This is a genomic window from Bradyrhizobium sp. UFLA05-153 (assembly GCF_054185185.1).
The window spans coordinates 1-54,142 of sequence record NZ_JBBIAM010000058.1; the positions used below are offsets into that span (position 1 = coordinate 1).

The 54,142-nt window shown below is 63.5% G+C and carries 63 protein-coding genes; 28 read left to right on the forward strand and 35 right to left on the reverse strand.

The genetic code is table 11. The features are described from left to right. Positions 1-170 precede the first annotated feature (170 nt). Positions 171-593 carry a hypothetical protein gene (locus Q2941_RS28920; protein WP_027555008.1) on the forward strand — a complete coding sequence of 141 codons (423 nt, stop codon included), beginning with the start codon at positions 171-173 and terminating at the stop codon, positions 591-593. Between the two features lie 337 nt (positions 594-930). Beyond that, positions 931-1,329, forward strand: a complete 399-nt coding sequence (locus Q2941_RS28925) for an SPW repeat protein (protein WP_254112511.1) — start codon at positions 931-933, stop codon at positions 1,327-1,329. 48 nt (positions 1,330-1,377) lie between these two features. On the opposite strand, the gene Q2941_RS28930 is transcribed toward Q2941_RS28925, so the two are convergent. From Q2941_RS28930 to Q2941_RS28940, 3 genes are all read right to left on the reverse strand, one after another. After that, complete coding sequence (locus Q2941_RS28930; protein ID WP_458194500.1) at positions 1,378-1,653, reverse strand: GNAT family N-acetyltransferase; 276 nt, start codon at positions 1,651-1,653, stop codon at positions 1,378-1,380. Positions 1,654-1,664: 11 nt separating this feature from the next. Beyond that, on the reverse strand, positions 1,665-2,180 hold the full coding sequence (locus Q2941_RS28935) for a DUF3828 domain-containing protein (protein ID WP_254112509.1): 516 nt from the start codon (positions 2,178-2,180) through the stop codon (positions 1,665-1,667). A gap of 92 nt (positions 2,181-2,272) precedes the next feature. Continuing rightward, on the reverse strand, positions 2,273-2,626 hold the full coding sequence (locus Q2941_RS28940) for a hypothetical protein (protein ID WP_458194501.1): 354 nt from the start codon (positions 2,624-2,626) through the stop codon (positions 2,273-2,275). Positions 2,627-2,720: 94 nt separating this feature from the next. On the opposite strand from Q2941_RS28940, the gene Q2941_RS28945 reads away from it, so the two are divergent. The 6 genes from Q2941_RS28945 (at position 2,721) to Q2941_RS28970 (ending at position 8,354) form a co-directional block, all read left to right on the forward strand. Beyond that, on the forward strand, positions 2,721-3,221 hold the full coding sequence (locus Q2941_RS28945) for a hypothetical protein (protein ID WP_458194502.1): 501 nt from the start codon (positions 2,721-2,723) through the stop codon (positions 3,219-3,221). A gap of 105 nt (positions 3,222-3,326) precedes the next feature. After that, complete coding sequence (locus Q2941_RS28950) at positions 3,327-4,931, forward strand: acyl-CoA synthetase (RefSeq protein ID WP_458194503.1); 1,605 nt, start codon at positions 3,327-3,329, stop codon at positions 4,929-4,931. Between the two features lie 9 nt (positions 4,932-4,940). After that, positions 4,941-5,801 carry a PCC domain-containing protein gene (locus tag Q2941_RS28955; RefSeq protein WP_458194504.1) on the forward strand — a complete coding sequence of 287 codons (861 nt, stop codon included), beginning with the start codon at positions 4,941-4,943 and terminating at the stop codon, positions 5,799-5,801. 113 nt (positions 5,802-5,914) lie between these two features. Then, positions 5,915-6,703, forward strand: coding sequence for an AAA family ATPase (locus Q2941_RS28960; protein WP_458194505.1), 789 nt, complete (start codon positions 5,915-5,917; stop codon positions 6,701-6,703). A gap of 143 nt (positions 6,704-6,846) precedes the next feature. Continuing rightward, positions 6,847-7,398: an SRPBCC family protein gene (locus tag Q2941_RS28965; protein ID WP_254112504.1), complete on the forward strand. Its 552-nt coding sequence runs from the start codon at positions 6,847-6,849 to the stop codon at positions 7,396-7,398. Between the two features lie 2 nt (positions 7,399-7,400). Next, positions 7,401-8,354: a YVTN family beta-propeller repeat protein gene (locus tag Q2941_RS28970; RefSeq protein ID WP_458194506.1), complete on the forward strand. Its 954-nt coding sequence runs from the start codon at positions 7,401-7,403 to the stop codon at positions 8,352-8,354. A gap of 132 nt (positions 8,355-8,486) precedes the next feature. Here Q2941_RS28970 and Q2941_RS28975 read toward each other — a convergent pair whose 3' ends face one another. From Q2941_RS28975 to Q2941_RS29000, 6 genes are all read right to left on the reverse strand, one after another. Then, positions 8,487-9,413, reverse strand: a complete 927-nt coding sequence (locus Q2941_RS28975; protein ID WP_027526908.1) for a nucleoside hydrolase — start codon at positions 9,411-9,413, stop codon at positions 8,487-8,489. 9 nt (positions 9,414-9,422) lie between these two features. Continuing rightward, positions 9,423-10,079, reverse strand: coding sequence for an HAD-IA family hydrolase (locus Q2941_RS28980; protein WP_458194507.1), 657 nt, complete (start codon positions 10,077-10,079; stop codon positions 9,423-9,425). A 75-nt stretch (positions 10,080-10,154) separates the two neighbouring features. Continuing rightward, the gene (locus Q2941_RS28985) at positions 10,155-10,586 is read right to left on the reverse strand and encodes a hypothetical protein (RefSeq protein WP_035664444.1); all 432 of its coding nucleotides are present in this window, start codon (positions 10,584-10,586) and stop codon (positions 10,155-10,157) included. Positions 10,587-10,595: 9 nt separating this feature from the next. Further along, positions 10,596-13,574 (reverse strand): excinuclease ABC subunit UvrA, encoded by a 2,979-nt coding sequence (gene uvrA, locus Q2941_RS28990; RefSeq protein WP_458194508.1) that lies wholly within the window; start codon positions 13,572-13,574, stop codon positions 10,596-10,598. Positions 13,575-13,837: 263 nt separating this feature from the next. Continuing rightward, complete coding sequence (locus Q2941_RS28995) at positions 13,838-14,509, reverse strand: outer membrane protein (RefSeq protein WP_458194509.1); 672 nt, start codon at positions 14,507-14,509, stop codon at positions 13,838-13,840. Between the two features lie 239 nt (positions 14,510-14,748). After that, entirely contained in the window at positions 14,749-15,519 is a 771-nt protein-coding gene (locus Q2941_RS29000) for an outer membrane protein (protein ID WP_458194510.1), read from the reverse strand. A 447-nt stretch (positions 15,520-15,966) separates the two neighbouring features. Between Q2941_RS29000 and Q2941_RS29005 the strand changes: the two genes are divergently transcribed. The 4 genes from Q2941_RS29005 to Q2941_RS29020 all read left to right on the forward strand — a co-directional run bounded on the left by Q2941_RS29005 (position 15,967) and on the right by Q2941_RS29020 (position 20,892). Further along, positions 15,967-16,458, forward strand: coding sequence for a single-stranded DNA-binding protein (locus Q2941_RS29005; protein ID WP_027526913.1), 492 nt, complete (start codon positions 15,967-15,969; stop codon positions 16,456-16,458). A 218-nt stretch (positions 16,459-16,676) separates the two neighbouring features. Beyond that, on the forward strand, positions 16,677-17,075 hold the full coding sequence (locus Q2941_RS29010) for a DUF2306 domain-containing protein (RefSeq protein WP_458194511.1): 399 nt from the start codon (positions 16,677-16,679) through the stop codon (positions 17,073-17,075). 168 nt (positions 17,076-17,243) lie between these two features. Then, entirely contained in the window at positions 17,244-19,982 is a 2,739-nt protein-coding gene (gene gyrA / locus Q2941_RS29015; RefSeq protein WP_027526915.1) for a DNA gyrase subunit A, read from the forward strand. Positions 19,983-20,109: 127 nt separating this feature from the next. After that, positions 20,110-20,892 carry a hypothetical protein gene (locus Q2941_RS29020; protein WP_254112497.1) on the forward strand — a complete coding sequence of 261 codons (783 nt, stop codon included), beginning with the start codon at positions 20,110-20,112 and terminating at the stop codon, positions 20,890-20,892. Between the two features lie 18 nt (positions 20,893-20,910). Here the strand turns inward: Q2941_RS29020 and Q2941_RS29025 are convergent, their stop codons facing one another. After that, positions 20,911-22,764: a potassium transporter Kup gene (locus tag Q2941_RS29025; RefSeq protein ID WP_027526917.1), complete on the reverse strand. Its 1,854-nt coding sequence runs from the start codon at positions 22,762-22,764 to the stop codon at positions 20,911-20,913. Between the two features lie 192 nt (positions 22,765-22,956). Further along, positions 22,957-23,214, reverse strand: coding sequence for a hypothetical protein (locus tag Q2941_RS29030; protein WP_027526918.1), 258 nt, complete (start codon positions 23,212-23,214; stop codon positions 22,957-22,959). A gap of 249 nt (positions 23,215-23,463) precedes the next feature. Here Q2941_RS29030 and coaD point away from each other — a divergent pair, with 249 nt between their 5' ends. The 5 genes from coaD to queA all read left to right on the forward strand — a co-directional run bounded on the left by coaD (position 23,464) and on the right by queA (position 26,646). After that, on the forward strand, positions 23,464-23,961 hold the full coding sequence (gene coaD / locus Q2941_RS29035; RefSeq protein WP_458194512.1) for a pantetheine-phosphate adenylyltransferase: 498 nt from the start codon (positions 23,464-23,466) through the stop codon (positions 23,959-23,961). A 36-nt stretch (positions 23,962-23,997) separates the two neighbouring features. Further along, positions 23,998-24,573, forward strand: a complete 576-nt coding sequence (locus Q2941_RS29040; protein ID WP_458194513.1) for a peptidylprolyl isomerase — start codon at positions 23,998-24,000, stop codon at positions 24,571-24,573. Positions 24,574-24,581: 8 nt separating this feature from the next. After that, positions 24,582-24,989, forward strand: coding sequence for a hypothetical protein (locus tag Q2941_RS29045; RefSeq protein ID WP_458194514.1), 408 nt, complete (start codon positions 24,582-24,584; stop codon positions 24,987-24,989). Continuing rightward, entirely contained in the window at positions 24,986-25,450 is a 465-nt protein-coding gene (locus tag Q2941_RS29050) for a peptidylprolyl isomerase (protein ID WP_449382537.1), read from the forward strand. The genes Q2941_RS29045 and Q2941_RS29050 overlap by 4 nt, the downstream gene beginning before the upstream one ends. Positions 25,451-25,572: 122 nt before the next feature. After that, a complete protein-coding gene (gene queA / locus Q2941_RS29055) occupies positions 25,573-26,646 on the forward strand; it encodes a tRNA preQ1(34) S-adenosylmethionine ribosyltransferase-isomerase QueA (protein WP_458194515.1) in 1,074 nt (357 codons plus the stop codon). 130 nt (positions 26,647-26,776) lie between these two features. Here the strand turns inward: queA and Q2941_RS29060 are convergent, their stop codons facing one another. The 4 genes from Q2941_RS29060 to Q2941_RS29075 form a co-directional block, all read right to left on the reverse strand. Further along, entirely contained in the window at positions 26,777-27,814 is a 1,038-nt protein-coding gene (locus tag Q2941_RS29060; RefSeq protein WP_458194516.1) for an aspartate-semialdehyde dehydrogenase, read from the reverse strand. A gap of 280 nt (positions 27,815-28,094) precedes the next feature. Further along, positions 28,095-28,712, reverse strand: a complete 618-nt coding sequence (locus tag Q2941_RS29065; protein ID WP_254112494.1) for a PepSY domain-containing protein — start codon at positions 28,710-28,712, stop codon at positions 28,095-28,097. Between the two features lie 241 nt (positions 28,713-28,953). Beyond that, a complete protein-coding gene (locus Q2941_RS29070; protein ID WP_027526926.1) occupies positions 28,954-29,694 on the reverse strand; it encodes a TetR/AcrR family transcriptional regulator in 741 nt (246 codons plus the stop codon). 141 nt (positions 29,695-29,835) lie between these two features. Then, positions 29,836-30,951 (reverse strand): patatin-like phospholipase family protein, encoded by a 1,116-nt coding sequence (locus Q2941_RS29075; RefSeq protein ID WP_254112493.1) that lies wholly within the window; start codon positions 30,949-30,951, stop codon positions 29,836-29,838. Positions 30,952-31,223: 272 nt separating this feature from the next. Between Q2941_RS29075 and tgt the strand changes: the two genes are divergently transcribed. Next, positions 31,224-32,357, forward strand: coding sequence for a tRNA guanosine(34) transglycosylase Tgt (gene tgt / locus Q2941_RS29080; RefSeq protein ID WP_458194517.1), 1,134 nt, complete (start codon positions 31,224-31,226; stop codon positions 32,355-32,357). 105 nt (positions 32,358-32,462) lie between these two features. Here the strand turns inward: tgt and Q2941_RS29085 are convergent, their stop codons facing one another. Continuing rightward, on the reverse strand, positions 32,463-32,678 hold the full coding sequence (locus tag Q2941_RS29085) for a hypothetical protein (RefSeq protein ID WP_027526929.1): 216 nt from the start codon (positions 32,676-32,678) through the stop codon (positions 32,463-32,465). A 220-nt stretch (positions 32,679-32,898) separates the two neighbouring features. On the opposite strand from Q2941_RS29085, the gene cysK reads away from it, so the two are divergent. Further along, entirely contained in the window at positions 32,899-33,876 is a 978-nt protein-coding gene (gene cysK / locus Q2941_RS29090; protein WP_458194518.1) for a cysteine synthase A, read from the forward strand. A gap of 3 nt (positions 33,877-33,879) precedes the next feature. Continuing rightward, complete coding sequence (locus Q2941_RS29095) at positions 33,880-34,119, forward strand: BrnA antitoxin family protein (RefSeq protein WP_027526931.1); 240 nt, start codon at positions 33,880-33,882, stop codon at positions 34,117-34,119. Positions 34,120-34,166: 47 nt separating this feature from the next. Here the strand turns inward: Q2941_RS29095 and Q2941_RS29100 are convergent, their stop codons facing one another. The 5 genes from Q2941_RS29100 to solA all read right to left on the reverse strand — a co-directional run bounded on the left by Q2941_RS29100 (position 34,167) and on the right by solA (position 38,664). Continuing rightward, entirely contained in the window at positions 34,167-34,919 is a 753-nt protein-coding gene (locus Q2941_RS29100; protein WP_027526932.1) for an amino acid ABC transporter ATP-binding protein, read from the reverse strand. Between the two features lie 11 nt (positions 34,920-34,930). Continuing rightward, positions 34,931-35,707, reverse strand: a complete 777-nt coding sequence (locus Q2941_RS29105) for an amino acid ABC transporter permease (protein WP_371933147.1) — start codon at positions 35,705-35,707, stop codon at positions 34,931-34,933. Between the two features lie 62 nt (positions 35,708-35,769). After that, the gene (locus Q2941_RS29110) at positions 35,770-36,513 is read right to left on the reverse strand and encodes an amino acid ABC transporter permease (RefSeq protein WP_027526934.1); all 744 of its coding nucleotides are present in this window, start codon (positions 36,511-36,513) and stop codon (positions 35,770-35,772) included. Positions 36,514-36,611: 98 nt separating this feature from the next. Further along, a complete protein-coding gene (locus tag Q2941_RS29115; RefSeq protein ID WP_458194519.1) occupies positions 36,612-37,424 on the reverse strand; it encodes a transporter substrate-binding domain-containing protein in 813 nt (270 codons plus the stop codon). A gap of 70 nt (positions 37,425-37,494) precedes the next feature. After that, positions 37,495-38,664: an N-methyl-L-tryptophan oxidase gene (gene solA, locus Q2941_RS29120; RefSeq protein ID WP_254112485.1), complete on the reverse strand. Its 1,170-nt coding sequence runs from the start codon at positions 38,662-38,664 to the stop codon at positions 37,495-37,497. A gap of 125 nt (positions 38,665-38,789) precedes the next feature. Here solA and Q2941_RS29125 point away from each other — a divergent pair, with 125 nt between their 5' ends. Further along, entirely contained in the window at positions 38,790-39,749 is a 960-nt protein-coding gene (locus tag Q2941_RS29125; RefSeq protein WP_458194520.1) for a LysR family transcriptional regulator, read from the forward strand. A gap of 57 nt (positions 39,750-39,806) precedes the next feature. On the opposite strand, the gene Q2941_RS29130 is transcribed toward Q2941_RS29125, so the two are convergent. The 5 genes from Q2941_RS29130 to Q2941_RS29150 all read right to left on the reverse strand — a co-directional run bounded on the left by Q2941_RS29130 (position 39,807) and on the right by Q2941_RS29150 (position 44,141). Continuing rightward, the gene (locus Q2941_RS29130) at positions 39,807-41,237 is read right to left on the reverse strand and encodes a caspase family protein (protein ID WP_027526938.1); all 1,431 of its coding nucleotides are present in this window, start codon (positions 41,235-41,237) and stop codon (positions 39,807-39,809) included. A 155-nt stretch (positions 41,238-41,392) separates the two neighbouring features. Then, the gene (locus tag Q2941_RS29135; RefSeq protein WP_458194521.1) at positions 41,393-42,304 is read right to left on the reverse strand and encodes a DMT family transporter; all 912 of its coding nucleotides are present in this window, start codon (positions 42,302-42,304) and stop codon (positions 41,393-41,395) included. A gap of 220 nt (positions 42,305-42,524) precedes the next feature. Beyond that, on the reverse strand, positions 42,525-43,070 hold the full coding sequence (locus Q2941_RS29140) for a hypothetical protein (RefSeq protein ID WP_027526939.1): 546 nt from the start codon (positions 43,068-43,070) through the stop codon (positions 42,525-42,527). Continuing rightward, entirely contained in the window at positions 43,015-43,365 is a 351-nt protein-coding gene (locus Q2941_RS29145) for a hypothetical protein (RefSeq protein ID WP_027526940.1), read from the reverse strand. The genes Q2941_RS29140 and Q2941_RS29145 overlap by 56 nt, the downstream gene beginning before the upstream one ends. 188 nt (positions 43,366-43,553) lie before the next feature. Then, positions 43,554-44,141 carry a formyltransferase family protein gene (locus Q2941_RS29150; protein ID WP_027526941.1) on the reverse strand — a complete coding sequence of 196 codons (588 nt, stop codon included), beginning with the start codon at positions 44,139-44,141 and terminating at the stop codon, positions 43,554-43,556. Between the two features lie 194 nt (positions 44,142-44,335). Here Q2941_RS29150 and Q2941_RS29155 point away from each other — a divergent pair, with 194 nt between their 5' ends. Both Q2941_RS29155 and Q2941_RS29160 read left to right on the forward strand, forming a co-directional pair. After that, positions 44,336-44,497, forward strand: a complete 162-nt coding sequence (locus tag Q2941_RS29155; protein ID WP_156944730.1) for a hypothetical protein — start codon at positions 44,336-44,338, stop codon at positions 44,495-44,497. A gap of 507 nt (positions 44,498-45,004) precedes the next feature. Continuing rightward, complete coding sequence (locus tag Q2941_RS29160) at positions 45,005-45,253, forward strand: hypothetical protein (protein ID WP_027526943.1); 249 nt, start codon at positions 45,005-45,007, stop codon at positions 45,251-45,253. Here Q2941_RS29160 and Q2941_RS29165 read toward each other — a convergent pair. The 5 genes from Q2941_RS29165 to Q2941_RS29185 all read right to left on the reverse strand — a co-directional run bounded on the left by Q2941_RS29165 (position 45,250) and on the right by Q2941_RS29185 (position 47,403). Then, on the reverse strand, positions 45,250-45,552 hold the full coding sequence (locus Q2941_RS29165; RefSeq protein WP_027526944.1) for a hypothetical protein: 303 nt from the start codon (positions 45,550-45,552) through the stop codon (positions 45,250-45,252). The two genes, Q2941_RS29160 and Q2941_RS29165, sit on opposite strands and share 4 nt — an antisense overlap. Before the next feature lie 91 nt (positions 45,553-45,643). Next, a complete protein-coding gene (locus tag Q2941_RS29170) occupies positions 45,644-45,793 on the reverse strand; it encodes a hypothetical protein (protein ID WP_458194522.1) in 150 nt (49 codons plus the stop codon). 96 nt (positions 45,794-45,889) lie between these two features. After that, positions 45,890-46,063: a hypothetical protein gene (locus Q2941_RS29175; protein ID WP_371260550.1), complete on the reverse strand. Its 174-nt coding sequence runs from the start codon at positions 46,061-46,063 to the stop codon at positions 45,890-45,892. A gap of 97 nt (positions 46,064-46,160) precedes the next feature. Further along, positions 46,161-46,919, reverse strand: a complete 759-nt coding sequence (locus Q2941_RS29180; RefSeq protein WP_458194523.1) for an outer membrane protein — start codon at positions 46,917-46,919, stop codon at positions 46,161-46,163. Between the two features lie 259 nt (positions 46,920-47,178). Further along, positions 47,179-47,403: a hypothetical protein gene (locus tag Q2941_RS29185; RefSeq protein ID WP_027526946.1), complete on the reverse strand. Its 225-nt coding sequence runs from the start codon at positions 47,401-47,403 to the stop codon at positions 47,179-47,181. A 178-nt stretch (positions 47,404-47,581) separates the two neighbouring features. Here Q2941_RS29185 and Q2941_RS29190 point away from each other — a divergent pair, with 178 nt between their 5' ends. Further along, complete coding sequence (locus Q2941_RS29190) at positions 47,582-47,965, forward strand: hypothetical protein (protein ID WP_027526947.1); 384 nt, start codon at positions 47,582-47,584, stop codon at positions 47,963-47,965. A 165-nt stretch (positions 47,966-48,130) separates the two neighbouring features. Beyond that, complete coding sequence (locus Q2941_RS29195) at positions 48,131-49,219, forward strand: AI-2E family transporter (protein WP_035664441.1); 1,089 nt, start codon at positions 48,131-48,133, stop codon at positions 49,217-49,219. Positions 49,220-49,750: 531 nt separating this feature from the next. Here the strand turns inward: Q2941_RS29195 and Q2941_RS29200 are convergent. From Q2941_RS29200 to Q2941_RS29210, 3 genes are all read right to left on the reverse strand, one after another. Beyond that, positions 49,751-50,179 (reverse strand): GFA family protein, encoded by a 429-nt coding sequence (locus tag Q2941_RS29200; RefSeq protein ID WP_027526949.1) that lies wholly within the window; start codon positions 50,177-50,179, stop codon positions 49,751-49,753. A 207-nt stretch (positions 50,180-50,386) separates the two neighbouring features. Beyond that, complete coding sequence (locus Q2941_RS29205; RefSeq protein ID WP_371260551.1) at positions 50,387-50,671, reverse strand: DUF3551 domain-containing protein; 285 nt, start codon at positions 50,669-50,671, stop codon at positions 50,387-50,389. A 472-nt stretch (positions 50,672-51,143) separates the two neighbouring features. Next, complete coding sequence (locus Q2941_RS29210; RefSeq protein WP_027526950.1) at positions 51,144-51,389, reverse strand: hypothetical protein; 246 nt, start codon at positions 51,387-51,389, stop codon at positions 51,144-51,146. A 643-nt stretch (positions 51,390-52,032) separates the two neighbouring features. Here Q2941_RS29210 and Q2941_RS29215 point away from each other — a divergent pair. The 3 genes from Q2941_RS29215 (at position 52,033) to Q2941_RS29225 (ending at position 53,606) form a co-directional block, all read left to right on the forward strand. Next, positions 52,033-52,254: a hypothetical protein gene (locus tag Q2941_RS29215; RefSeq protein WP_027526951.1), complete on the forward strand. Its 222-nt coding sequence runs from the start codon at positions 52,033-52,035 to the stop codon at positions 52,252-52,254. A 19-nt stretch (positions 52,255-52,273) separates the two neighbouring features. Further along, the gene (locus tag Q2941_RS29220; protein WP_027526952.1) at positions 52,274-52,669 is read left to right on the forward strand and encodes a hypothetical protein; all 396 of its coding nucleotides are present in this window, start codon (positions 52,274-52,276) and stop codon (positions 52,667-52,669) included. A gap of 712 nt (positions 52,670-53,381) precedes the next feature. After that, complete coding sequence (locus Q2941_RS29225) at positions 53,382-53,606, forward strand: hypothetical protein (protein ID WP_458194524.1); 225 nt, start codon at positions 53,382-53,384, stop codon at positions 53,604-53,606. 117 nt (positions 53,607-53,723) lie between these two features. On the opposite strand, the gene Q2941_RS29230 is transcribed toward Q2941_RS29225, so the two are convergent. Further along, the gene (locus Q2941_RS29230; protein ID WP_458194525.1) at positions 53,724-53,849 is read right to left on the reverse strand and encodes a hypothetical protein; all 126 of its coding nucleotides are present in this window, start codon (positions 53,847-53,849) and stop codon (positions 53,724-53,726) included. Positions 53,850-54,142: the final 293 nt, after the last annotated feature.

Consider the following 54,142-nt stretch of genomic DNA (forward strand, 5'->3'; position numbering starts at 1 on the left):
GAACAGGATTATTCCGGTCGACCTAGTATTGTTTGGGCTCACTAGAACTTCAACGTCCAATCAAGAACTCTTAGCCCCTCTGATCGTGCAGCGCTATACATGGGAGCTAGTCTCATATTGGCTTTGCAGGGCCGCCGCCCTAGAATTGCCGCGATCGCAGGACGGGCGAAATGCAGTATGTTTGCGACGCGCCGAAGGGCAAGACCTGGTTCCGTATCGAGACGGAAGGTGAAGCGATGCATGAGTCGCGCCTGATGGGCCACACAGTTGAGAAATATTTCCGCCGCGAGCGGGAGAAGGCAGTCCAGTCCTGGCGTCCCGAGCGGCCCAACGCGATCGAGCGCGACATCGGCCTCGAGGCCCATGTACAGCGAGAGATGCCGCTTTTCCTCACGCTGCGCGACAGGGAGGGCAATGCACTAACTACAGCGATGCTGCCACCGGGTGGCAAGGATCGCGGCGGGTTCCGGATCATCATCGTTGCCGCATCCAATGCCGATCCTTATCCTCAGCAGGACGCGGCCATCGCTGCACTGGGAGCGCATTTCGGTCTCACACTCGATCGCAACCGCTGCTTCCCCTACGGCCGCTAAGGAGCCTGACAAGTATCGCCGCTTGATTGGAGCGATGTCGGCTCCTGGGCCCAACTCGGACCACTAGTGAGGTCCGCTCTTGCGCCGCTATCAGGGGCACAGCGGACCTTGTGCGCGCCCTGATGAGCACGCGCCTTGGTTGGATCAACCCCGCAGGTCGTCGTTTGCGTCGCACCGCTTCGCTGGCAAAAAACCACGGTGTCGCCCTTGCAACCGCGCAGCCGGTTCCCACGTGTTCTCCAGGACATACGCCCGAATGCGGCCGGCAGGGTCGCTAAACATTCGGAGTGTCGTGATCGCCAGCCGCCGACGTATGCCTCTTGTGTAGGAGGTTACGATGTCGGACTTTGGTTTTCTGAATACTCATCGAACATGGGAAGACTGGTGCGGGATGGTGCTCGGCGCGCTGATCGTTGCGTCGCCGTGGTTTCCCGTCCAGGATCATGAAACGATCGTCGGACACCAGGCGGTGATCCTGAACACGGTCGCAGTTGGCCTGGTCGTGTTTGGCCTCAGCCAGCTCGAATATGTTGCGTTGCAGCGCTGGCAGGAGGTGGCGACGATCCTGGTCGGGCTTTGGCTGATCGTCTCGCCCTATGTCCTCGGCTATTCCGGCGAAGGCTTTCTGCGCGTCTACCACACCAGCCTCGGCGCGGTGGTGGTGCTGCTCGGCGCGCTTCAGCTATGGCAGGACTGGGACCAGAGTGACCAGGACATGCTGAGGCATGGGCAATAGGTCATAGAGATGCGCAGGCCCGTCACGCAATCGACGGGCCTGCGCTCCTCATCTCGCTACCAGATCCGCGTAGTCTGGATGCTTGTCGATCCAGGCCTTCACGAACGGACATTGCGGGAGCAGGCTCAATCCTGCGGCGCGGACCTGGTCGAGCGCGCCTTGCACCAGCTTTGAGCCGACGCCCTTGCCGCCGAGCTCTTTCGGCACCTCCGTATGCTCGAAAGTGATGACGTTGCCGTCGAGCCGGTAGTGCTCGGTGGCGAGATGGCCATCCACTTCGAGCTCGAAGCGGTGATGGGCCTTGTTGTCGATGACGGCGCTCATGTCTCCTCCCGTCAGCTCTTCAGCGAGTCCGTCAGCATCTTGCGGATCGACCAGGGTTGCCCGTCGGATGAGCCCGTGATGTCGTCGATCTTCCAGCTGTTGGCCTCGCGCACGAACTCATAACGCACGACCTGGTCGGCGGGTTTGCGGTCGTTGCGGTGACCGGCGATGGTCACCGCGATCGTGGCCTTGTCGGACTCGAGCTTTTCGGTATCGAGCTTGAAGGATTTGACGTCCGGTTCCTGCGAGTTGGTTACGGGATCGAAATCGACCGGTCCGACGTCGCCCTTCGGCGTGTGCGCATCGGCCCTGGCCCACAGCGCGACCAGCGATTTCGAGAGATATTTCGCCTTGGCCGCCTTGGTCTCGATGATGAAGGCGCCGCCGCCATCGCCTTTGCCCTTGGCGGCGCGGGTGTAGATCGCGGTCAGGATCGCGACGGGATCGCTGGCTGGCGGGGCGTGCGCGGCGGCCGCGTTGACGGTGGCGAGAAGAGAGGCTGCGACGAAGGTGCGGCGCGTGAGCATGGGATGTCCTGAGATCGGTTCTACCCGCGCTTATAGACCGGAATGTCCGGCCGGCGGTGTATCTCAGTAGAGTTTTGTGGCGGCGGATTGGTTCAATCGGCGGCCTTGGCCAGACGCGAATCCTCCGCGGGCTGCGGCCGCAGGCAGCCCTTGCAGATGACGAGCGATCGCTTGACCTGTGACTCCTGTTCGGCCTCGATACCGTCCTGGGCCTGCCACCACTCCTTCGAGTAAGGCTGGAGTGCCGTGACCGACTTGTCCTGGCCAGTTCGGGTGGCACTCCGCGATGTGTGCGCTGGCTTGGGCTGATTGGGATTCTCACCAGCACCGTCCCAGGCATAGCGCTGCGGGGCGAAGGCGGGATCGGAGGCGAGCCGCGCTTGCGGGGCCGCGGCACATCCGGCGAGCGTCAGCGACAACAGGAGAAAGGCGGGCGCTTTGGACATGGTGCGGAACTCTGTACGCGGAGACAGGTCAAGGATGCGCCGATCATATTTAAGAATCCCTGAACGATCGAAGCGATGGCGACGACCAAGACGAATGAGACTCTTGATCCTGATCTGCGTTCTCTTCGCCGGCGGCCTCGTCCGCGCCGAGGACGCGAAACCGTTTAATCCGGCCGATTATCCCAGCGAAGTGCAGAAGGCGCTGCGCTACGCTCATGAGGAATGCGCGAGCCAGGGCGGCGGCGCGGTCAGCTTTGCACCAGATACGGTGCGCAAGGTCGATCTCACCGGCGATGGCCGCGACGACTACGTCGTCGATTTCCGCGACACCAAATGCGATGGCAGCGAGGCCGCCTATTGCGGCAGCGGCGGCTGCGTCATGAACGTTCTGGTGACGCTGCCAAACGGTAATTTGCGCCGCGTATTCGACGGCTATGTCCGGAACTACGAGATCGAGCCGAGGCCGATGAAGCGGGGCGCGGCGCGCACCATGCGCTTCGAGTTGCATGGCGGCTATTGCGGCGGGCACGGCTCGCCATCCTGCTTCAAGGAGAAGGCGATCTCCACGACGCCTTTCGCGTTCAAGATGCCGTAATGGGGCTCTGCAGCGAGCGGCCTTGCGGCGCTGCTGATGATGGCGATAAATGGGCCGCCAAGAGCGGTCCGGCTGCGCGCCGTCCACCAGCGAAGAGGAAGCCCCATGCAACCATTGCGGATGTCGCGCCGCGTCATGAACCTCGCTTACATGCTGACCCAGAATGCGCGGCGGCACGGGTCGCGGCCGGGTTTCGTGTGGGGCGACAGATCCTGGACCTGGCGCGAGATCGACGCGCAGGTGTCCGCGCTCGCTGCCGCGCTTGCCGCGCGCGGCATCAACAAGGGCGACCGCATCCTCGTCCATTCCAAGAACGGCGACGAGATGTTCTTCTCGATGTTCGCCGCGTTTCGGCTCGGCGCGATCTGGGTGCCGACAAATTTCCGCCTGATGCCGGACGAGGTCGCCTATCTCGCGCAGGCCTCCGGTGTGAGAGGGTTCTTGTGCCACGGCGATTTTCCCGAGCATGCCGCAGCCGTTGGTGGTAGCGCATTGGAGTTCACCTGGCGCATTGGTGACGGCGCGTTTGGTGAGACCACCGTTGCGGAGGCGATCAACAAGTATGCGGGCACTAGGATCGAGAACGTCGCCGTCGAGCATGACGATCCCTGCTGGTTCTTCTTCACCTCCGGCACCACCGGCCGTTCCAAGGCGGCCGTGCTCACGCATGGACAGATGGGCTTTGTGGTTACTAATCACCTTGCCGATCTGACGCCGGGCACCACCGAGGCGGATGCATCGCTCGTGGTCGCGCCGCTGTCGCATGGCGCCGGCGTGCATCAGCTGATGCAGACTGCGCGCGGCGCGCGTACCGTGCTGCTGCCGACGGAGAAGTTCGACATCGGCGAGGCGTTCCGTCTGATCGAGACGCATCGTGTCAGCAATCTCTTCACCGTGCCGACGATCCTGAAGATGATGGTCGAGCATCCCGCGGTCGACAAGTTCGACCATTCCTCGTTGCGCCAGGTGATCTATGCAGGCGCGCCGATGTATCGCGAGGATCAGAAGACCGCGCTGAACAAGCTCGGCAAGGTCATCGTGCAGTATTTTGGCCTCGGCGAGGTCACCGGCAACATCACCGTGCTGCCGGCGGCGCTGCACGATGTCGAGGACGGTCCGCATGCCAAGATCGGCACTTGCGGTTTCGAGCGCACGGGCATGCAGGTCTCGATCCAGGACGACGAGGGCCGCGAGCTGAAGCCGAACCAGAGCGGGGAGATCTGCGTCATCGGGCCTGCGGTGTTCGCCGGCTACTACGATAACCCCGAGGCCAACGCGAAGGCGTTTCGCAACGGCTGGTTCCGGACCGGCGATCTCGGCCACATGGACGAGGAGGGGTTCGTCTACATCACGGGACGGGCCTCCGACATGTACATCTCTGGCGGCTCCAACATCTATCCGCGCGAGATCGAGGAGAAGATCTTGACGCATCCTGCGGTCGGCGAGGTCGCCGTCCTCGGCGTGCCCGATCCGACCTGGGGCGAGGTCGGCGTTGCCGTCTGCGTTGCGCGTGAAGGTGCAAAGCCCGTGAGCGAGGCGGAGATGGTCGCGTTCCTTGGCCCCAAGGTGCCGCGCTACAAGATGCCGAAGCGCTTCTTCTTCTGGGAGGCGCTGCCGAAGTCGGGCTATGGCAAGATCCCCAAGCGGATGGTGCGCGACGAGCTCGAGGCGCGCGGCCTGCTCGATCTCGACAACAAGCAGGCGGGCTGAGCGCTGATCATGCGGAGCATCAAGCAGCCGGGCGCACCGGTCGCCGAGCGTATCCAATGGGTGGAGGCGAGGGGACAGGCCTTCGCGTTCAGGCTCGAGGCCGGCATGCCGTTGCTTGAAGCCGCACGCCGCGGCTTCGCGGCGGAGGGCTTTGCCGGCGGCGTGCTCAACTTCGGTCCCGGCGCGCTCGGCCCGTTCGCTTACGTGATGCCGGCGCTGTCGAAGACGGGCGAGAACGCCGCGTTCTACAGTGACACCTTTCGACCCCAGGGCGTGACGCGGGTGAAGCTGGGCAGCCTGACGCTCGGCAGGCGCGACGGTGCGCCGTTCTTTCATTGCCACGGGCTTTGGACCGAGGCGGACGGTCGCGCCAGCGGCGGCCACATGCTTCCCGAGGAGACTGTCGTCGCGGAGCCGTTCGAGGTTGCGGCGTTCGGCATCGACGGAGCGATGTTCACGGCGGAGCCTGACGGCGAAACCAACTTCAAGCTGTTCGGACCGGTGGCCGCTGAGCCTAGCGGCGCACAGGCCACAAGCCGCGCCTTCGCGCTGCGGCTGCGGCCGAACCAGGACTTTGCGGGGGCGCTCGAAGGCTTTTGCCGCGAGCACGGCATCGCGCGTGCGAGGATCCACGGCGGCGTCGGCTCGACCATAGGCGCGCGCTTCACCCATGGCGGCGTGACCGAGCCCTTTGCCACCGAACTGGCGATAACGGCCGGCACGATCGCCCCCGGCGGCTCCGGCGCACTGCAGGCCGCGCTCGACGTCGCCCTCGTCGACTACGCCGGCGGCCTCGCCGAGGGCCGGCTGATCCGCGGCGACAATCCCGTGCTGATGACGATGGAGCTGGTGCTGGAGGTGCTGAATTAGGGAGCAATCGGAGTTTGTAGCTGGCCACAGATACCACTTCCATGCGGCGATTGTTCTTGTTATGTTCCTAGCGATGGCCGATTTGGCAGCAACAACTGGCTGGGGACCGGAATATGGGCAGGAGAGGCAATCGCACGATCAATTTGCCCGCGCCGTATTTGAAACGAGTCTGGCTTGAGCCGTCGAAGATATCCAATCGGGAAACCTATCCGTTTTGCCTTCCCATCTTCGCCGACGACTTCGAGCTTAGTTTTAAAGCCCCGATTACCATCATCGCCGGCGAGAACGGCACCGGGAAGTCCACCATCCTCGAGGGGATCGCGACCCTTGCTGGCTTCGACGATGCCGGCGGTGGCAAAGGCTACAGGCCTGTCGACCATTCCGACGCGCTGGAGAAGATGGGCGGCCAACTGTCGAAGGCGCTGCGCGCGAGCTGGCTGCCCAAGATCACTAATGGCTGGTTCTTCCGTGCCGAGAGCTTTTTTTCGTTGGCGAGGTGGCTCGATAAGCTGGCGCTCGAAGACATGAAAATGGGACTGCCGGGTGGTCCGCCACCTGATTTCCTGTCCCATTCGCACGGTGAAGGCTTCCTGCGCTTCTTCGAGGAGCGCTGTCAGCGCCAGGGTATCTTCATCTTCGACGAGCCGGAATCCGCGCTCTCGCCGGCACGGCAGATCGAATTTTTGAAGCTGCTGCGGCGCATGGAGGACTCCCGCATCTGCCAGGTCATCATGGCCACGCACGCGCCGATGTTGATGGCTTATCCCAATGCGGCGCTGTTGCGGCTGACCAAAGGTGGACTGGAGCCGGCGACCTTGTGGGAGACCGAACATTTCAAGGTGCTGCGCGAGTTTTGCGACGATCCGGCCGGATTCGTCGACGCGGCACTCCAGGACGAGTAGCGGGCACGGGGCATGGGGAGAACGCGACGCCGTTAGACCATCGAAATCGCCACGAAGGGCCTCGATCCCGTCCAAAACTACGTTACCATGTCCGCAGCGCGCGGCAGTCGTGCAGAGACCAACAACACATTTGAGGATACGACATGAGGGTGACGAAGAGGACGGCGCTGGCCGTGTTTGCGGCGCTGGCGGTGGGGACGACGGCCTTGACGGCCGCCTGGGCGCACGGGCCGACCCGGCAGAAGGTGCGGGAATCCATCGAGATCAACGCGCCGCAGGCCAAGGTCTGGGCGGTGATCGGCAATTTCCAGGACATGAGCTGGCTCGCGGGCGTCAGCAAGACCGAGGGCGAGAAGGGCAACGAGATCGGCGCCACGCGGCGACTGACGCTTGGGACCGGCGCCACCATCGACGAGGAGCTCTACAAATACGAGCCCGACATGATGAGCTATTCGTACCGGATCACGACCGTCGACGTGAAGGTGCTGCCGGTCACCAACTATTCCTCGACGTTGTCGGTGTCGCCGGCTCCGGAAGGCAAGACGAAGCTGGAATGGGCCGGCGCATTCTATCGCGGCTTTCCCAACAATGACCCGCCACCGGAGCTCAGCGACGAGGCGGCGGTGAAGGCGGTGAGCGGGCTCTACAAGGGCGGCCTCGAGGCACTGAAGAAGAAGATCGAGAGCGGAAGCTGAGCGTGCGCGTGATGGTCCTGGCGGCGCTGGCCGCCAGCATCGGCCTGGTCCCGGTCGAGGAAGCCTCTGCCGAGGAGGCGTTCGTCACCAACCAGCTCAGCGACAATCTGACGGTCGTGGATCTCGCAAAGCTGCGGCCGGTCGCAACGATTGCGATCGGCGGCAAGCCGGCGGGCGTTGCCGTCACGGCGGATGGGCGCTTTGCCTATGTGACGAGTCCCGACGCCAAGGCGCTCACGGTGGTCGACGCTGCTGCCCGGAAGGTCGTCGGCCGGATTGACGTCGGCGGCGGTCCGCTCGGCGTCGCCGTGGCGCCGGATGGGGGGACCGTCTATGTCGCCGACTGGTACGCGGCGGCTGTGCGGGTGATCGATCCGCGGACACAAAGCGTGGTCGCAAGCATTGTGGTCGGTGCCTCGCCCTCCGGGCTGGCAATGACACCTGACGGTCGACTGTTGCTCTCGGCCGATCGCGATGCCGACAGCGTCTCGGTCGTGGACACCGCGACACGCGAGCGGCGGGCCACCATCAAGGTCGGCACGCGCCCGTTCGGCATCACCATCGATGCAGAGGGCAGGCGCGCCTTCACCGCCAATGTCGGATCGAACGATGTCTCCGTGATCGATATTGCAGAGGCGCGCGAGATCGGCCGCGTGCCGGTGGGCATGCGGCCGTACGCGGTGGCCCTGGCGCAGGGCCGCGGTTTTGCTACCGACCAATATGGCGGCACCGTCAGCGTGTTCGACCTTGCGACGCTGAAGCCGGTCAAGCGCATCACCGTTGGCGACTATCCGGAGGGGATCGCGGCCACGGCGGATGGGCGGCGCATCATCGTGGCGAATTGGGAAAGCAACTCGGTGAGCGTCATCGATGCGATCGAGCTGAAAGTGACTGATGAGGTCAAGGTTGGCGATGGCCCGCGCGCGTTCGGGGCGTTTCTCAGGCGGACGGAGTAAGGGGCAGTGCGTGGCGGTGCGTAGGGTGGGTTAGCGAAGCGTAACCCCACCTCTTTACTCACCGCGCGTCGAGAGAAGTGGTGGGTTACGCCTGGCGGACTGCGCTTCGCGCAGCCGCAGGGCTAACCCACCCTACGAAGTCTTCGCTTCGGCGAACGCCTTCAACTTCAAAAAGAAGTCCCGCAGAATCGGATTTCGGTCCACGAAGGTCACATACCTGATAGCATGTCGCCTGCGATCGATGCTCCAGGTCATCTGCTCCGTCACGACAGGCGCCGGGATGATCACGCTCGGCGCCCAATCCGGGTTCAGGAGCCAGCCGACCGGCGCCATGTCCCAGATCTCTTTCGACCAGCCGAGATGATCGGACGAATACTCCTTGAACCGCATCGCCAGGAACGCGCCGATGCTGCCGTGAGGTTCGACATGGCGCTCGATCTCCGGCACGGTCGAGTGAAGATGCGAGGTCACCCCCTTGCACGGCACGAGCACCAGGGGCACGCCGCTGTCGAACAGCACCTGGGCGCCACCGACATCCTGCTTGAGATTGAACTCGATCGTGTGCGGCCATTCCAGCGCATGGCCGCCAAGCCACACCACCACGACGCGATCCCTGATATCGGGCGCCTTGAGAAGCGCTGAGGCAACGTTGCTGATGGCGCTGATGGCAACGATGTAGAGCGGCTTGTCAGGCGATCCGGCCCGCGCTCGCGCGATCATGTCGTCGACAGCGGGCGCTTCGCGGGCTTGCTTCTGGGCGCCGACATAGTCGGTGACGCCGCGATGAACCAGACCGTCAGGCGAAACGTTCAGACGCTCCAGCAGGCGCAGGATTTCCTGATAGCTCAGCTCCATGCCGTGGCTAGGGCTGTCTGCGCGCTTGTTGAAGAACGGGGCGGCGTAGATCGCCTCCACGTCGAAGCGCTCCTTCGAGAGCAGCATCTGGACGAGCGCGAACTGATCGTCGATCTCGTTGTAGGTATCGGTGTCGAGCACGACGCGCACCCTGCCGACGGGCGGCGCCAAAAGCATTAAGCGGGCAGCTTCCGTGATTGCCATCAGCGCCTCCTAAGTTGCGTTGGCGGGATCAGGAGAGCGAGCCCGGCACAACGCATCCGCTATTTCGTCCATCTGTTCGAACGTGTGATCGGGCGCCAGCGCTCGCAACGCCGCCGGCGCGGCGTAGCCCCAGCAGACGGCGCCGCACGCAATGCCAACGCTACGGGCCGCCTCGATGTCACGCACCTCATCGCCGATGGCAATGACCTGTGCCGGCTCGACGTCGGCGCGGCGGATGACCCGGCGGAATTTCGCGGGCTTGCCGAACACCGAAGCGGCGCAGTCGAAATGCGCGAACAGGTTAGCTGCCGCACCTAACTTCTCGCGCGCATTGGCTTCGCTGTCCGAGGTCACCAGCGCGAGCTGCACGCCTCTTGCGGCCAGCGTCTGCAGCATGGCCTCGACGCCGGCGAACAGGGAAATCTCCGCCGCAGCCTCCGCCTTCAACCGCCGCGCATGCCGAGCGATCGCGGGCAGTTTCCACAGCGGCACGTCGAGACGGTTGAGAATCTCGCGCGTCGAGGCGTGCCGCAGCCCCTCGACATCCTCATCGGCCACGCGGCGAAAGCCGAAGCGATCGGCGACGTCGTTGATGGTGCGCAGAAACCACGGAAAGCTGTCGGCCAGTGTGCCGTCGAGATCGAAGATGGCGAGGGAATAGGGCATGTCTGGTAGAGCGGTCAGTCGGCTAGCCCTGTCAACTTCGCCCTACGTTTTGCGACCCGGTGCCTCAATCTTTTATCATCCAAGTAGTTCGGCAATACGGTCGTCTTGCGCAAGTACTGCATCGGCGATGCTGAATATCTGTTGGGCAAAGGGGGTACCTACCACTTCGTCGCGCGCGAACACCTTGCCGATGAGAGGGCTGCGGGAGAAGGATCGTGGTCCAGCATCGATGACCATCATAGCTGGACCAGTATCCAATAGGCGATAGGCCAGAGCGACCGCACAACGGTCCGCTGCGGTGGTGCCTTTTCCCCAATTCCCAACGATGAGATCGATGTTGGCGCCTTGATCTGAAATGTGACCAAGCGTCCAGTGCACGTAGTACGCGGCTAGGCCTTGCGTTTCGTTGGACGCGAGTCCCCAAACGGTGCGACTGGTACGACCACAGCAATCACAGATGCCGGTATCCTTCGAGCCCGTACGTTCGATGCTGATGCCAGCCAACATGGCTCAAGCCTACTCCGCCGCCTCGCTCGTGCTCCGTCGCTTCGGCTTGCTGGCCTTCTTCAGCACCGGCTCCAGAAATTTGCCCGTATAGCTGCGCGGCGCCTTGACGATGTCTTCCGGCGGGCCCCAGGCGACGATTTCGCCGCCGCCGTCGCCGCCTTCAGGGCCGAGGTCGATGACCCAGTCTGCGGTCTTGATGACCTCGAGATTGTGCTCGATGACCACGACCGTGTTGCCTTGCGCGACCAGCTCGTGCAGCACCTCCAGCAGCTTCTTGACGTCATGGAAGTGCAGACCCGTCGTGGGCTCGTCCAGGATGTAGAGCGTGCGCCCGGTCGCGCGCTTGGACAGCTCTTTTGCCAGCTTGACGCGCTGGGCTTCGCCGCCGGAGAGCGTGGTGGCCTGCTGGCCGACATGGATGTAATCGAGGCCGACGCGGTGCAGCGTGTTGAAGGTTTCGCGGACGCGTGGCACCGCCTTGAAGAACTCGGCGGCTTCCTCGACGGTCATGTCGAGCACGTCGGCGATGCTCTTGCCCTTGAACAGGACCTCCAGCGTCTCGCGGTTGTAGCGCTTGCCCTTGCAGACGTCGCAGGTGACGTAGACGTCGGGCAGGAAGTGCATCTCGATCTTGATGACGCCGTCGCCCTGGCAGGCCTCGCAGCGGCCGCCCTTGACGTTGAAGGAGAAGCGGCCGGGCTCGTAGCCGCGCGCCTTGGCTTCGGGGAGGCCCGCAAACCATTCGCGGATCGGCGTGAAGGCGCCGGTATAGGTCGCAGGATTCGAGCGCGGGGTGCGGCCGATCGGCGACTGGTCGATGTCGATGATCTTGTCGATGTGCTCGAGACCCTCGATGCGGTCGTGCGGGGCTGCGCCTTCGCTGGCATTGTTCAGCTTGCGGGCGATGGCGCGATAGAGCGTGTCGATCAGCAGCGTCGACTTGCCGCCGCCGGAGACGCCGGTGACGCAGGTGAACAGGCCGAGCGGAATCTCCGCCGTGACGTTCTTGAGATTATTGCCCCGCGCGTTGACCACCTTGATGGTGCGGCGATGGTTCGGTGGGCGTCGCTCCGGCACCTCGACCTCGAGCTCGCCGGTGAGGTACTTGCCGGTCAGCGATTTCGGGTTGCGCATGATCTCGGCGGGCGTGCCTTCGGCGACGATGTGGCCGCCATGCATGCCGGCGCCGGGGCCGATGTCGAGGACGTAGTCGGCGAGGCGAATGGCGTCCTCGTCATGCTCGACCACGACCACGGTATTGCCGAGATCGCGCAGGCGCTTGAGCGTATCGAGCAGGCGCGCATTGTCGCGCTGGTGCAGGCCGATCGAGGGCTCGTCCAGCACGTAGAGCACGCCGGTCAGTCCCGAGCCGATCTGCGAGGCGAGGCGGATGCGCTGGCTCTCGCCGCCGGACAGCGTGCCTGAGGAGCGGGAGAGCGTGAGATAGTTGAGGCCGACGTCGAGCAGGAAGGTGAGGCGCTCGCGGATCTCCTTCAGGATGCGTCCCGCGATTTCGTTCTGCTGCTTGTTCAGCGCGTCGGGCACGCCCTCGAACCATTCGCCGGCGCGCTTGACCGACAGTTCCGAGATCTCTCCGATGTGCTTGCCGCCAACCTTGACGCAGAGCGCCTCAGGCTTCAGCCGAAAGCCCTTGCAGGCCTCGCAGGGGACGTCGTGGAAGTACTTCGCCAGCTCTTCGCGCGCCCACTCGCTCTCGGTCTCGCGATAGCGGCGATTGATGTTGGTGATGACGCCCTCGAACGGCTTCTTGGTGTCGTAGGAGCGAACGCCGTCCTCATAGGAGAACTTGATCTCGTCCTCGCCGGAGCCGTAGAGGATCGCGTCTTTCGTCTTCTTTGCGAGATCCTTCCACTTTGTGTCGAGCGTGAATTTGTAGTGCTTGCCGAGCGCGGTCAGCGTCTGTACGTAATAGGGCGATGACGATTTGGCCCAGGGCGCGATCGCGCCCTTGCGCAGGGTCATCTCCTTGTCGGGGATGACGAGGTCCTCGTCGACATGCTGCTCGACGCCGAGGCCGCCGCAGGCCGGGCAGGCGCCATAGGGATTGTTGAAGGAGAACAGCCGCGGCTCGATCTCGGGGATGGTGAAGCCGGACACCGGGCAGGCGAACTTTTCCGAGAACAGGATGCGCTCTGGCCCGCTCTTGTCGTGGATCTTGGCGGTCTTCTTTTTCTCTTCGGCCGGAGCGGCGGCCGCTGGCGCATCGGCGAACTCGACGACGGCAAGGCCCTCGGCGAGCTTCAGCGCAGTCTCGAAGCTTTCGGCAAGGCGCTGGCCGATATCGGCGCGCACCACGATGCGGTCGACCACGACGTCGATGTCGTGCGGGAATTTCTTGTCGAGGCTCGGCGCCTCCGCGAGCTCATAGAAAGTGCCGTCGATCTTGACGCGCTGAAAGCCCTTCTTGAGCCACTCGGCGAGCTCTTTCCTGTACTCGCCCTTGCGGCCGCGCACGACCGGGGCGAGCAGATAAAGGCGGGTGCCTTCGGCCAGCGCCAGCACGCGGTCGACCATCTGCGAGACGGTCTGGCTCTCGATCGGCAAGCCGGTCGCGGGCGAATAGGGCACGCCGACGCGCGCCCAGAGCAAGCGCATGTAGTCGTAGATCTCGGTGACGGTGCCGACGGTCGAGCGCGGGTTTTTCGAGGTCGTCTTCTGCTCGATGGAGATCGCGGGCGACAGGCCGTCGATCTGGTCGACGTCCGGCTTCTGCATCATCTCAAGGAACTGGCGGGCATAGGCCGACAGCGACTCGACATAGCGCCGCTGGCCTTCGGCATAGATGGTGTCGAAGGCGAGCGAGGATTTTCCGGAGCCGGAGAGGCCGGTGAACACCACGAGCTTGTCGCGCGGAATCTCGACGTCGATGTTCTTGAGGTTGTGCTCGCGCGCGCCACGGATCGTAATTGCGCGCAGGCTTGAGCCCGCGTTCTGTTGTTGGCGCTTCGCCTTGATCACTTCGTCCATCCCAGTGGTCCCCAAGGAGATTCCCACGCCGCGCGGCCGCGCCGGCGTTCAGGCGCGCCTCGCCCGGAACCGGGGATGGACGCCTTGTGGGTAAGTCGCGAACGTAGGAAGAACGACGGCGGATTTCCAGTGCGAGTTGCGAATCGTCAACGGATTGTTGGCGTGCTGGCAGGACATGGCAGTAGCTCGCAGAGCTGCCGCCTCTGGCCCAAGCAAAAAGGCCGGCGCAAGCCGGCCTTTCCGTCGAGAATCAATCTCGAAGATCAGTACTTCGCGACGACCGGGCCGCCGAAGTGATAGTTCACGCCGACCTGCACGGTGTGGAGGTTCAGCGTGCCGGACGAGACGGTGCCGGCGAAGTAGTTCTCGCTGCCGAGGCTACGATAGAGGTACTCGCCCTTCACCGACCACTGCGGAGCAAAGAAAGCTTCGACACCCGCGCCGAGCGTCCAGCCCGTGTGGAACTGGCTGTCCGAGGCGAGCACGCCAAGCACGTCCGCGGTCAGCTTGTTGTTGATCCAGGCGAAGCCGCCGGTGCCGTAGAGCAGGACCTGGTCGATCGCCACGCCGACGCGACCGCGCACAGTTCCCAACGAATTGATCCGGCTCGTCACGGCGAGCACGCCCGGGGTGCCGGCTGTCGCGCTCACGTCAGCCCAGCCGCCGTCGGCCTCGAGACCGAACACGATGTTGCTGGCCTGCCAGTTGTAGCCGACCGTACCACCTGCGAAGCCGCCCTTCATCTTCGGGTCAGTGGAGGTGTTTTCCCAAGCGTAGCCACCGAAGCCACCGAGGTAGAAGCCGGTCCAGTTATAGACCGCGGCGGGGGCCACTGGAGCCTTGGTGTAGGGGCGGGCCGCCAGATCGGCAGCCATGACCGGAGCGAACGCGCTGAGTGCAAACAAACTGGCCGAAGCCAACAAAACCTTCTTCATTTTCAACTTAATCCCAGTCCCAGTTTCTGTTTTTGCCTTCCGTGCGCGGAAGGACATCGGACGTTCTGGTCCAACTGATGTCGTGCTTACACCAGTAAAGCCGCAAGTTGTGTGCCCGAGATGCCACACCACGCGGAAAACGTGTAAGGATGACTGACCTGTTCATACCGGCTGTACCCGGACAGCAAAAAGGCCGGCGCGAGGCCGGCCTTTTCGACAGGAAGAGGTTTGGCGAAGGATCAGTACTTCGCGATCATCGGCCCGCCCCAGCGATAGTTCAGGCGGACGAGGCCCATATCGACGTTCTGGCTGATCCGGTCGCTCCCGGCCGCGATGCCCGCAGGCGTCGTGAAGCCGAGGGTGCGATTGCCGAGGAAGATGTGGTCGTACTCGACGCCCACCGACCAGTTCGGCGCAAAGCCGACTTCCAGGCCGGCGCCAACCGTGCCGCCCCAGCGGGTTTCGCGAGCCGAAGCCACCAGCACGCCGGTCGGTATGTCGAAGATGTCATACTTGTCGCCGACAACCGCACCGCCGCCCTTCACGTAGAACAGCACGTTGTTCCAGGCATAGCCGATCTGGCCGGTGATCAGGCCGAAGGAGTCGATTCGCGAACGGTTGCGGTCGGCCAGGAAGACGGAGCTGGTGTTATCGCCGTTGAAGTTGGCCCAGTTGCCCTGGCCTTCGAAGCCGAACACCCACTGGCCAGTCTGCCAGCGATACCCGATCTGACCACCAACCGTGCCGCCGGTCGCATTGTGGCACCCTTCACCCACGAGACTGCCGGGAACACCGGTCACAAGGCCGGTGCTGTCCACGAAGTCCCAGCATTTGTGGGCCGAGCCGCCGCCGCCGTTGATGCCGATGTAGAAGCCGCTCCAGTCGTAGACCGCGGCGATTGCCGGGGGCGGAGCCTTTACGTACGGACGCGCAGCGAGATCCGCCGCGCTCGCCGGAGCCGACAGGCTCAACGCAACTGCACCAATGGCCCCAACCAAAATCTTCTTCATTTCTGTCCCTCCGGCTGTGCCGCTTCTCTGGTCCCCGAAGCGGTCAATCAAGGCGCGACGCCCAATGAATCGATGTCGCGTCAAACCTAGCCTGATCCACCGGTAGAGTCCGTCTCCCAAAAGCAACAGTCGCGAGCGAACTGAGCGGTTCCTAACTTAATGAATGTTAAGCGGTATTTCCGTCCGCGGGAACCCGAAAAAGTTCCATGCGGTTCCATTAACTTGTTAGATATGCAATCTTAACTTGCTGGTTTATACCGCCACTGCTTGCGCAAGAACAAAGCTGGAACGTTGCTGGCCCGGGTGCTATATGTGGGGATAACCTGCGGGACCGCGGGCTCGGCGACGTCCGCCAGCGTATAGGGTCGCACAGCAGGCGGCAGCGAGCGGTTTTGGCACGGCTCCGGCTTTTTCGAACAATTTCGCAGTTTGGAGTGGAGAGCGGCGATGGCGGGAAGCATCAACAAGGTCATTCTGGTCGGCAACCTCGGCAAGGATCCTGAAATCCGCCGTACCCAGGACGGGCGGCCGATCGCCAATCTGAGCGTCGCAACGTCGGAGACCTGGCGGGACAAGGCGACCGGCGAGCGCAAGGAAAAGACCGAGTGGCATCGCGTCGTGATCTTCAACGAGGGACTCGCAAAGGTCGCCGAGCAGTACCTGAAGAAGGGCGCGAAGGTTTACGTCGAAGGCGCACTGCAGACCCGCAAGTGGACCGACCAGAGCGGCGCCGAGAAATACTCGACCGAAGTCGTGTTGCAGGGCTTCAACTCCAACCTCACGATGCTCGACGGCCGTGGTGGCGGGGGGGGCGGCAGCTTCGGCGAGGAGCCGGGCGGCGATTTCGGCTCCAGCAGCCCGGTGAGCAGCGCACCGCGCCGCGCAGTCGCCGCGGGCGGCGGCCGCAACAGCGACATGGACGACGACATACCGTTCTAAGTGGACACCCCCTTCTAACGGAATGGTTCGCCGCCTTCGTGAGAAGGGTGAGCATTTCTTACCAATTTGCTGATCGGGCTTGTTTTTGCAGGCCTGCCTAATGTTGCGCATTAAGGATTTCCCCGCCCAGCGATGTGAATGGCATTCACTTCATGTTAATGCTATTTACATCGTTCCGCGCCGGCTTCTCGAGGCGCCATCACCGGGATGCCTCAGCCATGATGCTCGCGCCGCTGCTTGACGCCGCTCCAGCCATTCCGCTCCACGCCTTTGCAGCGATGACTGCCTTCGTGCTCGGCGTCGTCCAGTTCGCGGCTCCCAAGGGCACCCTGCCGCACCGGACCGTTGGCTGGATCTGGGTGGCACTCATGGCCATCGTGGCCGCGTCATCGTTCTGGATCCACCAGATCCGGCTGGTCGGGCCGTTCAGCCCGATTCATCTGCTCTCGATCTTCACGCTCGTGATGCTGCCGCTCGCGGTGTGGCGGGCGCATACCCATCGCGTCGCCGATCACCGGCGGATCATGATCTTCATGTTCATCGGCGCGCTGGTGGTCGCAGGGTTGTTCACGCTGCTGCCGGGACGCATCATGCATCACGTGATTTTCGGCTCATAAGGCAGGGTTCCATTCGGCCTGCTCCGTCGCTCCAAAGGAGGCTTCGCGGGAGCCGTAAGTCGTTGGAAAAATAAGCGGAAAAAGCGCTTCCCGGGAGCCTTGCCAGGGTGGTTATCAGACCCTCGATGCGCTATATGATTCCCGGACAAGAACTCACCGGATTCCCCCTTGGCTGACGACGACAACGACAAGCCCGGCGACAAGCCGGAGCATCCTTCGGATATTCGCCCGATCTCGATCCTCGACGAGATGAAGAAGTCCTACCTCGATTACGCCATGAGCGTGATCGTGGCGCGCGCGCTGCCCGATGCGCGCGATGGCTTGAAGCCGGTGCACCGGCGCATCCTCTTCTCGATGAACGAGGAGGGCTATACCCCCGACAAGAAGCACAAGAAGTCCGCCGGCATCGTCGGCGACGTCATGGGCCAATACCACCCGCATGGCGACCAGGCGATCTATGACGCGCTGGTGCGTATGGCGCAGCCCTTCTCGATGCGCGAACTGCTCGTGGACGGGCAGGGCAATTTCGGTTCGGTCGACGGCGATCCGCCGGCGGCGATGCGCTACACCGAGTCGCGCCTGACCAAGATCGCGCTCAAACTGCTCGAGGACATCGAGAGCGAGACGGTCGACTTTCAGGACAATTATGACGGCTCGACCAAGGAGCCGGTGGTCCTGCCGGCGCGGTTCCCGAACCTGCTGGTCAACGGCGCCGGCGGCATCGCCGTCGGCATGGCCACCAACATCCCGCCGCACAATCTGGGCGAGGTGATCGACGCTTGCCTGGCGTTGATCGACAATCCTTCGCTCACCATCGACGAACTGAACCACATTATCCCAGGTCCGGATTTCCCGACCGGCGGCATCATCCTGGGGCGCCAGGGCATCCGCAGCGCCTACCATCTCGGACGCGGCTCGATCGTGATGCGCGGCAAGGTCGAGTTCGAGACGATCCGGAAAGAACGTGAGGCGATCGTCATCACCGAGATTCCGTATCAGGTGAACAAGGCGACGATGGTCGAGCGCATCGCCGAGCTCTACAAAGAGAAGAAGATCGAGGGCATCTCCGATCTGCGCGACGAGTCCGACCGCGACGGCTACCGCGTCGTCGTCGAGCTCAAGCGCGACGCCGTGCCCGACGTGGTGCTGAACCAGCTCTACAAGTTCACGCCGTTGCAGACGAGCTTCGGCGTCAACGCCGTCGCGCTCGACTCCGGCCGTCCGCAGACGATGAACCTGAAGGATATGCTGACGATCTTCGTCGGCTTCCGCGAGCAGGTCGTCACCCGCCGCACCAAGTACAAGCTGCGCAAGGCGCGCGAGCGCGCCCATGAGCAGGTCGGTCTTGCGATTGCGGTCGCCAATATCGACGAGATCATTCGCGTGATCCGGACTTCGCCGACGCCGGCCGCTGCGCGCGAGACCCTGATGACGCGCGACTGGCCGGCGCGTGACGTCGAGGACATCATCACGCTGATCGATGATCCCCGCCACCGCATCAATGCGGACGGCACCGTCCGTCTGTCGCTGGAGCAGGCCAGGGCCATCCTGGAATTGCGCCTCGCGCGCCTCACGGCGCTCGGCCGCGATGAGATCGGCGACGAGCTGTCCAAGCTCGCCGGCGAGATCGGCGACTACCTCGACATCCTGCGTTCGCGCGCGCGTATCCTCGACATCGTCAAGACCGAGCTCGCCGAGGTGAAGGCGGAGTTCGCCACCCCGCGCCGGACCGTGATCATGGAGCAGGAAGGCGAGGTCGAGGACGAGGACCTGATCCAGCGCGAGGACATGGTCGTCACGGTTTCCCATGCCGGTTACGTCAAGCGCGTGCCGCTGTCGGCCTATCGGGCCCAGCGCCGCGGCGGCAAGGGACGCGCCGGGATGCAGACCCGCGACGAGGATTTTGTCTCGCGCCTGTTCGTGGCCTCCACGCACACGCCGGTGCTGTTCTTCTCGTCGCGCGGCCAGGTCTACAAGGAGAAGGTCTGGCGTCTGCCGATGGCGGCGCCGAACGCGCGCGGCAAGGCGCTGATCAACATCCTGCCGCTCGAGCAGGGCGAGCGCATCACCACGATCATGCCGCTGCCCGAGGATGAATCCACCTGGGGCCAGCTAGATGTGATGTTCGCCACCACCGGCGGCAATGTCCGGCGCAACAAGCTGTCCGACTTCGTCGACGTCCGCCGCTCCGGCATCATTGCGATGAAGCTCGACGACAATGAATCAATCGTCGACGTGCAGATCTGCACCGAGCGCGACGACGTGCTGCTGACCGCCGCCGGCGGCCAGTGCATCCGCTTTCCCGTCACCGACGTGCGCGTGTTCACCGGGCGCACCTCGATGGGCGTCCGCGGCATTGCGCTGGCGGGGGCCGACAAGGTGATCTCGCTGGCGATCCTGCGCCACGTCGAGACGACCTCGGACGAACGCTCGGCGTACTTGAAGATGCGCCGCGCGGTCGCGGGCGAAGGTGCGACGGATGAGGTCGCAGAGGCCGAAACCGAGGAGACGTCAGGCGCGAGCGAGCTCTCGCAGGATCGCTATGTCGAGATGTCGGCGGCCGAGCAGGTGGTGCTGACCGTCTCCGTCAACGGCTATGGCAAGCGGACCTCGTCCTACGAGTACCGCACCACGGGCCGCGGCGGCAAAGGCATCGTCGCCATGAGCGTCAACAACCGCAACGGCAATCTGGTGGCGTCCTTCCCGGTCGAGGAGGCCGACCAGATCATGCTTGTGACCGACAAGGGCCAGCTGATCCGCTGCCCGGTCGAAGGCATCCGCATCGCCGGCCGCTCCACGCAGGGCGTGATCGTGTTCGACACCGCCGAGGACGAGCACGTCGTCTCGGTCGAGCACATCACGGAAGAGGCGGAGAACGGCAATGGCGAGAACGGGAACGGACACTAGTTACGGTGCGTAGGAGCGTAGCCCGGATGGAGCGAAGCGAAATCCGGGACAGCACCTGACATCACGAAGAACCCGGATTGCGCTTCGCTCCATCCGGGCTACGAACTCAGCGCAGAAGGCGGCAGAGTTGCCGCCGCTCGTCACTTTGAGTAGTGTCCGGGGATCGATCCGTCATCCGCTAGCAACTTACGGACTCGCCGGGAACGTGCGCGTCATCTGCATTCTTTTTGTCGTTGGTTTGCTTGGCGCCGCATTGGCCGGGCAGGCGGCTGCGCAGCCGGCTGCCAACGCCGTCGCCGACACGTGCCGCGCCGACATCGACGATCAGAAGCTTGACGCCCGGGAGCCCGTCTGCCTGCGCGAGTACGGAAAGCGCGCGAGCCGGAAGGGCGATTTGCTGACGCTGCAGCTCGAGAACGGCACGTCAAAAATCTATCGGACCGATACAAAGGCCTGTGAGACCGACGACGTGCAGCATTGCGTTCAGTACTGGTTTGCCGGCTACCATCCGGTAGCCCACGTCTATTCCATCGCGGCTAAGTATTACGAGGGTAGCGGCGTCGAGCTCGTCAGCGCACGCACGGGGGCCAAGCTGCTTCTCCCTGGCGTGCCATTCCTTTCGGATGACGGCACGAATTTTCTCGTTATCGACAACGATTATGCGCACGGCGGCGAGTATGACCTCGCCGTCGGCTCGACTGCAGGCGACGCGCCTGCGCTGCAATGGAAGCACGCGCAGGACGCGCTGTTCGAATGGCGCCATCAGCGCTGGATCGACGAGGATCACGTCGCGCTGCGCGTATTTCCAGCCGACACCGAGCAGAAATGTCCGGACGATAAGTGCGACGCAGTCTTGGTGCGTTTCAACGACGGCTGGACGGTCCGGCGGGTGCCGGCAACGCAGAGGTAGTTGCGCCGGTCCGGCTCGCTAGATCTCCAGCTCCGTGCCGAACTCCACCACCTGTCCAGTCGGCACGCCGAAGAATGCCGCGGAACGTTCGGCGTTGCGTTGCAGGAAGGCGAACAGCGACTCCCGCCAGACCCACATGCCCGGGACGTCCTCGCGCGGGATGATGGTCTCGCGGCCGACATAGTAGGTGATGTCGGAGAGGTCGATGCCCGGCAATTTGCCCTGCCGGCAGGCGAGCTTCAGCCCCTCATAGATGGTCGGGTTCTGCATGAAGCCGTAATGCAGGACCACGCGGGTGATCGCCGGGATGATCTCGATCACCTCGGTGCGCTCCTCGTCGGGCACGTGGGGGATTTCCTCGATCAGGACGGTCACGAGCAGCACGCGTTCGTGCAGGACGCGATTGTGCTTGACGAATTGCGTCAGCGCGAGCGGCACGCCTCTCGGCGCCGAAGCGAGATAGACGGCGGTGCCGGGCAGGCGGGCGCGGCACTTGTTGACCGCGGTCTCGATCAGATCCTCCTCGGGCTGGCGTAGCCGCGCGCGGGCGTGCTCGACGAGTTTTACGCCGCTGCGCCAGGTTAGCATCAGGAAGGCGACGAGGCCGGCGAGCAGCAGCGGAAACCATCCGCCCTCGAACAGCTTGATCGAATTGGCTGCGAAGAAGATCACATCGATCGCGAAGAAGAAGCCGTTGACCGCGACCACGAGCCAGGGCGAATAGCCCCACTGGATTGCGACCAGCGCGGCGAGCAGCGTGGTGATCGCCATCAGGAGCGACACCGCGATGCCATAGGCTCCGGCGAGCGCATCCGAGGTGCCGAAGGAGAGCACCGCGCCGAGCGTTGCGGCGGCGAGCAGCCAGTTCACCAGCGGCACGTAGATCTGGCCAATCGCATGGCTCGTGGTATGGCGGATCTGCATCCGCGGCAGGAAGCCGAGCTGGATCGATTGCTGGGTCAGCGAGAACACGCCCGAGATGATCGCCTGCGAGGCGATCACGGTCGCAACCGCCGAGAAGGCGACCAGCGGGTAATGCAGCGCATCCGGGCAGAGCTGGAAGAACGGATTCTCGATCATCGTGGGGTCGGTGATCAGGAGCGCGGCCTGGCCGAAATAGTTGAGCACCAGGGCCGGCAGGCAGATGGCGAACCAGGCGAGCCGGATCGGCAAGCGCCCGAAATGCCCCATGTCGGCATACATCGCCTCGCCGCCGGTCACCGCCAGGAAGGCCGCGCCGAGGATCGCGAAGGAAACGTGGAAATCCTGGTGGATCAGGAATTCGAAGGCATAGAGCGGGCTCAGCGCAGCCAGCACCGCTGGCGCCTTGACGATGCCGTGGATGCCGAGCGCGGCGAGCACGCCGAACCAGGCCAGCATGACGGGGCCAAAGATCCGGCCGATGAAGCCGGTGCCCTGCTTCTGCATCATGAAGAGACCGATCAGGATGACGATGGTGATGGGCACCACGACCGGCGCGAGCGAGGGCGCATCCACTTTCAGGCCTTCGATGGCGCTCAGGACCGAGATCGCCGGCGTGATCGCGCCATCGCCATAGAGCAGGGCGGCGCCGACGAGGCCGACCACCAGGAGATGCGCGCGCCAGGTGCCTGGTTGCGCCTGACGAGCATGCAGCAGTGCCAGCAGGGCCACGATGCCGCCTTCGCCGCGGTTGTCGGCGCGCAGGATCAGCAGCGCGTATTTCAGCGAGATGATCAGGAGCAGCGCCCACAGGATGAGGGACGCAACGCCGAGCACGGCGTCCTGTGTCACCGTCCCACCATGGGCGGCCGCCTTGGCGGCTTCCTTCAGGGCATAAAGGGGGCTGGTCCCGATATCACCATAGACGACCCCGAGGGCACCCATGGTCATGGCAAGCGGCAGCGGATCGGGATGGTGGCCGGTAGCAACAGCAGGCGTACTGGACAATGGCAACCCCCTCATGGCGACGCGCCCGCCGGGCTATCCGGGGGGCGCGATCGTCAGCTCAGTCTGCGACGAGACGTCGCAAATTTCCATGGGGTTTGTGTGACGCCGGATGACGCCGGATTAGGCAGCGTTGGCCTACGGCGTCCGGTCGGCGGTCACAAGGCGCACCTCTCGGACGTTGGCCTTGGTGTCGGCGCGGCGCAGGCAGGAGGCTTCGAAGTTCGGCCAGGCTTGCTGCGAGCAATCCTTGCCAACGACGCGGATGTCCAGCCGGTCACCCTTGGCGAGAGGCTGCGGCACGCTGGCTTCGACGGTCGGAGCGAAACCGGGCAGCACGGTAAGAGCCGCGGCAACGCACGCAGCAACAGCGATCGCTGAAAGAGCCTTGATCATCGACGGTCCCCTGTGATGCGGCCGCTGCGCCTGTTTGCGGCCCGTCATTTCGTTGGGCGGATTAGTAACCATGGCCAGTTTCCGGACGTCTTCGCGGATGGCGAAAATGGTTTCGTTCGCCATCCGTTTTGTTTCGTCGCTGCCCCCAGGACGAAACAGTTCAGGGGATTCCGACAGGCTTTCGCAGGAAAAGCGGGCAGGGAACCTGGCCGGCTTGCCGGGCAGGGCGTGGCGCGGTAGGAGGAGGCCATGCCGCGTATCGCCTTTTATCCGGGTTCCTTCGACCCCATCACCAACGGCCATCTGGACGTGGTCCGGCATGCCGTTACCCTGTGCGACCGGCTGGTCATGGCGCTCGGCGTGCACCCCGGCAAGAAGCCGCTGTTCTCGACCGAGGAGCGGCTTCAGATGCTGCACGATGTCTGCGGGCCGATCGCCGCCCAGGCCGGCTGCGCCTTCGAAGCCACGACCTTCGACGACCTGACCGTGACCGCGGCGCGCAAGCACGGTGCGACCATCATGATCAGGGGTCTTCGCGATAGCACCGACCTCGACTACGAGATGCAGCTCGCCGGCATGAACGAGGCCATGGCGCCGGAGGTGCACACCGTCTTCCTGCCGGCCTCACCCATGGTCCGCCCGATCACCGCCACACTGGTGCGCCAGATCGCCGGCATGGGCGGGGATGTCTCGGCATTCGTACCGCCGCTCGTCGCAAGCCTGCTCAAGGCAAAATTCGCCAGCTAACGGCGCGCGTTTCATCTCATCTGATCCGGAGTTTTCATGATCCGTCGTCTCGCAATCCTTGCCACGATCTTTGCCGCGTTGATCGGCATTGCCCCTGCGGTCGCCCAGACCCTGCCGGCGGGCCTCGACAAGGCCAACGCGCTCGTCATCGACACCACCAAAGGCCGCGTCGTCATCAAGCTGCGCACAGATCTTGCGCCCCAGCATGCCGAGCGGCTGAAGCAGCTCGCGCGCGAGGGCTTTTACAACAACGTGCCGTTTCATCGCGTGATGGACGGCTTCATGGCGCAGACTGGCGACGGCCAGAACGGCAACGGCACCGGCGGCTCGAAATATCCGAACCTGAAGCAGGAATTCTCCAAGGTGCATTTCGCCCGCGGCATCGTCGGCATGGCCCGCCGCGGCGATAGCGTCGACAGCGCCAATTCGCAGTTCTTCATCATGTTCGCGGACGGCGGCAGCCTCGACAGCCAGTACACCGTGATCGGCGAGGTCGTGCAGGGCATGGACGTCGTCGACAAGCTGAAGAAGGCCCCGCCTGGCTCCGGAAGCGGCACCGTCACCGATCCCGACAAGATGGTGAAGGTGCAGGTCGCCGCCGACATCAAATAGGAGAGACGATGGCGCGCCGCGGCGAAAAGCTCCTTGTAGCTGCCGCGGTGCTCCTGCTTGGCACGAGCGCGTCTGCGCAGGACGACAAGGTCAATACCATCCGCGATGTCATTGTGCGGTTGGGCCGCTGCTGGAAACCGCCGCCGCCGGCAAAGGCTCGCCCCATCGACATTACCGTCGTCGTGAGCTTTAACCGCGCCGGAGACATTTTGGGCCATCCGCGGATTACCTACGAGTCCGCCGAGGCCTCCGACGATGACCGGTTGCAGTACCGGATCGCGGTGATGGAGGCATTGCAACGCTGCACGCCGATGCCATTTACCGAAACGATGGCCGGCGCCGCTGCGGGGCGTCCATTCGCGGTCCAGTTCCACGGCCGGAAGACTTCACCCCCAACCCAAGAGAGAAGAACATGAGCGTCACCGAAAACACCCTGATCCTCGAAACCACGCAGGGCCCCGTCACCATCGAGATGCGGCCCGACCTCGCGCCCGGCCACGTCGCGCGCATCAAGGAGCTGGTGCGCGAAGGCTTCTACGACGGCATCGTGTTCCATCGCGTGATCGACGGCTTCATGGCGCAGACCGGCTGCCCGCACGGCACCGGCACCGGCGGCTCCGGCAAGAAGCTGAAGGCCGAGTTCAACAAGGAGCCGCATGTGCGCGGCACCGCCTCGATGGCCCGTGCCGCCAACCCCGATTCCGGCGACAGCCAGTTCTTCATCTGCTTCGACGATGCCCGCTTCCTCGACAACCAGTACACCGTGTGGGGCAAGGTCACCGCGGGCATGGAGAACGTCGACAAGATCAAGCGCGGCGAGCCCGTGATGAATCCCGACAAGATCGTCAAGGCACGCATGGCGGCGGACAAGGAGTAGCCAGAAATCGTCATTCCGGGGCGCGCGCTAACGCGAACCCGGAATGTCGCGCCACAATATCGAGATTCCGGATCGCCGCGCTTGTGGCGCGGCGTCCGGAATGACGATGGTGGCTCAAGATTATGCGCACCGATCTCTTTGATTTCGATCTGCCCGCCGAGCGCATCGCGCTGCGCCCGGCGCATCCGCGCGACTCCGCGAAGATGCTGGTCGTGGAGCGCGGCGCGCTGCGCGATCAGCTCATCTCCGACCTGCCGCAATGGCTGAAGCCGGGCGACCAGCTCGTCGTCAACGACACCAAGGTGATCGCGGCGCAGCTCAGGGGACGCCGCATCGGCCGCGAGACCGAGCCGAAGATCGAGGCGACCTTGATCAAGCGGCTCGACGGTTCGCGTTGGCAGGCGCTGGTAAAGCCGGCCAAGAAGCTCGTCGCTGGTGACCGCATCCGCTTCGGCAACGAAGGCAAGGTCTGCCTGCTTGGCCATCTCGATGCCGAGGTCGAAGCCAAGGGCACCGAGGGCGAGGTGACGCTGTCGTTCTCGTTCCACGGGCCGACGCTGGATCAGGCGATATCAGATCTCGGCAGCCCGCCGCTGCCGCCCTACATCGCCTCGAAGCGCACGCCGGACGAGCAGGACCTGGCCGATTATCAGACCATGTTCGCTGCGCATGAAGGCGCGGTCGCGGCGCCCACCGCCGGCCTGCATTTCACGCCCGTGCTGGAGCAGGCGTTGCGCACGCGCGGCGTCGGCCTCAACCGTGTCACGCTGCATGTCGGGGCTGGGACGTTCCTGCCGGTGAAGGTCGACGACACCGAAGGCCACAAGATGCACGCGGAATGGGGGACGATCTCTCCCGAGACGGCGGATGCGCTGAACACGGCGCGGAAGAACGGCGGCCGCATCGTCGCGGTCGGCACGACGTCGCTGCGGTTACTGGAGAGCGCAGCCGATGAGGATGGCACGATCCAGGCCTTCGCGGCCGACACGGCGATCTTCATCACCCCCGGCTATCGCTTCCGCGCGGTCGATATCTTGCTGACCAATTTCCATCTGCCGCGCTCGACTCTGTTCATGCTGGTGTCGGCATTCTCGGGGCTCGAGACGATGAGGCAGGCCTATGCGCATGCGATCACGGAGGGGTATCGGTTCTATTCGTATGGCGATGCGTGCCTGTTGTTTCGGGCAGACCAGTAAGGTTCTCGTGTCCCGGACGCGGTGCAGCGCGCGAGCGATGCACCGCTGAGCCGGGACCCAGCTAGGCCCCGGCTCAGCAGCGCATCACTTTGTGCTGCGCTGCGTCCGGGGCACGAGAGTAATCGACAAGCTACGCCATCACGCGCTGCGGCAGCAGCTCGGCGATCTGCACGGCGTTGAGCGCCGCGCCCTTTAGCAACTGATCCGCCGCCACGAACATCGAGATCGAATGCCCCGAGGGATCGCTGAGGTCCTTGCGGATGCGGCCGACGAGGACGTCGTCCTGGCCCGAGGCGTCGATCGGCATCGGGAAGTAGTTCTTGGCGCGGTCGTCCACGACCTTTACGCCGGGCGCCTGGGCCATGATCGCGCGGACCTGGTCCTCGGTGATCGGCTTCTCGCATTCGAAGGTGATGGCCTCGCAATGGGCGCGCAGCACCGGCACGCGGACGCAGGTGACGCCGATGGCGATCTTCTCGTCTTCGAAGATCTTGCGCGTCTCCTTGATGACCTTGGTCTCCTCGTCGTTGTAGCCGGTCTCTGGATCAACGGCGGTGTTGTGGTTGAAGAGATTGAAGGCGTAGGGGTGCGGCATCACCCTGGGCGTATAGACCTGCCCGTTGAGATTGGCGCGGGTGGATTCGACGAGCTCCTCCATCGCAGCAGCACCGGCGCCGCTGGCGGCCTGATAGGTCGAAATGATCAGCCGCTTGATACGGTTCTTCTGGTGGATCGGCCACAGCGGCACGAGTGCGGTGATCGCGGCGCAGTTCGGGTTGGCGATGATGCCCTTGTGGTCGCGGATGCGGCTCGCGTTGATCTCGGGGATCACCAGCGGCACGTTCGGATCCATGCGGAAGGCGGAGGAGTTGTCGACCACGACGGCGCCGGCCTTCACCGCGATCGGCGCGTACTTCTTCGAGATGCTGCCGCCGGCGGAGAACAGCGCGATGTCGACGCCGTCGAAGGAGCGCTCGCCCAGCTCCTCGATCACGACCGGCTGGCCGCGGAACGACACCGTCTTGCCGGCGGAGCGGGCGCTGGCCAGCGCCTTCAGCTTGCCGACGCGGAAACCACGCTTGTCCATGGTGGCGATGAATTCGGCGCCCACCGCACCGGTGACGCCGACAATCGCGACGACGGGATCGTTACTCACATTCTCCTCCATTTCAGTTGAGCATGATCTTGTCGGAAAACCGGAGTCCACTTTTCCGGATCGTGCTTTGCAGGCATAAAAAAAGCCCCGGACCACGAGGGCGGGGCTTCGGTTGAGCTGATGCGTAAAGTCGACGACTACGCGCGCACGCCTCCCCGGGCCCCGAAGGCCGTGGTGGTTTTCGTCGTGCGTTTCGTCGCGGTCATCATGGCGGCGACTTATGCGGGAGAGTTTTGCCGCCGTCAACGGCTTTTCAGGCAGATCCGGGCTGTAACTGAACGGGCACCTGGTATTACCGCCGGCTCGCGGCGCCGGGCGGCTCGAGGATGACCTCCTTGAGGTCGTTGCCGCTCATGACGACGATCGCAAAATTCAGCCGGCCGCCCTCGCGGACCATGCCGCCGCTGATCGCCTTGCCCGAGGCCGCGTGCTCGGCCACGCGCACGGCGTCGGCCAGCCGGTGCTGGATGGTCTTGAGGGTGGCGAGGTTGCTGCGGTCATCGGCGTCGAACTCGTCGAGCGGTGAGGCGGCGGCGCCGCCGACGATCTTGCCGGTTGTGGCGTCGATCGCGTGTTGCCAGACGCGGTCATTATGCAGGGTCTTCACGCGGTAGACCGGCGAGGCGGCGGCGCCGTCGAAACTGACGTCGGCCGTCGTCGAGCCTGCATGCTGTGCCTCGGCGATCGCCATCGCCTGCCTCAGCGAGATCGCGGAGCCGCGGAACCGCGCGAGCTCGCGCTCGACCGCCCGCTGATCCAGGACGGCGCCGTCGTCGGCCTCGCTCCGAAGCGAGGCCCGCGCGTCGATCGATGCCGTGGTCGCATAGACCGGGGCAGGGAGCAGGACCGCCAACAGGGCGAGCACGAGCAGTGATTTCCAGCGTTTCGGAGCGCGCATCGGTGCCGTCATCGTCTTCACCCCGTGCGGAGGTGCAGGAAAGGGCGCGGCCGGCCGGGGGCAACTGGCCGGCCGCGGAGCGTTGCAACAGCGTAGGATATTGCAGCGATCAAAGTCTTAAGAACGGTGCGGGCCTGCCAGGGGCTAGGAAGGCATCAGCCCGAACCTTGCTTATAACTAAACCATACCGTATCGTTTTATTTCGAGCAAGGCGCAATTGGCCGCACGGCGGGGATAACCGGTCACGAATCTGTCAGCGGGACGGGCGGCGCCGAACCGCGCCTTTGGACGCGGCCTGGACGCGGCCCGGGGGGCCGAGCGCACCGGCCAAAAACAGCCGGATTGCCGAGCGCATGCGCTTTTCGGCCGTCTTCATCTCAAGCGGCGTGCCGAACGTCGCCATCCGGTGGGTATGGCCGACGACCACGTCGAGAAAGACCTCGGCCGCGATGCCGGTATCCTCGAGGTCCATCGCTCCTTGCGCGACCAGATGATCGAAGAACCGCGCCGTCGTGGAGACGGCCTTCATCCAGCCTTCCTCTTTCCCCAGCTTGGCGATGTCGGGAAAGTTGATGGCTTGTGACGTCATCATGCGGCTGAAGGCGACGGCGTCGGGACCGCAGGTGAACATCAGCATCTCGCGCCCGACCTCGACCAGGCGCTGCTCGACCGAAATGTCCGAGGGGCGCGTAAGCTGCACTTCCGCAGCCTCGGCAAGCGGCGCCAGCCAGCGCGCGATCTCGCGCCTCAGGACCTCGGCAAACAAACCGCGCTTGTCACCATAGCGCGCGTACACTGTGGGCTTGCTGACCCGGGCCGCTTCGGCCACGGCATCGAGCGAGGTCGCGTCATAGCCGCGATCGAGGAACAGGCGCGTCGCGACCTCGATCAGCCGCTGGTCGCGCTCGATGGCGGCGCTCTTGGTCGGCCGGCCGCCGCGCGATTTCGGGACTTCCCGTTTCGCCGCTCTCGTCTTGATCGCAGTCAATCCCATGCCCAATGATTCCTGCGCGGTCGTGATCGTCGTCATCGCTCTATAACGCGCAGCAAGAGGGGCGTCACCGCGAATCTGGCCGAATCGGCCGCATCATCAACCGTCTCGGCAACGCGCCGTTCCGCCGGGGCTTCCGCGGCCTTAGGGAAGCGTCGAGCTCCAGGCGCGGCCGGCAGCCGCCTTCTCGTACCCATACTGATAGAGCGCGCGCATATAGGCTGTGTCGAACCCTTGCGAGGGCGGCGACGGATAATCGCGCTCGATATAGGACAGGTGAAAGCCGAGGTGATTGCGGCGCGCGAAATCGTAGGTCGAGAAGATCACCGAGCGCGTCTGCGACTGGGTGATCGAGGACAGACTGCGCGAGGCGACCTCGATCGTGCCGTTGGGCACGAGCTCGAAGGTGCGCTCGATCTTCTTGTTGACAAGGATGTAGATGTTCACCCGGCTGTTGCCGGGCAGACGCCCGTGGAACAGCAGGTCTTCCGGCAGCGTCAGGACCGGCGCGGTGACGCCGCCGTCGACATGCATCTCCTGAAAGCGTCGGCCCTGGCCCTCGGCCTCGATCAGGATCGGCGGAAACACCAGTGGAATGCTGGCGGAGGCCGCCATCACGTCGCGAAACAGCTTGAGCGCCTCGGGCGTGCCGAGTGCGGCGATTTTTCCCATGTCCCAGACGGCGGTGCGCTGGGTGTCGAGGTCGGTGGTCACGACGAGCAGCTTGCGGCCCTTGGCATGCTCGCGCGCGACCTGGGCCAAAATCTCCGGCCCGACATAGCGGGCGACGAGCTCGCGCAGCCGCGTGTTGCCGAACAGGCCGGATCCGAACAGCACGCGCATGATGCTGGGATCGCTCAGCAGGCTCTCCGCAATACCGCTGGTGTAGAGCTCCCTGAGCGTGTCGTCGTATTGCGGTCCAAGGAACGCGAACGGCGCAATGAGCCCGCCGGTGCTGACGCCCGAGACGACCGAGAAGGCGGGGCGCGTGCCCGCCGCGCTCCAGCCGTTCAGCACGCCGACGCCATAGGCGCCGTCGGCGCCGCCGCCGGACAGCGCCAGATAGGTCGTGGTCGCTGCGGTGTCGTCCTTGCCGGCGCGGAATTTGCCGATGGGCTCGTCGGTGTAGCGGCGCAGGCCGTCAATATCGAGCACGCGCGAGCTGCTTGCATCGGCCGCCGTATAGGGCGTCCGCGGCAGGGTCGTGCACCCGGCCAGCGCCAGGCCGCAGAGCAGCGAGGCCCGGCGGAGCAGGCGCATGCCCGCTCTGCCGGTCCCGCCGTTGAACGGGATCGATCCGGTCAAAAATGAAGGGGGAGGCATTCGCCGTCAGTCACCACACACGCACGCGCCGCCGGCGTCATCGCCCGCGGCATTCCCATCCAGCCCTTGATGCTAAAACTATACGGTATCGTTTTATTTAACAAGTGGAAGGCTGGGGCCGTCGCAGGGCTCTATTGTGTCGGACCTGGGGCATGGCCCTGCGCATTGGGCGGTTGATTGGCTCCCGCCGGCACGTAATAAGCAGCGCCATGAGTCTTCCCAATCATTTCGAACTGCTCGCAACCGATGGCACTGCGCGCACCGGCCGCCTGACCACGCCCCATGGCGTGGTGCGCACGCCCGCCTTCATGCCGGTCGGCACCGCGGGCGCCATGAAGGGCATGCATTGGCGCGAGGTGCGCGAGGCCGGCGCCGACATCGTGCTCGGCAACACCTACCATTTGATGCTGCGTCCGGGCGCGGAACGCATCGCGGCACTCGGCGGCTTGCAGAAGTTCACCGGCTGGAACGGCCCGATGCTGACGGATTCCGGCGGCTTCCAGGTCATGTCGCTGTCGGATTTGCGCAAGGTCAGTGAGAAGGCGGTCACCTTCCGCTCGCATATCGACGGCGCCAAGGTCGAATTGTCGCCCGAGCGTTCGATCGAGGTGCAGCGCTATCTCGGCTCCGACATCGCCATGCAGATGGATGAATGCGTGCGGCTGCCGGCCGAGCGTGACGACATCGAGCGCGCGATGCGCTTGTCGTTGCGCTGGGCGGAGCGGAGCAAGCGCGCCTTCGAAAGCGCGCCCGAAGGCTACATGCTGTTCGGCATCGTGCAGGGCGGCGACATTCCGTCGCTGCGGCATGCGAACGCGCAGGGGCTGGTCGAGATCGGCTTTCACGGCTACGCGATCGGCGGGCTCGCGGTCGGTGAGCCGCAGGATGTGATGCTGGCGATGATCGACGAGACCGCGCCGGCGTTGCCGTCGGAACGGCCGCGTTATCTGATGGGCGTCGGCACGCCAGATGACCTTCTCGAAGCCGTGAAGCGCGGCATCGACATGTTCGATTGCGTGATGCCGACGCGCAATGGCCGCCACGGCGTCGCCTTCACGCGCTTCGGCCAGGTGAACCTGCGCAACGCGCGCCACGCCGACGATCCGCGGCCACTCGATGAGGAGAGCGCATGGCCGTCGGCGCGCAACTACGCGCGCGCCTATCTTCACCATCTCGTCAAGTCCGGCGAGACGCTCGGCGCCATGCTGCTGTCAGATATCAGTATCGCCTACTATCAGTCCCTGATGCAGGGCATCAGGGACGCGATCGCACACGGTAAGTTCGAAGAATTCTATCAGCGTACGCGCGAAGATTGGGCAAGGGGCGACATCGCTCCACGCTAGAGCATGGTCCGGACCCGAAGGGCCACGTTGGCGGAAAGTGTGGAGCGGTCTCCCCCGCGACAAACGCAAGGCGTTGTCGCGGAGATCATGCTCAAACAAAAGAACTCAATTGCAAGTGTACGGTTTGACCGAATGCTTGGTCACGAAGCCATAGCCACAGGTGTCGCAGGTCCAGAGATAGCTGATCAATTGGTCCGAGACATAGGCGGAGGCTTCGGCGGCGACCATGGAGTCGGCGCAGACGGGACAGGTGGGCAAGTCGCTGCAACGTGGATCGCGGCTACGCGCGACGGTCGACAGGACTTCAGCAACTGCTGACATCGTGAGACCTCCCTGCTGTTGGACGTTAGTCTAACATAAGCAGAGTTCGTTGACGAGGTCGCAACACAAATGCGTTGGTTTTCTGATATTTAATCTTCGAGCGATTTTGCGGTGCAGCGAATTGCAATGCATCTCATTGTTGCTTGCGTGTCGTCGCACGCTGTCTCTAACTGAACAAGATCGCTGACAAAGCGAACATTGTTGTCATAGGGAGTTCATCATGGACGCATCGTCCACCACGGGTGCAGTGCACTCAGCCGGCCGCGGCCGGGTTTATGACTCGATCGTCGATGCTTTCGGCGACACGCCGACCGTGCGGCTGCGCCGGTTGCCGGGCCTGCAAGGGGTGAACGCGACCATTCTCGCTAAGCTGGAATATTTCAATCCGGCCGCCAGCGTGAAGGACCGCATCGGCGCGGCCATGATCATCGCCATGGAAAAGGCCGGCATCATCAAGCCGGATACAGTGCTGATCGAGCCGACCTCCGGCAATACCGGTATCGCGCTCGCCTTCGTTGCCGCCTCGCGCGGCTATCGTCTGAAGCTGGTGATGCCGGAATCCATGTCGATCGAGCGGCGCAAGATGCTGGCCTTCCTCGGCGCCGAAATCGTACTGACGCCGGCGGCACAGGGCATGAAGGGCGCGATCGCAACCGCCGAGGAACTGTTGAAGACGACGCCGAACTCGGTGATGCCGCAACAGTTCAAGAACCTCGCCAATCCCGAGGTGCACCGCCGCACGACCGCGGAGGAGATCTGGAATGACACCGGCGGTAATATCGATTTCTTCGTCGCCGGCGTCGGGACCGGCGGGACCATCACGGGCGTCGGCCAGGTGCTCAAGCCCCGCAAGCCGTCCTTGCGGATCGTGGCGGTCGAGCCGGAGGAGAGCCCGGTGCTGTCAGGCGGTCAGCACACCCCCCACAAGATCCAGGGCATCGGCGCGGGCTTCATTCCCGACATTCTCGATCGCTCGGTGATCGACGAGATCGTGAAGGTCAACTCGACGACCGCTATCGAAACCTCGCGTGCATTGGCGCGACATGAGGGCATCCCCGGCGGCATCTCCTCGGGCGCAGCGATTGCTGCCGCGCTTCAGATTGGCAAGCGGCCGGAAGCTGCGGGAAAGACCATCCTGGCCATAGTGCCGTCTTTCTCCGAGCGGTATCTTTCCACGGCTCTGTTTGAGGGAATCTAGCACATGGCGGATCAACCGAGGCGGCCGCGCACCCTGGGCGATGCCAGGACCGAGGCCGAAGCCGCGTTCAAGAAGGTGACCGCCAAGGTCGCCGAGGCCCCGCCGAAGAAGAACGTCGCGCCTGGCATCAAGGAGCAGGTCACGCTGCGGATCGATCAGGACGTGCTGGAGTTTTTTCAGCAAGGCGGCCCCGGCTGGCAGGACCGCATCAACGAGGCGCTGCGCAAGGCGGCGGGGAAGTAGGCGCCAGCTGCCGGATCGGGGCGCCGAAAGCCAGCCCACTGTCGAACTCAGAGAACCTGCGACAGGAACCGCTGCGTTCGCTCGTCCTTGGCCGCCGTAAACAATGTTTCCGGCGGCCCGTGCTCGACGATCACACCGCGATCGGTGAAGTAGACGTGATCGGCGACCTCGCGGGCGAAGTTCATTTCGTGGGTGACGAGGATGCATGTCATCCCATCCTCGGCGAGCTCCCTGATGGTCACCAGGACCTCCTTGACCGTTTCCGGATCGAGGGCCGCGGTCACTTCGTCGAACAACATGATGTCCGGCCGCATCGCCAGCGAACGGGCGATGGCCACGCGCTGCTGCTGTCCGCCAGAGAGTTCGCCGGGATAGGTGTCCTCCTTGCCCGCGAGCCGCACCTTGGCGAGCAGCGCGCGGGCGCGCGCTTCGACCTCGGCGCGCTTCTGGCCGAGCACATGGATCGGCGCCATCATCACGTTCTGAAGCGCGGTCTTGTGCGGGAAGAGGTTGTACTGCTGAAACACCATCCCGACCTTGCGGCGCAGCGCCAGCTTGTCGAGCCTGGGATCGGACACCTCGATGCCCTCGATCTGAATGCTGCCGGACGTGATCGGCTGGAGCGCATTGATGCAGCGGATCAGCGTGGATTTCCCCGATCCGGACGGGCCGATGATGCAGATCACCTCGCCCTTCCTGACCGAAAGGCTGATGCCTTTCAGGACCTCGAGGGCGCCGAACGACTTCCTGACGTCGACGCATTGAACGATGGGCTGATCCGGAGTCCAGCTCGTGGCCATGCTCTGCTTCCTCAGCGTACGCGGAACCGGCGCTCGAGACGAGCGGTCCAGACGTTGATCGGATAACAGTAGAGAAAGAAGCACAGCAGCGCGAAACCGTAGAGCGGTGCGAACAGCTCCGGCCTGCCGCCTTCGGCGGCATGCACCTGCGCCGTCAGGGTGAGCATTTCCGAAACACCGACGATCGATGCCAGCACCGTCGACATCGCGACGATGGCATAGATGTTCATCCACGGCGGCAGCATCCGCTTGATGCATTGCGGCAGCATGATCAGCCACATGGTCTGGCGCCGCGTGAAGGAGAGCGATTCCGCCGCCTCCCATTGCGTCGACGGAATGGAGCGGACGGCGCCGCGCACGACCTCGGCGACATTCGCCATGACCGGCAGGGCGAAGCCGACTGTCGCCTTGATCCAGTCCGGCAAGGGGATGGTTGTCTTGAACATTGTGACCTGGAAGGGCACCAGGAACATCACGAAGAACAGCAGCACCAGCCAGGGCGCGTTGCGGAAGAATTGCGTGACGAGCCAACTGACGGCGGCGAGCAGCCGGGACTCCGACAACAAGGCGAGACCCAGGCCAAGCCCGGCGATGGTGCCGAGCAGCATGGACAGCAGGGAGATCAGGATGTTGAAGGCGAACCCGCGCAGCAGCAGCGGCGACCACTTCACGATGACTTGCAGCGGCGACAGCATCGCCGGTCCGGTCTGCGCCCACGCCGTCGATGCGGCCATGATGACGCAGAAACAGAGGATCGCTGCGGGCAGCGGGCCGATCCGGACGGACATCTGGGCCGGTGCGGGACGATACGGCCGAAGGACGGCAAGCCTGTGCCCGGTCTCGGCGGTCGTCATCGCGCATATCCGGGGATGTGCATCGCTCGCTCCCAGCGATGCATCAGCCAGACGAGGATCCCGACAAGGATGCCGTAGGTCGCCAGCAGGACGACCATCATCTCGAACACATTCTGCGATTCCGACCAGATCTGCTTGACCGCATACAGCGTCTCGGGAACGGCGATCGCGTAGGCGAGGGTGGTCGTCTTGAGCAGGTTGACGAGGTTGTTGTTCAGGGCCGGAAGGCAGACACGAATGGCCAGCGGAAGGACGATATGGATGTAGGCCTTGAGGCGCGTGTATCCGAGCGCCTCTGCGGCTTCCAGCGTCGTTCTCGGCACCGCCTCGATGCCCGAGCGGAAGATTTCCACGTTGAAGGCGCCCGCGAACAGCGACAGCGAAATGATCGCCCACTGCACGTTGCTGAGCAGCGGCACGCGCATGCCCGCCGCCTCGACGGCCGGAAGCATGGTGCCGAGGCCGAAATAGAAAAAGAAGAGCTGGACCAGCGGGGGCGTGTTGCGGAACACCACGACGAAAGCATTGACGGGCAACCGCAGCAACATCGATGGACTGCCCTGCATCAGGGCGCCAAACGCACCGATGATGAGGCTCAGCAGGATGGTCGTGACACTCAGAAGCAGCGTCATCTTGAGGCCGCTGAAGTAGCGGCCCCAATCATAGGCGTCGTAGAACACGGAGAAATTCAGCCCCGTCGTCTCGTAGAGCCGCTGAAACCAGTCGCCGATTGCCTGCATGTTGCGCGACACCGAGATGTTGAGGCGATGCCTCGTATCAGTGCATTGGTTCGACCTGTTCGGAGCGCAGGACCGTTCTGGCGCTCCGTCTCATGCGTTCATTTGTCCTTGAATTGCTCGTGCATCGAGAGCGAATACTCGGTCGGTGTAATGCCCCACTTCTTTTCCGTCGCCACGATGAAGCCGGTCTTCATCCAGTCCTTTGTCGCATCTTCGAGCATCTTCTGAAGACTGGCGTTCTCGAGCGCGACGGCGATCATCCATGGCGATGGGAGAACGCCTTTGAGCGGGAGATCGTAGTCCGTCTTCCACTCGTCCTCGAGGAGTTTGCCTTGCAGGAAAGTCTGATCGTAGACATAGCCGATGCAGTTGCCCTGCTTCATGGCGAACAAGGGCTTCTCCGAGCCGTCAAACGCAACAATTTCGGGGCCGTAGGATTTGGCGACGTCCTTGTTGTACCAGGCTCCCGACGTGGCGCAGACGGGTTTTCCCTTGAGATCGGCCCAGTCCTTGATGCCGGCCTTCTTGTTGAGAAGGATGTTCACATAGTCCGAATAATACAGTGGTTCGATGGCTTGAACGACGCGGCGGCGTTCCGGCCTGTCCGACATGGTTGCGATCAGCAGGTCAACCTTTCCCTGCTGAAGAAACTCGATCCTGTTCGAGGCTGCGACCGGAACGAGCTCGAGCTTGACGCCGAGGCGCTTGGCAATGTCCGCGGCAAGATCCGGCTCGATGCCGACTACATTGCCGGTGGGATCGCGGAAGCCGAAGGGCTTGTAGTCGGCCTTGACGCCGACATTCAACGTGCCGCGCTGCTTGATGGCATCGACGCCGTCAGCTGCCTGAGCGCTGCCGAGCATCAGCAGCAGCGTGGCACTTGCCATCGTGGAACGGACCAGCTTCTTCATCGGATGACACCTCCAGAATTGCAATCACGACACGCGTCGGTTTTTCGCGGTACAAAGTTCGTGCCAGATCTCACGAAAATCGGGAGACGGAGAACGGGCTGAGGTCGATCGCGCTTCGACCGTCGGTCACCATCGCGGCTGCGACGTTGCCGATCCCTGCCGAGTGCTTGAAGCCATGACCCGAGCAGGCCGAGATGACGAAGACCCTGTCCTGGTCGGGATGTCGGTCGATGATGAAGCCGCGATCGGGCGTCACCGTGTAGAAGCAGGCGGCTGCCAGTGCGACGCGCGGCGTGGCGCCCGCGAGCCGTCCCTCGACGTGCCTCCGGTACATCTCAGCCGACTCCCTGGGATCGACGGTGCGGTCGATGGTGTCGGCCGTCGTGCTGGTCTCGTACTGTTCGGTCGCGACCTTGAGGCGATGGTCGCCGGGCAAAGGCGGGAAACCGTAGAGGTAATCGACGTCGGTCGCGCCATGCATCCAGATGAAGACGGGGGCGTTGGCGCGATACGCGCTGGTGTCGTCTAGCTCGTACCAATGCAGCACCTGACGCTTCACGGTGAGCACGCGGTCGAACGGCGCGCCGAGCAGGTGCACATTCCAGCCGCCGGCCGACACCACCACCTGGTCCGCCTCGAAGGCGCCTGAGGACGTTTCCACCCGAACGGAGGCGCCTCCCTGCACGATCGAGAGAACCTCGACGCCGGTGCGTATCGTTGCGCCGAGTTGCTCGGCGCGCGTCAACTGCGCCTTGATGCAGCGCTCCGGAAAAACATATCCCCCGCCGGGCTCGTAATAGGCCTTCTCGTTGCCCTCGAGGTTCAGGAATTGCGGAAAGCGGTGAGCCACTTCTCGCCCGTCGATCACTTCATGCGCGATCCCGAAGTCACGCGCAGCTCCAATCGAGCGTGCGACGAAATCGGGTTTGCCGTGGTGCGACGTCTCGCCGACACCGGGCGCCATGACGACGAGGCCGCATGGGTTCAATAGTTCGGCGGACATCTCGGCTTCGAGCTCACGCCAGATTCGGTGGGTATCCAGCACCAGGGGCACGTAATCGCGGCCTTCGCCGACCGCCTGCCGGGTGATGCGCGTTTCGCCGTGGCTGGATCCCATCGTGTGGGGCGGGGCGAATCGATCGAGGCCGACCGCCTTCACGCCTCGCTTGGCCAGTTGATAGAGCGCCGCGCTGCCCATGGCACCGAGGCCGATCACCAGAATATCCGCTTTCTCGCTCATCGATCGGGACTGCTTAATTGTTAGGACCGCCTGAATTCTGCTTTCAGATACGGCTCTTCTACAAGGATAATTCATGTAATGAAGGAAATTTGCATCTTGATATGACTTTTGCTTAAGTCGTGTCGATGCACCCACTCGTTCCAGACCTTCGAAGCCTCCAGATCGTCGCCGCTGTCGCGGACTCCGGCAGCATGCTGGAAGCGTCCCGCCAATTCGGGATGACGCAGTCGGCCGTGTCGCAGGCGGTCCGGCGTGCGGAAGCCGCCGTCGGTGTCGCCTTCTTCAACCGGACCCGCAGGCCGCTGACGCCGACCCGGGCGGGGCGCATCCTTGCCGACCGCGTCCTCGATCTGAACCGCGACCTCGACGTGCTTCTCAGCACGCTCAGGGCCGCGGCAGAACAATCCGAGCGTGTTGATCTCCGGCTCGGCCTTGTCGACTCCTATGCCGGCACCGTCGGCGCGCACCTCGTCAAGGAGCTGATGTCGGGGTCGATTGCGCTGAGCCTGTCTGCATGGTCGGGTCTTGCTCATTCTCACGCGGAGGCGCTCGTGCGTCGCATGATCGACGCGGCGATCACATGCGACGCCATGGACGACCTCTATGATGTCGAGCGCTTTCCGTTCTACCGCGAGCCGTATCTGCTGGTGGTCCCACGCGGACTGGAATCCGGATTTGCCGATCTGGATTTGCGCGAGATCCTCGCCCGGCATCGTCTGGTCCGGCATAGCGAACGCTCCTATGTCGGTGCGCAGGTCGAGCGCCAGCTGAGCCGCCTCGGCATTCGCCCGCCACGGGCCTTCGAGTTCGACACCTCGGACAGTCTGGTCGCGATGGTTGCGACCGGCATGGGTGTGGCGATCACCACGCCGCTGTGCCTGCTGCAGGGGCTCGCTCACGCAGCTCAAGTCAGCGCTCTGCCCTTGCCGGGCCCTGGATTTTTTCGTGAGCTGCTGCTGGTCACCCGCCAGGGCGATCTTTCGTCCCTGGCGCCGCGCATCGCGGAGATGGCGCGAACGAGCATTACGACGCAGGCGATGCCGCGCATCCGGGCTCTCGTGCCCTGGTTCACCCAGGACTACTAGCCACGAAAGAGCCCGGCGGTGAGCCGGGCTTTTCCGTTCGATATCTGGCCTTGCGTCTTACCGCCGCAACATGCCGCCCACCACGCCGCCCATGACACCGCCGATGAAGGCTGCGCCGGCGGCATCGCCGCTGCCGCTGCGCTGGACGGGCGCAGGCGCGCTGGCAGTGTTGCTGGGGGCGCGACGAGGAGGCTGCTGGCTACTGGCGGTCGGCGCTGCTGTCGCGACGATCTCGGACAGCAGGGCCTTGTGCTGGAGCTTGTTGAGATAGCCCGACACCGGATAGCCGCGGGCGGCCTGCCAGCGCTTGATCACGGAGCGGGTCTCGTCGGTGAACACGCCCGTGAGCTTGGTGTCAAAACCGAGCCCGGTGAGGCGGTGCTGCACGTCGCGGCGCGAGCCCTTGTCGAGCCCGATTTGGTCCTCGGTGAGCTGCGTGGCTTCATCAGTGAAGGTCGCGGGGTCAACGCCGGCATTGAGGGTACGCGTCGTCGTCGACGGACCGCTCTTGATTGCCGCGATCCGCGCCAGCGCCAGCGCCTTGAACTGGCCGTTCGGATAGGCCGAGAGATAGGCGTTGAGCTCTTCCGGCTTGTTGGATTCCTTCACCGAGCGCCAGTACTCGAGCTCGACATTGGCCGCGTCCGTATTGCCGCTCGCGGCGGCCGGGGCTGCGCCAGTCGCGGTCGGCGCCGCGTTGGCCACCTGCTGGCCCTGCTGCGACGGATTGAGATAGACGGCGCCGATCAGGTTGGTGTGGCCCCAGGGTAATTGACCCTTGTGGGTCTCCTCGTTGACCTGGGCACGCACCGACGTCATCGCCTGCTGGATCTCAACCCCGGGCTTGGTGATGTTGTCGATCAGCGCGCGGGTGAACGGGCTGTTGTTGCCTTCCTGGCCGTCGAGCGCCGTTTGTCCGGGGCCGGTCGCGAACGCGATCAGCGTGCCTTCGCCCGACTTCATTTCGGCGAGGCCGGTCTGGACGTTGACGCTGCGGGTCGCCGAGTTGGACTTGATCTTGGCAGCGAACGGATTGTCGCGGCAGGCATCCAGGAATACCAGCTTGACCTTGGCATCGCCCATGGTCTGGTCGAGCGTCAGGTCGATATTGATGGCGGCCCCTAACTTGACATCCATTTCCGATTTGATGTCGGCATCGACCGGCAGCAGGTAGTTGGTGCCGCCGACGGCGATGCCGTGGCCGGCGTAGTAGAACACCGCGACGTCAGAGCCCTGCGCCTTGCGGCCGAAGTCCAGCAGCTTCTCCGTCATCTGGTCACGGCTGAGGTTGGACCCTTCGATCACCTCGAAGCCGACGTTGCGCAGCGTCGCCGCCATCGCCTTGGCGTCGATCGGCGGATTCGGCAATTGCGCGACGTTCTTGTAGGCGCCGTTGCCGACCACGAAGGCGACTCGACGGTCGGCCTTCGCGGCGCTGACCGACAACGCCATGCAGATCAGGGAAAGGAGGATGGTGAAGTAGCGCATCTGAAATCCCCAACAGAATCGAATTCGAAGCAGCAACGAGATGGGCGCAACTTACACGAAAACGCCGCGCGTCAGCACCCACGCGCCCAACCCTTGCCGATAGCCGAGTGTGCCCCGAGAGGCTGCCCCTTCAGCGTGATCCAGATCACGCTTTGCTACTTTGCTTGGTCGCAGGCGACGCCGGATTGGTTCACCGCGCGCGGGGCGGGAACCGGTGCAGTCGACTTTAAGTTAAGGAGATTGCCGAACAGGATCAGCGTGGCGCCAAAAACCGTCCATGCGTCGAGCCGTTCCGAATACAGCAGCCAGCCAGCGGTCGCTGTCAGTGGAACCCGCAGGAAATCCATCGGCACGACGATGGTGGCGTCTGCGTAGCGCATCGCGCTGGCGAGGCAGTAATGCGCGAATGTGCCGCAGATGGCGACCACGATCACCCAACCCCAGAGATAGGTCGGCGGCCACGCCCAGACATAGAGCGCCGGAAAGAAGCCCGCGACCGCCTGCACGACGATCATCCAGAACAGGATCGATAACGCGCTCTCGGTGCGCGCCAGCGACTTCACCAGCACCATCGACACGCCAAAACCCATGGCGGCGCCGAGTGCGATCAGCTGGCCGGGATTGATCTCGCCCGTGGCGGGCCGGACGATGATGATCACGCCGACGAGGCCAAGCATGATCGCGGCAATCTTCCACGGCGTCATGCGCTCGGAGAGGAAGCTTGCAGCCAGGATTGCGGTCCAGATCGGCATTGTGAACTCGATCGCCACCACCTGGCCGATCGGGATCAGCGTCAGCGCGAAGAACCAGCCGAGCTGTGAGACGTAGTGGATCAGGTTGCGCACGATGTGCTGGGGCAGGCGAACGGTCTTGAGCGTCGCAAAGCAGCCGGCGCGATAGATGATCGGATAGAGCAGGACGAAACCGATCAGCGAGCGCACTTCCATGAGTTGGAAGACATTCATCTGGCGCGCGGCCTCGCGTCCGGCGACCGCCATGACCAGCGTCAGTGACAGCCAGCCGGCCATCCACAGCGCAGCCATCGGTTTGGACGGGGTGATGCTCATCGGCGCGGAAGGGAGAGGGGATGTGAGAGGGCACGCCGGTATCGGTGACCGGGCGCGGGTTTGCAACGGCCAAATCTGTGGATGCAGCGATGCACGGCTGCGCGGCAGGGGTGCCATGCCCAGATGTCATTCCGGAGCGATGCGGAAACGAAGGTCGCGCCCAGGCATAAAAAAACGATCCGGCGGGGTGGCCGGATCGCTTGTCGGAAACAGATCGAAGCTAGCGCGACAGCGCGATGTTGGCGCCACGGAACTGGCTGTCGGCCCGCATCGTGACCGTCTGCTTGGTGCCGCTCGTGTGCAGCCCGATGCTGGCGTTGAAGCCGGCGGTCTGGGCGACGACCTCGAAGTTCGCGCCGCCGCCGCGGCCCGAAATCACGCCGCTGATGTTGCGGCTGGCCTCGCTCCAGCTGCCCGTGATGGCATTGCCTTCCGCGCGGACACTGGCGGAGAGGTTGAATTTGTAGGCGTCGCTGGCGCAGGTCAGCGACATTTCCATAGCGGGACCTGCGGGGGCGTATTTGGCGCGGCAACGGATGCGTTCGGTCGAACCGTCGTCGAGCATGACGGTGCCGCCGCCACTCCAGCTGCCGGCGAGGGCCGAGAACGGGCCGGACTGCGCCTTGCTTTGCGAATTTGCGACTGAGGCCGCAAACAAAACGGCGGCCGCAACGAGCAGCCGCCGGTTCATGACCCGAGCCTCGGTTGGCTTATTGGCGCGATGCTTCCCACCGCCCGCTGCACGGTATGCCTGCTGATGCTCCATTCCACTTTCCCGATCCGGCGTTGCCGCTGAGTTGACCGTTGGCATATGCACCATTGATCGAAACTTTCACAAGACCCTCGCGGCCGATGGTGCCGGAAACGTTAGCACCGGGCGCCGTGATCCGGCCGTCGGAAACCGTCAGCATGGAGCTTGCGGACGGCTCGCAGGAGCCGCTCTTGGTCACGATGGTGACCTGCCAGTTGCCGTCATAGGGATTTTGGGCGAACGCGGGCGCCGCGAGCGAACCGGTGGCAATCGCGGCGGTAAAAATCAACGCAATGCGATCAAAACGCATGAATTTCTGTCCCTGCCCTATGTCTGAGATGCTGACGCTTATTCGGGGGAAATGTGACAGAAATTTGCTGCATCGCCAAAGTGAAAATTGTTCCTGTGGAAACAATGGTTTATTTGCCCATTCTCAGCCCGTTTTGGGGGCGGAATCGGCTCGATTCGCGACGTTAAGGATGAATCTGCGGCAGGCGCCTACGACAGGCTCGGCGCAGCCGTCGCGAACTGCTCGTCCTGCGGCTTTGCCGGCAGGGTCTTGTGGACCTTGATGTAGTCGATGACTTCCGCAAGCAACTTCAGGCCGAGCGGGGCCAGCGCCCGCTCCCAAAGATCGCGCGCGGTCTCACCCTTCTTGACGAAGCACCAGTCCTGGGCCGCGATCGCGCCGGCATCCATGCGGTCGGCGAGGTGGTAGATCGTGCCACCGGCGATCCGGTCACCCTCCTTGATGGTCCACTCCACGGCGGCCTTGCCGCGGTGACGCGGCAGTAGCGACGGGTGGTAGCCGATGCCGCCAAGTCTCGAGGCGGCGAGTGCCTCCCTGGAGACGCGGGCGTGGCTGTGTGCGGTGATGATCAGGTCGGTATTCGCAGCGATCTCGGAGGCGGCCACCAGCTTTGGATTGGCCTGGACCACCACCTCGATGCCGGCCGACCGGGCGGTCGCGGCGAGGCGGTCCTCGCCATCGGCGACCACGACCCGCGCGATGTCCACGCTGTGCTCCCGGAGCATGTTTAGGGTGACCACGCCAAAATGGCGGGAGCCGATCAATGTGATGCGCATGGGGGGCTCGGTTCCGTCTCGAGAGCTGGGTCACCTCGGATAACACGCCATAAGACCCTGTCACCCCCCGCGAGCCCTTTGCGCCGGTTATCAACAATGCGCGGGACGCAAGGCCTGTCGAACCGGCCGTCCGTTCGCTGCGTCCAACGGGCGTGCAACGCGAACGGGGGATCGCCGTGTCGAAATGGCCGAGATTGATGCTGATGAGCGGAATTACGTCGGCCGCGCTCATCTATGAAATCACCAGCGCAACCGAGGCGCCGAGCCGAGCGCTGGCCGTGCTGCAATATGTGCTGCTGGCCTGCGGCCTGATCGGCCTGGTTGGTTCGTTCCTGATGCACGCTCAGGAAAAGTGACCGTCGTCGGCGCGCTTCGGTCGCGCTCGCGTCCGGTCGTCACATCCTGGCATTTCGGTCATTGCGTCGCCGGCTGCGCGCGCGCTTCCATGCGCTGAGGCCCTCGGCCTTCCCGCAGTTGCCGAATGCGAAACGCATGGAATGATCCGTGGATTCCGGGTTCCTGTGTTCGGTTTCGAGCAGAACGAGCGGCCAGCCTGCTCTTAGGATCGCCTTGCCCGGGGCTGGCAGACGTTTCATCCCGCATCCATTTTCGAACCCGGCCGGCCGCTGGTGATATTGCCAGCGGCCTTTTCATGACCGCGTCATCGCGATGTCGCGCACTGCGCCGATCGCCTGGGCGCGACCTCGCGCAAAAGAGCGCCGGATGAGCAGGGCAGTAACGGGTTCTCAACCGGCCTGGCGTATCGACGAATCTGTCGCGGATTTGTATTGCGTACCGCGACACAAGAGTTGGCCCGCCGGTATGCAAATCCGGCGCGGCCTGTTCCTTCCTGGAATCACCGGATGCCGAGTGCGATTGAGCAGATCGTCGATGCCTATGTCAGGCAGAAGAATCGCCGTGGCCTCGACGCACTGATGATGCACCGCCAGCGGCTGGCGATCGATCTAAAGAGCCGTTCCGGCTACGATTTCAGTCTGCCCATCGGTCAGGTCGACGAGGAGATCGCGATCATCGAGGCCGGACTGAGCCGGCTGAGATCGTGCAATCCGGCCGAGGCTGAACGCGCGGACCGGCCCAGTCTGCCCTTCTAGTCCGCCTTGCCGCCGTCGATCACCGTGAACAGCGGCCGCGCCTTGGTTGGCTCGACCAGGAGTTCGTCGACCATCGCGCTCGCAGCCTCGACGTATTTCCGTGTCGGCTTGTCCAGTGGCCGCAGCGCCTCATCGTCGAGCGCGACCTTCGCCGCTTCGACCAGCTTGCGCATCCGCACCGCGTGATCGTCGCCAGCCGTCAGCGTCGCCCGCGCCAGCGAGCGCAGCACGAACAGCTCGCCCTCGAGCCTGAGCAGACGGTCGTTGAGCTTGGCGAGTACGGCGTTGAGATCCGGCATGGCGGCCTATGGCGGAGGGGCAAACGGCACCCGATCTAACCGCTCAGGGGTGAACGGACTGCAAACGGCGTCGCACGAATTGGCGCAACCGTTACAAGCCGGGCGGCATCCCGGGCGGCATCCGGATCAAGAGACTGATTGCGACGACCAGCAGGCAGAAGCTGCTCGACAGGACGAACAGGAAGAAGTCGTCCATCGAGAATTCGCTGTGGCGCTTGCGTCGGTCGGGATCATTCGACATCCACTTGCCCTTTGCAAAGCTTCTGATACCGGCCCGCCGTCTCAACGGGCCGCCTGGGGATTTCGTTCCGCGAGAACAGGACGGGGCAGGGGACCTTCAGGGCCCGTCGCTGCGGTCATGGTCGCTGTCGTCTTGGCCGCTGTCTTCAAGCAGATTGAGCGCGGTGTCGACCTGCTCGATGAGGCGTTCGATTTGATCGCGCTCATGCGGGCCGGGGTCGCCCTTGAGCCGCTCTAAGAGCTCCTGCTTGCGCGCGAGTAGGTTTGCCATGGTGCTCATTGCAACCTGACAAGCCGCTCGACCGTGCAAGGTTCCCCTTCAAGTCGCAGGGAAGACTTGAGGATATGCCGGGCCCGGCGCTAGTACTTCAGTACTTGGCGACGACGGGGCCGGTGTTGAAGCGCCAGTTCACGCCGAGCATGAAGGTTTGCATGTTCTGGCGGAGCTCGACCGGGAACATCGGGAGATTCGCGCAACCGGAATTGTTGATGCAGTTCAGCGTGTAGCCGTTTCTGCCGAAGTCGAAATAATTATACTCCGCCTTCAAGGAGACGTTCTGCAGCAGCGCATACTCAATGCCGCCGCCAACCACGAATCCTGCCACGTTCCTCGAACCGATGAAATCGACCGAGGTCGCCGCGAAATCCGTCTGGGTCATGGTGTGGTTGAAATGGGCGAAGGCGGCACCGCCCTTGGCATAGAACAGCACACGATCGAATGCGTAGCCGATGCGGGCGGTGGCAGTGGCCATGCGATCGAGCTTGGTCGTCAGCAGGAAGCCAACAGGGCCGCCGGGCGGGATTGATGCCGTCGTGTCCTTCATGTCGGCCCAGTCGAACTGGCCTTCGATGCCGACCACGACGGAGCCGACCTGATAGTCGCAGCCGCCCTGCACGCCGGCCAGCCATCCGCTGTCGTGGTTGGCATTGAACGTGAAGCCGGCAACAGGCTGTTGCTCGTTCATGCCGCGACCGCCGCCGCCATTGCCGCCGAGATAGCATCCGGTCCAGGGGAACGTCGGGACTGCAGGCGCCGCCTTGTAGGGCAACGACACGTCCGCCGCCATCGCCGATGTGGCCGTCGAGATGGCAAGGGCGATGAGGCCGGAAAGTGTTTTGATTTTCATGGAAGTTTCGTCCTTCAAATTGACCTCAGCGCCGGTCCGGCGCGAGCGAGCGGAGTCACGCCGGCGCGTGGAAAAGGTCCTCTCGGTACCGGTTGCACCGTATCCAGCAGGCCGCTCAGCGGCTGTAACCGCCTGGCCACATCAGTGGTATCAACATACTGCTAGCTACGTCGCCGAACGGACTGGCGCGTCAGATCATCAGTGTGAAGCGCAGTGCGGCTTGTCGTGCGAATAGTGGCGATGGGGCAATTCGCGCCTATCAGCGCACCCCGGCCCACCTACGGCCGAACACCGGCGGTTTCGCCTTGACGGCCTCCCAGCCGAAGAAATGGTGGTTGCCGGACCAGGTATGGACCAACGCGTTGCAGACACTGCACTTGAAGCTGCCGGCGTGCCTGGCCTCATGCTCCTCCCTCGTCGCAGTGTAGATCATGCTGCAGCTTGGGCAGGAGAATTCTTCGATCGTCCAGATGGTATTGGCCATGGCAACGCGACGTGTTTGATGTGACCGGTCCAGTGTAGGTTCTGAGCGCTTGCACCCGGGTAAATCGATCGGCGTAAATCCGGTTAACGGCGGTTAGGCAAATCCGCCTTGCGGATTTGCAGTTCGGCGGTTGAACCATTTCCGGTGCGCCCGCGTCCCACGTTCGGTGGGGAGATCCATGGCGCAATATTCGGTTCTGGAGCGGGTCGGGAAGGCGGGGAAGGCAGCGATGACGCTGCTTATCATACTGGCCGTCTTCCACGCCTTTGGGCCAAGCTCCGCGGTCCTCGACACGCCGATCAGCCAGCTGACCCTGAGCATGCTGATGGTGCCGCTGATCTGGATGATCATTCTGCTCGAATGCATCAAGGGCGTCGGTGTGTTGCTGTTCGAGGCCATTGTCGGTCGCGACCGTGTTCATCTCTGGGGCACGGGCCCAGAGGACGAAGGCCATCAGCGTGACGCTACCGACTCCGATGAACAACGGCCAGTCTCCAGCCCCGGGCTCAGACAAGCGGCATTGCCGGGCTGGCTCAGCCGAGGTCACAGCCAATCGCAGTGATCGGCCGGGCCGTGCCCGACCAAAATTTGCCAAGCGGCGCCGTGCAGCCGGGTCGTCTTGACGCCCGATCCGTGGCTGGCAATAAGGCGAGGCCTGCCCCGCGCGCCAATCGCGGCGGTCGATGGCGCCGGAAGTCGCGTTGATATTGCAAGGGAAGCTGCGCCTGTGAAAACCCTCCGCCAGTTCCTGACGGGAGAGGACATCGTCCAGCTTCTGATCCGGCTCGGCCTGCTCGCGCTCCTGATCATCTGGACCTTCTTCATCATCCGGCCCTTCGTGCCGATCCTGACCTGGAGCGCCGTGCTGGCGGTCGCGTTCTATCCGGCCTTTAGCTGGCTCGCCAAGCTGCTTGGCGGCCGTCCCAGGACGGCGGCGGTCATCCTCACCTTGATGACGCTCGGCATCGTCATTGGCCCTGCGACCTGGCTGGGGCTGAGTGCGGTCGAGGGGGCGAGGGAGCTTGCGCGCCAGCTCGGCACCGGCGACCTCGCACTTCAGTCGGCGCCGGAGCAGATCAAGTCCTGGCCGATCATCGGCCCGCAGCTCTACGAGCTCTGGGAGCAGGCCTACAACAACATCCGCGCCGTGCTGCGCGAGGTGGCGCCGTATCTCCAGCCGCTGGCCGGACCGCTGCTGTCGCTCGCCGGCGATGCCAGCGTCGGGACGCTGCAGTTTCTCGTCTCGGTCTTCGTCGCCGGCTTCCTGTTTCCCCACGGGCCGCGGCTCGTCGCCGCCGGTCGTGGCTTTTTGTTTCGCATCGTGCCCGAGCAGAGCGAGCATTTCCTGGAGCTCGCGGGCGCGACCATTCGCGCCGTGTCGCAAGGGGTGATCGGCGTTGCGATCGTTCAGGCGTTGCTCGCCGGTGTCGGCTTCAAGCTCGCAAGCGTGCCGAGCGCCGGCCTGCTCGCGTTCATCGTGCTGCTGCTGTCGATCGTGCAGATCGGCGCCTTCCTCGTCCTCCTACCCGTGATCATCTGGATCTGGACCGCAAAGGACGTCACCACGGCGCTGCTGCTGACCGTGTTCCTCGTCCTCGTCGGCTTCATCGACACCATGTTGAAGCCGCTGGTGATGGGGCGCGGGCTCAACACGCCGACCATCGTGATCTTCGTCGGCGTGATCGGCGGCACGCTCGCCCACGGCATCGTCGGCCTCTTCATCGGGCCGATCGTGCTGTCGGTGGCGTGGGAGTTGACGATGGCGTGGATCAGGACGGATCGAGCCGATGCCGGTGAGGGGAAGAAGGACGGCTAATCTTGCTCTCGAAGAAGCGGCCGCCGACACATTTTCCCCGCCCAGCTGGCGGCCTTCAAGGCCCGCGCGCCCGACCAGATGCAAACGTCAAAGCTGATGGTCTACACCCGGCACTGTTGTCGGTAGTCTTCCACGCGGCATGGGAGCCGATGCGGGTGGGGCAACGGGACGGACGTGAAAAAGGACCCGCCTCCGAGTCTGTGGGAAGAACGGAGGGAAATGCAGCAAAAAAACATCGCCCTGCGGACTTGAAAACAAAGGTCCGGAGGCGGGGCCGCAAACGGCTATAGTAACGAGCGAGCGGCAATCCGAAGGCCACCGCCCGCCACATCAGACCTAGGAGGAATGATGTGCGCGCAACCTAACATGGCGGCTCGCGTTCAGTCATCGGGAAAAAATGGTATCGCGGAGAAGGTGAGCCAGGGGTGCGTTGCAGCAACGTGCTTCTGCTGGCGATCAGCCAATCTCATCTTCAACGAGCATTCGTTTTCCGCTTCGCGCTAAACGGATGCCTCGTCGATACGGCCTATATCAGTCAGATGCGCCCGGTTTCTTGGGTGCGCTGCTTTGCTGGAAGTGCTCAACGCCAGCGCCACCGATTTCAACCCAGGCATGCTTCGACTGCTCGAACACCGACCTGACCGGAGCCGGATTAGTTGCGTCCGCGATCGCGCCGACGGCAACGCCAATGAACGCAGGAAGATTGCTGGACTTCCAATAAACCGTCGAGCCGCAGAGCGTGCAAAAATAGCTATGCACCTTCCCGCCGCTAGCAGCAGCACGAGTGAACTCCTTCGGCTCTCCTGAGACGGCGATGGTCTCGGCGGGATAGAACGCACCGACCCCGAACGGCGCGCCGGTTCGCCGCTGGCAATCGATGCAATGGCAGGCAACGACGAGTCTGGATGGTCCTGGAAGCGACAGCGTCACGGCGCCGCAACTGCATCGGGCAGTGGTCATCGGGGTCTCCTCTACCTTGTTGACCTGTGTGTGAGGCGGAGCGTCAAGTCTGGCCGCGCGAGAACGCCGAGACGATCTGAAGCGAACGCTGGCCGTGAGGGCTCGACGGCTCATCCGACGCACCGATAGATCGTCAGCGGCCTAGAGCCGCCGGTTCGCGCTGGCGGGCCCACGGTTCGACGATACCCTGAGTGGAGGCATCCTTTTTCAATGTCTGCGGGGCGCCCGAGGCTGTTGCACATCCTGCTGCGGGACGGCCTGCTGCTGCTGGAATAGAAGGCGCCGGTTTACTTTACATATCACGTTCGACCGGCCGGACGCGGACGCCAGGCATTGCTCTCTCGTCTCATAAGAGCAGTCGCCGGAATAGCCGAGCTCCCCACCATAGACGCACCAGGGATAATCATATGAAACCGGGGAAGCGGAGCCTGCGACTGCAGCGGTCCTGGCTGCGAGCAAGGCGAATATGACTAGCATCGTGCGCATGATCATATTTCCTGTCGTGGTACATGAGGTTAGGGCGCGAAGAGTCCTGCCAGCATGAACCGGTTGGCCAGTCAAAGCGATGCAAGAATCTGCCAGATGATCAACAGCACCACGATCACCAGCACGGCGTAGATGGTCCTGCGGCCGATCATTCTATTCATCTGACGAGCCTGTACGTCTTTGCCGGCTTGCGTCTCGGGTGGAGATTTGGGGGTAGCTGGCCACGGTTCAAGGCACGCGTGATGCCGATACGCGCGAACATTGTCGGGCCCACCGCGCTCAGCCACTCGGACTAGCGCTTCCATAGCCGCTTGCCATTCGGGCGTCGTGCTGCCCTCGGCCGCGCGGTGATATGCTCCGCCCGTCCCCGCCGAAGATGATCCTGATCGGGCGGTGACCGGGCGGTGTGCAGTCCGGCAGACAGCGCGCATCCCATCGTCAAAGCGCCGACGTCAGGCACCTCGCAGATTACCGATTCCTAGCCGTCCGGAACGGCAGCGAGCTCCTGCGTCCCGTGGGTTTGGAAAGCCGCTCCCGACTGAGGACTGATAGCTTCCTGGAGCGGCTGAGGGGTTATCTCATCACGTGCAAGGCGAGTGCGCGCACTGTGTCCGTTCATCGCTTTCACCGCCTCATTCTCATTGGCACAAAAAGCGATGCATCGTCGATCGGCAAACACGAGCCACTGACGAGAACCAACTTCCCTGATGACGTACTCGGTCATTGTCGAGTCTCCAGCAGCGAGTTGATTTCATTTTATGCCAACAGCGTTGCTCATTCATTAATCCGGCTTCGGTCCCACTGCCACTGCGGCCGCCCCCCATTATCGACGTTGCATGCACGCTTGCACGGACCCCTTGAGGCCGGGCCCCCCTTGGCCATACGGAGGCCGTCGCTCGGGCCTCGTCTTTGGACCTTGCGAGCTTTGCATCGAACCACGGATTGTTTGCTTCGGCGGCTTGGTTCGCCAAAGCTTAGGCCGTCGATCACCAGAGCCCAGAGCGACGAGCACCAATTGAGGCCAGCGTCCAGCCAGCCAGCGACAAGGACGTGCCTCGGCATGGCCGGCGGCCGCAACTTCGCTGTGAATGGGCGCCGACGGCTTTTGCTGAACCATGAACGCTTCATAAGCCGCCTTCCACTTCGCGATCAGCTCGGCGCGCTGCGCCGGCGTCAGGTCGCGGTGGATCAGGACTTCGTTGAGTGGGCATACCCACTCACCTTCAAAAAGTTGAGACTAGGCTGGACGTTCGCCGCCAGATGGGCGGAGCACAACAGAAGGACAACGAAATTTCCGAGAACTCGGAACACTAGGCGGCGTCGCTAGGTTCTACACGTCGGGGGTAGGAATTGCGGAGCTATACTCCATGGGTATCCAGATCGTGATGGACCACACAGGCGACAGCAGATACTTTTTCGACCAAACTGACCGGGAGGGGTTGGCCAAGGCTGAGCGACGCTTTGGCAAGCTGATCGGCCAGGGATTTACAGCTGCCACCCGAACAGCGACCGGCGATCTCAACATCGTACGGACATTTGATCCGACTGCTGATGAGACGCTGTTCTATCCGCGTCTCGTTGGCGGCTAGCCCATTCGCTGCATGGCAAATGTTTTTGTTCAGACGCAGTAGTCTTGGCAGTAACGCGCGTTTGCGCGCCCTTCGTGCGCTCTATTCGAACTTTGTCGCGCAAAATCCTCCGGAGGCGCGTGCGCGTCGTCTTTTGCGAGAATGGTTAGTTCCTGAGCAGCGTGCGCAATTCGATGCCCAAGGTCATTTCGATGTTACCGGCTCTCACACGGGCCGACGATATCGAATTCGCCAAGGCACGATGAGGAATGTTCTGGAGATCGATGAACAAGGACAGGCGAAGATGGGATGGTGTTTCGTTCCCGCGCGTGCTCTAGCAGCCGGTGACGTGATGCTCGCGCAGAAGATCGCGCTCGAAACCGACGAAATGGCCGTCCTGTCGCTTGCCAACAAGTTTCCGCCGAAACTGTTGTGACCGCCCCAGAGATCAAGCCGGTGAATCTGCTGATTTGTGGAGCTGTTTTGGGCTGGTCCGCGCGGGGGCGATGCCCGATCAAGAGAGCGGCTCCACGCTTGTCTGGCCTCCACCCCACTTACCGGTACGAACGACTAAGTGAAGACGATCCTCGCGCCTGAGGACGAACGTAGGTGGCTTCTGGAAGTGGAGCGGGAGCGGACGGCAAGACGCTCTTGGGCTCGTCCTGCAACTTCGATCATTGATCGAACGCGTGGGAGCGATCGGCGTCCGGAAAGAGACGATCCGGAAGGAGAAGATCCTGCATACCGCCGAGAGTGTGATCCGCGACCACGAGTCATGGCGTGAAGTCGTGTTGGATCTACCGTCGCGGAGGGATTTGGAGCCACCATGAACCCGGCCAGATGCCGCATGTCGACTGGGGGTTCACGCTTGTAGCGCCGCTCGACAGGCAATTTGGATGCGTCGCCCGAACGGCGGCGTCGCGTATCCGGGATGCGTGCTGGCAGCCAGTAATTGTATCAGCGCGAGCCGGCGCTGTCCGTACACGCGCCTTTCCGTCTCCATCGTTATCCTCCACATCTTAGAAACATAGATGCAGGGGTAACGGAGCGCGCCTGATGCTCGTTCCTTTCGATCGCCACTGCGCGAACGCGAGGAACTGACGGTAGGTATGGCGATTGAATCGTTGGATCGACGTTGGGAGTTTTTCATGAAGTCCATACTTGCCGTTGCCTGTGCCGCCGTTGCTCTGATCTCCTCTGGCGCCGCCGAGGCAAGGGGGTGCATCAAGGGAGCTATCGTCGGCGGCGTTGCCGGCCACGTGGCGGGCCATGGCAAGCTCGGCGCAGCGGCCGGCTGCGTGATCGGCCATCACGAGGCGAACAAGTCGGATCCGAACAAGGCGAATGCTCAAGCGCCGTCCGGTCGAAAGTGAGCATTCGCTCCGTCCGGCTGCTGGCTCGCATGGACGCGCGGATGCCTTGAAATCGCACTATGCCCGGTGTCGCACGGTCGATCGAGATGCCATGAAGATTAGGACGCATTCCGAGAGTCACATGTCGAACTCGAGGATGGCTCGCGCTGGCAGATATTCCCTGGCGATCTCGACGTCACGCTCGACTGGAAGCCGGAAACCAAGCTTGACGTCGTCGCGACGAAGGGCGACGTCGGTTCTCATGCACTCATCGGCGCCGGCGGCGTGGCCCAGGTCATACGCGCAGGCGAATCTTGGTCCGTACGGGAGGTGAGATCGACCCTCAAGAACGGCTGACGACGGCCCCGACGGCCGAACGCGATAGCCGACGTCTCGGAAGCCGAACGACCTGGACGCCACTCATCGAAAACTTCGGTCGCGCGAGGCGCCGTTTGCGCCAGGCCGATGCCTCGTTTTCCAGCTTCGTTGCCAGTCCTGCCTCATCGCGCCACTCTACGACATCCGACGTGCGCATGATTCCTCCATTCTTGAGAGCA

Excerpts from the sequence above, each read along its gene's own strand:
- Q2941_RS29220 (WP_027526952.1), top strand. The coding sequence starts at position 52,274 with ATGTTTTTGTTCAGACGCAGTAGTCTTGGCAGTAACGCGCGTTTGCGC.
- Q2941_RS29170 (WP_458194522.1), bottom strand. The coding sequence starts at position 45,793 with ATGTCGAATGATCCCGACCGACGCAAGCGCCACAGCGAATTCTCGATG.
- Q2941_RS29130 (WP_027526938.1), bottom strand. The coding sequence starts at position 41,237 with ATGCGCTACTTCACCATCCTCCTTTCCCTGATCTGCATGGCGTTGTCG.
- Q2941_RS29010 (WP_458194511.1), top strand. The coding sequence starts at position 16,677 with ATGATGCTCGCGCCGCTGCTTGACGCCGCTCCAGCCATTCCGCTCCAC.
- coaD (WP_458194512.1), top strand. The coding sequence starts at position 23,464 with ATGCCGCGTATCGCCTTTTATCCGGGTTCCTTCGACCCCATCACCAAC.
- Q2941_RS28980 (WP_458194507.1), bottom strand. The coding sequence starts at position 10,079 with ATGCCCTATTCCCTCGCCATCTTCGATCTCGACGGCACACTGGCCGAC.
- Q2941_RS29005 (WP_027526913.1), top strand. The coding sequence starts at position 15,967 with ATGGCGGGAAGCATCAACAAGGTCATTCTGGTCGGCAACCTCGGCAAG.
- Q2941_RS29085 (WP_027526929.1), bottom strand. The coding sequence starts at position 32,678 with ATGTCAGCAGTTGCTGAAGTCCTGTCGACCGTCGCGCGTAGCCGCGAT.
- Q2941_RS29075 (WP_254112493.1), bottom strand. The coding sequence starts at position 30,951 with ATGCGCCTGCTCCGCCGGGCCTCGCTGCTCTGCGGCCTGGCGCTGGCC.
- Q2941_RS29180 (WP_458194523.1), bottom strand. The coding sequence starts at position 46,919 with ATGAAAATCAAAACACTTTCCGGCCTCATCGCCCTTGCCATCTCGACG.
- Q2941_RS29145 (WP_027526940.1), bottom strand. The coding sequence starts at position 43,365 with ATGCGTTTTGATCGCATTGCGTTGATTTTTACCGCCGCGATTGCCACC.
- Q2941_RS28920 (WP_027555008.1), top strand. The coding sequence starts at position 171 with ATGCAGTATGTTTGCGACGCGCCGAAGGGCAAGACCTGGTTCCGTATC.
- Q2941_RS28955 (WP_458194504.1), top strand. The coding sequence starts at position 4,941 with ATGCGGAGCATCAAGCAGCCGGGCGCACCGGTCGCCGAGCGTATCCAA.
- Q2941_RS28945 (WP_458194502.1), top strand. The coding sequence starts at position 2,721 with ATGAGACTCTTGATCCTGATCTGCGTTCTCTTCGCCGGCGGCCTCGTC.
- Q2941_RS29070 (WP_027526926.1), bottom strand. The coding sequence starts at position 29,694 with ATGGGATTGACTGCGATCAAGACGAGAGCGGCGAAACGGGAAGTCCCG.
- Q2941_RS28975 (WP_027526908.1), bottom strand. The coding sequence starts at position 9,413 with ATGGCAATCACGGAAGCTGCCCGCTTAATGCTTTTGGCGCCGCCCGTC.
- Q2941_RS29160 (WP_027526943.1), top strand. The coding sequence starts at position 45,005 with ATGCCGAGTGCGATTGAGCAGATCGTCGATGCCTATGTCAGGCAGAAG.
- Q2941_RS28985 (WP_035664444.1), bottom strand. The coding sequence starts at position 10,586 with ATGTTGGCTGGCATCAGCATCGAACGTACGGGCTCGAAGGATACCGGC.
- cysK (WP_458194518.1), top strand. The coding sequence starts at position 32,899 with ATGGACGCATCGTCCACCACGGGTGCAGTGCACTCAGCCGGCCGCGGC.
- Q2941_RS29200 (WP_027526949.1), bottom strand. The coding sequence starts at position 50,179 with ATGACCACTGCCCGATGCAGTTGCGGCGCCGTGACGCTGTCGCTTCCA.
- Q2941_RS29210 (WP_027526950.1), bottom strand. The coding sequence starts at position 51,389 with ATGACCGAGTACGTCATCAGGGAAGTTGGTTCTCGTCAGTGGCTCGTG.
- Q2941_RS29105 (WP_371933147.1), bottom strand. The coding sequence starts at position 35,707 with ATGTCCGTCCGGATCGGCCCGCTGCCCGCAGCGATCCTCTGTTTCTGC.
- uvrA (WP_458194508.1), bottom strand. The coding sequence starts at position 13,574 with ATGGACGAAGTGATCAAGGCGAAGCGCCAACAACAGAACGCGGGCTCA.
- Q2941_RS29040 (WP_458194513.1), top strand. The coding sequence starts at position 23,998 with ATGATCCGTCGTCTCGCAATCCTTGCCACGATCTTTGCCGCGTTGATC.
- queA (WP_458194515.1), top strand. The coding sequence starts at position 25,573 with ATGCGCACCGATCTCTTTGATTTCGATCTGCCCGCCGAGCGCATCGCG.
- Q2941_RS28995 (WP_458194509.1), bottom strand. The coding sequence starts at position 14,509 with ATGAAGAAGGTTTTGTTGGCTTCGGCCAGTTTGTTTGCACTCAGCGCG.
- Q2941_RS29045 (WP_458194514.1), top strand. The coding sequence starts at position 24,582 with ATGGCGCGCCGCGGCGAAAAGCTCCTTGTAGCTGCCGCGGTGCTCCTG.
- Q2941_RS28930 (WP_458194500.1), bottom strand. The coding sequence starts at position 1,653 with ATGAGCGCCGTCATCGACAACAAGGCCCATCACCGCTTCGAGCTCGAA.
- Q2941_RS29165 (WP_027526944.1), bottom strand. The coding sequence starts at position 45,552 with ATGCCGGATCTCAACGCCGTACTCGCCAAGCTCAACGACCGTCTGCTC.
- tgt (WP_458194517.1), top strand. The coding sequence starts at position 31,224 with ATGAGTCTTCCCAATCATTTCGAACTGCTCGCAACCGATGGCACTGCG.
- Q2941_RS29000 (WP_458194510.1), bottom strand. The coding sequence starts at position 15,519 with ATGAAGAAGATTTTGGTTGGGGCCATTGGTGCAGTTGCGTTGAGCCTG.
- Q2941_RS29140 (WP_027526939.1), bottom strand. The coding sequence starts at position 43,070 with ATGGAGCATCAGCAGGCATACCGTGCAGCGGGCGGTGGGAAGCATCGC.
- Q2941_RS29185 (WP_027526946.1), bottom strand. The coding sequence starts at position 47,403 with ATGGCCAATACCATCTGGACGATCGAAGAATTCTCCTGCCCAAGCTGC.
- Q2941_RS28925 (WP_254112511.1), top strand. The coding sequence starts at position 931 with ATGTCGGACTTTGGTTTTCTGAATACTCATCGAACATGGGAAGACTGG.
- Q2941_RS29030 (WP_027526918.1), bottom strand. The coding sequence starts at position 23,214 with ATGATCAAGGCTCTTTCAGCGATCGCTGTTGCTGCGTGCGTTGCCGCG.
- Q2941_RS29050 (WP_449382537.1), top strand. The coding sequence starts at position 24,986 with ATGAGCGTCACCGAAAACACCCTGATCCTCGAAACCACGCAGGGCCCC.
- Q2941_RS29215 (WP_027526951.1), top strand. The coding sequence starts at position 52,033 with ATGGGTATCCAGATCGTGATGGACCACACAGGCGACAGCAGATACTTT.
- Q2941_RS29025 (WP_027526917.1), bottom strand. The coding sequence starts at position 22,764 with ATGACCATGGGTGCCCTCGGGGTCGTCTATGGTGATATCGGGACCAGC.
- Q2941_RS29060 (WP_458194516.1), bottom strand. The coding sequence starts at position 27,814 with ATGGAGGAGAATGTGAGTAACGATCCCGTCGTCGCGATTGTCGGCGTC.
- Q2941_RS29225 (WP_458194524.1), top strand. The coding sequence starts at position 53,382 with ATGAAGTCCATACTTGCCGTTGCCTGTGCCGCCGTTGCTCTGATCTCC.
- Q2941_RS28965 (WP_254112504.1), top strand. The coding sequence starts at position 6,847 with ATGAGGGTGACGAAGAGGACGGCGCTGGCCGTGTTTGCGGCGCTGGCG.
- Q2941_RS29150 (WP_027526941.1), bottom strand. The coding sequence starts at position 44,141 with ATGCGCATCACATTGATCGGCTCCCGCCATTTTGGCGTGGTCACCCTA.
- Q2941_RS29065 (WP_254112494.1), bottom strand. The coding sequence starts at position 28,712 with ATGACGGCACCGATGCGCGCTCCGAAACGCTGGAAATCACTGCTCGTG.
- solA (WP_254112485.1), bottom strand. The coding sequence starts at position 38,664 with ATGAGCGAGAAAGCGGATATTCTGGTGATCGGCCTCGGTGCCATGGGC.
- Q2941_RS29205 (WP_371260551.1), bottom strand. The coding sequence starts at position 50,671 with ATGATCATGCGCACGATGCTAGTCATATTCGCCTTGCTCGCAGCCAGG.
- Q2941_RS29135 (WP_458194521.1), bottom strand. The coding sequence starts at position 42,304 with ATGAGCATCACCCCGTCCAAACCGATGGCTGCGCTGTGGATGGCCGGC.
- Q2941_RS29095 (WP_027526931.1), top strand. The coding sequence starts at position 33,880 with ATGGCGGATCAACCGAGGCGGCCGCGCACCCTGGGCGATGCCAGGACC.
- Q2941_RS29125 (WP_458194520.1), top strand. The coding sequence starts at position 38,790 with ATGCACCCACTCGTTCCAGACCTTCGAAGCCTCCAGATCGTCGCCGCT.
- Q2941_RS29175 (WP_371260550.1), bottom strand. The coding sequence starts at position 46,063 with ATGGCAAACCTACTCGCGCGCAAGCAGGAGCTCTTAGAGCGGCTCAAG.
- Q2941_RS29115 (WP_458194519.1), bottom strand. The coding sequence starts at position 37,424 with ATGAAGAAGCTGGTCCGTTCCACGATGGCAAGTGCCACGCTGCTGCTG.
- Q2941_RS29190 (WP_027526947.1), top strand. The coding sequence starts at position 47,582 with ATGGCGCAATATTCGGTTCTGGAGCGGGTCGGGAAGGCGGGGAAGGCA.
- Q2941_RS29110 (WP_027526934.1), bottom strand. The coding sequence starts at position 36,513 with ATGCAGGCAATCGGCGACTGGTTTCAGCGGCTCTACGAGACGACGGGG.
- Q2941_RS28935 (WP_254112509.1), bottom strand. The coding sequence starts at position 2,180 with ATGCTCACGCGCCGCACCTTCGTCGCAGCCTCTCTTCTCGCCACCGTC.
- Q2941_RS29230 (WP_458194525.1), bottom strand. The coding sequence starts at position 53,849 with ATGAGAACCGACGTCGCCCTTCGTCGCGACGACGTCAAGCTTGGTTTC.
- Q2941_RS28960 (WP_458194505.1), top strand. The coding sequence starts at position 5,915 with ATGGGCAGGAGAGGCAATCGCACGATCAATTTGCCCGCGCCGTATTTG.
- Q2941_RS28940 (WP_458194501.1), bottom strand. The coding sequence starts at position 2,626 with ATGTCCAAAGCGCCCGCCTTTCTCCTGTTGTCGCTGACGCTCGCCGGA.
- Q2941_RS29100 (WP_027526932.1), bottom strand. The coding sequence starts at position 34,919 with ATGGCCACGAGCTGGACTCCGGATCAGCCCATCGTTCAATGCGTCGAC.
- Q2941_RS28950 (WP_458194503.1), top strand. The coding sequence starts at position 3,327 with ATGCAACCATTGCGGATGTCGCGCCGCGTCATGAACCTCGCTTACATG.